Source organism: Ensifer sp. Root31 (genome assembly GCF_001424825.1).
In the GTDB taxonomy this organism is placed as follows: Bacteria; Pseudomonadota; Alphaproteobacteria; order Rhizobiales; family Rhizobiaceae; genus Ensifer; species Ensifer canadensis.
The window spans coordinates 229634-284570 of sequence record NZ_LMCO01000023.1; the positions used below are offsets into that span (position 1 = coordinate 229634).

General features: G+C 62.2%; 57 protein-coding genes and 3 pseudogenes (2 of these 60 cut by a window edge). 33 read left to right on the forward strand and 27 right to left on the reverse strand.

Going from position 1 to position 54937, the window contains the following annotated elements; all coding sequences use genetic code 11:
- From ASD00_RS21135 to ASD00_RS21145, 3 genes are all read left to right on the forward strand, one after another.
- Positions 1 to 86, forward strand: the 3' portion of a protein-coding gene (locus ASD00_RS21135) for an ABC transporter permease (protein ID WP_025427260.1). The gene continues 718 nt to the left of window position 1, outside the view; 86 of the gene's 804 nt are visible here — the last part of the coding sequence; the start codon falls outside the window, past its left edge; it ends in the stop codon at positions 84 to 86.
- Positions 83 to 913: an ABC transporter permease gene (locus ASD00_RS21140; RefSeq protein ID WP_025427261.1), complete on the forward strand. Its 831-nt coding sequence runs from the start codon at positions 83 to 85 to the stop codon at positions 911 to 913. Before ASD00_RS21135 ends, ASD00_RS21140 begins: the two co-directional genes overlap by 4 nt.
- Positions 914 to 1089: 176 nt before the next feature.
- On the forward strand, positions 1090 to 1356 hold the full coding sequence (locus ASD00_RS21145; protein WP_025427262.1) for an usg protein: 267 nt from the start codon (positions 1090 to 1092) through the stop codon (positions 1354 to 1356).
- A gap of 153 nt (positions 1357 to 1509) precedes the next feature.
- On the opposite strand, the gene ASD00_RS21150 is transcribed toward ASD00_RS21145, so the two are convergent.
- On the reverse strand, positions 1510 to 2235 hold the full coding sequence (locus ASD00_RS21150) for a DUF2270 domain-containing protein (RefSeq protein WP_025427263.1): 726 nt from the start codon (positions 2233 to 2235) through the stop codon (positions 1510 to 1512).
- Positions 2236 to 2417: 182 nt separating this feature from the next.
- Between ASD00_RS21150 and ASD00_RS21155 the strand changes: the two genes are divergently transcribed.
- The 4 genes and pseudogenes from ASD00_RS21155 (at position 2418) to ASD00_RS21170 (ending at position 6191) form a co-directional block, all read left to right on the forward strand.
- Positions 2418 to 3245: a class I SAM-dependent methyltransferase gene (locus ASD00_RS21155; protein ID WP_057208705.1), complete on the forward strand. Its 828-nt coding sequence runs from the start codon at positions 2418 to 2420 to the stop codon at positions 3243 to 3245.
- Positions 3246 to 3356: 111 nt separating this feature from the next.
- Positions 3357 to 4226 (forward strand): NAD(P)-dependent oxidoreductase, encoded by an 870-nt coding sequence (locus tag ASD00_RS21160; protein WP_025427265.1) that lies wholly within the window; start codon positions 3357 to 3359, stop codon positions 4224 to 4226.
- The gene (locus ASD00_RS21165; RefSeq protein ID WP_025427266.1) at positions 4223 to 4945 is read left to right on the forward strand and encodes a DNA alkylation repair protein; all 723 of its coding nucleotides are present in this window, start codon (positions 4223 to 4225) and stop codon (positions 4943 to 4945) included. Before ASD00_RS21160 ends, ASD00_RS21165 begins: the two co-directional genes overlap by 4 nt.
- Positions 4946 to 5199: 254 nt before the next feature.
- A pseudogene (locus tag ASD00_RS21170) lies at positions 5200 to 6191 on the forward strand (carbon-nitrogen hydrolase family protein).
- A gap of 31 nt (positions 6192 to 6222) precedes the next feature.
- On the opposite strand, the gene ASD00_RS21175 reads toward ASD00_RS21170, so the two are convergent.
- The 3 genes from ASD00_RS21175 to ASD00_RS21185 form a co-directional block, all read right to left on the reverse strand.
- Positions 6223 to 6711 carry an Lrp/AsnC family transcriptional regulator gene (locus tag ASD00_RS21175; protein ID WP_025427268.1) on the reverse strand — a complete coding sequence of 163 codons (489 nt, stop codon included), beginning with the start codon at positions 6709 to 6711 and terminating at the stop codon, positions 6223 to 6225.
- 64 nt (positions 6712 to 6775) lie between these two features.
- Complete coding sequence (locus ASD00_RS21180; RefSeq protein WP_057208708.1) at positions 6776 to 7411, reverse strand: uracil-DNA glycosylase family protein; 636 nt, start codon at positions 7409 to 7411, stop codon at positions 6776 to 6778.
- A complete protein-coding gene (locus ASD00_RS21185) occupies positions 7404 to 8063 on the reverse strand; it encodes a thermonuclease family protein (protein ID WP_081788859.1) in 660 nt (219 codons plus the stop codon). The genes ASD00_RS21180 and ASD00_RS21185 overlap by 8 nt, the downstream gene beginning before the upstream one ends.
- A 150-nt stretch (positions 8064 to 8213) precedes the next feature.
- Between ASD00_RS21185 and ASD00_RS21190 the strand changes: the two genes are divergently transcribed.
- Both ASD00_RS21190 and ASD00_RS21195 read left to right on the forward strand, forming a co-directional pair.
- On the forward strand, positions 8214 to 9749 hold the full coding sequence (locus ASD00_RS21190) for a HAMP domain-containing sensor histidine kinase (RefSeq protein WP_025427271.1): 1536 nt from the start codon (positions 8214 to 8216) through the stop codon (positions 9747 to 9749).
- Positions 9750 to 9752: 3 nt separating this feature from the next.
- Positions 9753 to 10295 carry a GNAT family N-acetyltransferase gene (locus ASD00_RS21195; RefSeq protein ID WP_025427272.1) on the forward strand — a complete coding sequence of 181 codons (543 nt, stop codon included), beginning with the start codon at positions 9753 to 9755 and terminating at the stop codon, positions 10293 to 10295.
- A gap of 100 nt (positions 10296 to 10395) precedes the next feature.
- On the opposite strand, the gene ASD00_RS21200 is transcribed toward ASD00_RS21195, so the two are convergent.
- Together ASD00_RS21200 and cobT are read right to left on the reverse strand one after the other, a co-directional pair.
- Positions 10396 to 10809 (reverse strand): diacylglycerol kinase, encoded by a 414-nt coding sequence (locus ASD00_RS21200; protein ID WP_025427273.1) that lies wholly within the window; start codon positions 10807 to 10809, stop codon positions 10396 to 10398.
- Positions 10810 to 11035: 226 nt separating this feature from the next.
- On the reverse strand, positions 11036 to 12052 hold the full coding sequence (cobT, locus tag ASD00_RS21205; protein WP_025427274.1) for a nicotinate-nucleotide--dimethylbenzimidazole phosphoribosyltransferase: 1017 nt from the start codon (positions 12050 to 12052) through the stop codon (positions 11036 to 11038).
- Between the two features lie 151 nt (positions 12053 to 12203).
- Between cobT and ASD00_RS21210 the strand changes: the two genes are divergently transcribed.
- The 4 genes from ASD00_RS21210 to ASD00_RS21225 all read left to right on the forward strand — a co-directional run bounded on the left by ASD00_RS21210 (position 12204) and on the right by ASD00_RS21225 (position 14874).
- Entirely contained in the window at positions 12204 to 12992 is a 789-nt protein-coding gene (locus tag ASD00_RS21210; RefSeq protein ID WP_025427275.1) for an adenosylcobinamide-GDP ribazoletransferase, read from the forward strand.
- 165 nt (positions 12993 to 13157) lie between these two features.
- Positions 13158 to 13379 (forward strand): DUF1289 domain-containing protein, encoded by a 222-nt coding sequence (locus tag ASD00_RS21215; RefSeq protein WP_025427276.1) that lies wholly within the window; start codon positions 13158 to 13160, stop codon positions 13377 to 13379.
- Positions 13376 to 14077, forward strand: coding sequence for a TIGR02281 family clan AA aspartic protease (locus ASD00_RS21220; protein WP_025427277.1), 702 nt, complete (start codon positions 13376 to 13378; stop codon positions 14075 to 14077). The genes ASD00_RS21215 and ASD00_RS21220 overlap by 4 nt, the downstream gene beginning before the upstream one ends.
- A gap of 116 nt (positions 14078 to 14193) precedes the next feature.
- Positions 14194 to 14874, forward strand: a complete 681-nt coding sequence (locus tag ASD00_RS21225) for a hypothetical protein (RefSeq protein ID WP_025427278.1) — start codon at positions 14194 to 14196, stop codon at positions 14872 to 14874.
- 36 nt (positions 14875 to 14910) lie between these two features.
- On the opposite strand, the gene ASD00_RS21230 is transcribed toward ASD00_RS21225, so the two are convergent.
- The 9 genes and pseudogenes from ASD00_RS21230 to ASD00_RS21270 all read right to left on the reverse strand — a co-directional run bounded on the left by ASD00_RS21230 (position 14911) and on the right by ASD00_RS21270 (position 23703).
- The gene (locus tag ASD00_RS21230) at positions 14911 to 15672 is read right to left on the reverse strand and encodes an ABC transporter permease (protein WP_025427279.1); all 762 of its coding nucleotides are present in this window, start codon (positions 15670 to 15672) and stop codon (positions 14911 to 14913) included.
- The gene (locus ASD00_RS21235) at positions 15669 to 16595 is read right to left on the reverse strand and encodes an ABC transporter ATP-binding protein (RefSeq protein ID WP_025427280.1); all 927 of its coding nucleotides are present in this window, start codon (positions 16593 to 16595) and stop codon (positions 15669 to 15671) included. Before ASD00_RS21235 ends, ASD00_RS21230 begins: the two co-directional genes overlap by 4 nt.
- Positions 16596 to 16707: 112 nt before the next feature.
- Positions 16708 to 17196, reverse strand: coding sequence for a YeeE/YedE family protein (locus ASD00_RS21240; protein ID WP_025427281.1), 489 nt, complete (start codon positions 17194 to 17196; stop codon positions 16708 to 16710).
- Positions 17193 to 17600, reverse strand: a complete 408-nt coding sequence (locus ASD00_RS21245) for a YeeE/YedE family protein (RefSeq protein WP_025427282.1) — start codon at positions 17598 to 17600, stop codon at positions 17193 to 17195. The genes ASD00_RS21240 and ASD00_RS21245 overlap by 4 nt, the downstream gene beginning before the upstream one ends.
- Complete coding sequence (locus ASD00_RS21250) at positions 17597 to 17929, reverse strand: metalloregulator ArsR/SmtB family transcription factor (RefSeq protein WP_025427283.1); 333 nt, start codon at positions 17927 to 17929, stop codon at positions 17597 to 17599. Before ASD00_RS21250 ends, ASD00_RS21245 begins: the two co-directional genes overlap by 4 nt.
- Before the next feature lie 301 nt (positions 17930 to 18230).
- Positions 18231 to 19052: a sulfite exporter TauE/SafE family protein gene (locus ASD00_RS21255; RefSeq protein WP_025427284.1), complete on the reverse strand. Its 822-nt coding sequence runs from the start codon at positions 19050 to 19052 to the stop codon at positions 18231 to 18233.
- 245 nt (positions 19053 to 19297) lie between these two features.
- Positions 19298 to 20551, reverse strand: coding sequence for an extensin family protein (locus ASD00_RS21260; protein WP_025427285.1), 1254 nt, complete (start codon positions 20549 to 20551; stop codon positions 19298 to 19300).
- Between the two features lie 500 nt (positions 20552 to 21051).
- Positions 21052 to 21603, reverse strand: coding sequence for a Kazal-type serine protease inhibitor domain-containing protein (locus ASD00_RS21265; RefSeq protein ID WP_025427286.1), 552 nt, complete (start codon positions 21601 to 21603; stop codon positions 21052 to 21054).
- A gap of 286 nt (positions 21604 to 21889) precedes the next feature.
- Positions 21890 to 23703 (reverse strand): annotated as a pseudogene (locus ASD00_RS21270) (methyl-accepting chemotaxis protein).
- Positions 23704 to 23916: 213 nt separating this feature from the next.
- On the opposite strand from ASD00_RS21270, the gene ASD00_RS21275 reads away from it, so the two are divergent.
- From ASD00_RS21275 to ASD00_RS21300, 6 genes are all read left to right on the forward strand, one after another.
- The gene (locus ASD00_RS21275; protein WP_025427288.1) at positions 23917 to 24303 is read left to right on the forward strand and encodes an acyl-CoA thioesterase; all 387 of its coding nucleotides are present in this window, start codon (positions 23917 to 23919) and stop codon (positions 24301 to 24303) included.
- 11 nt (positions 24304 to 24314) lie between these two features.
- On the forward strand, positions 24315 to 24905 hold the full coding sequence (locus tag ASD00_RS21280) for a hypothetical protein (RefSeq protein WP_025427289.1): 591 nt from the start codon (positions 24315 to 24317) through the stop codon (positions 24903 to 24905).
- Positions 24906 to 25095: 190 nt separating this feature from the next.
- Positions 25096 to 26049, forward strand: coding sequence for an aliphatic sulfonate ABC transporter substrate-binding protein (locus ASD00_RS21285; protein WP_025427290.1), 954 nt, complete (start codon positions 25096 to 25098; stop codon positions 26047 to 26049).
- 101 nt (positions 26050 to 26150) lie between these two features.
- Positions 26151 to 26933, forward strand: a complete 783-nt coding sequence (locus tag ASD00_RS21290; protein WP_051509170.1) for an ABC transporter permease subunit — start codon at positions 26151 to 26153, stop codon at positions 26931 to 26933.
- Between the two features lie 51 nt (positions 26934 to 26984).
- Positions 26985 to 27809 (forward strand): ATP-binding cassette domain-containing protein, encoded by an 825-nt coding sequence (locus ASD00_RS21295; RefSeq protein ID WP_025427292.1) that lies wholly within the window; start codon positions 26985 to 26987, stop codon positions 27807 to 27809.
- 372 nt (positions 27810 to 28181) lie between these two features.
- Positions 28182 to 28856 (forward strand): RDD family protein, encoded by a 675-nt coding sequence (locus ASD00_RS21300; protein WP_057208710.1) that lies wholly within the window; start codon positions 28182 to 28184, stop codon positions 28854 to 28856.
- Between the two features lie 61 nt (positions 28857 to 28917).
- Here the strand turns inward: ASD00_RS21300 and ASD00_RS21305 are convergent, their stop codons facing one another.
- A complete protein-coding gene (locus ASD00_RS21305) occupies positions 28918 to 29271 on the reverse strand; it encodes a DMT family protein (RefSeq protein WP_025427294.1) in 354 nt (117 codons plus the stop codon).
- A gap of 804 nt (positions 29272 to 30075) precedes the next feature.
- Here ASD00_RS21305 and ASD00_RS21315 point away from each other — a divergent pair.
- Complete coding sequence (locus ASD00_RS21315; RefSeq protein WP_025427296.1) at positions 30076 to 30519, forward strand: TIGR02594 family protein; 444 nt, start codon at positions 30076 to 30078, stop codon at positions 30517 to 30519.
- 22 nt (positions 30520 to 30541) lie between these two features.
- Here the strand turns inward: ASD00_RS21315 and ASD00_RS21320 are convergent, their stop codons facing one another.
- A complete protein-coding gene (locus tag ASD00_RS21320) occupies positions 30542 to 31099 on the reverse strand; it encodes a GNAT family N-acetyltransferase (RefSeq protein WP_025427297.1) in 558 nt (185 codons plus the stop codon).
- Between the two features lie 97 nt (positions 31100 to 31196).
- Here ASD00_RS21320 and ASD00_RS21325 point away from each other — a divergent pair, with 97 nt between their 5' ends.
- A complete protein-coding gene (locus ASD00_RS21325) occupies positions 31197 to 31418 on the forward strand; it encodes a hypothetical protein (protein ID WP_025427298.1) in 222 nt (73 codons plus the stop codon).
- Positions 31419 to 31617: 199 nt separating this feature from the next.
- Here the strand turns inward: ASD00_RS21325 and ASD00_RS21330 are convergent, their stop codons facing one another.
- Entirely contained in the window at positions 31618 to 32280 is a 663-nt protein-coding gene (locus ASD00_RS21330; RefSeq protein ID WP_057208711.1) for an Asp/Glu racemase, read from the reverse strand.
- Between the two features lie 305 nt (positions 32281 to 32585).
- Here ASD00_RS21330 and ASD00_RS21335 point away from each other — a divergent pair, with 305 nt between their 5' ends.
- Together ASD00_RS21335 and ASD00_RS21340 are read left to right on the forward strand one after the other, a co-directional pair.
- Positions 32586 to 34340 (forward strand): adenylate/guanylate cyclase domain-containing protein, encoded by a 1755-nt coding sequence (locus tag ASD00_RS21335; RefSeq protein ID WP_025427301.1) that lies wholly within the window; start codon positions 32586 to 32588, stop codon positions 34338 to 34340.
- A gap of 6 nt (positions 34341 to 34346) precedes the next feature.
- Positions 34347 to 36518, forward strand: coding sequence for an adenylate/guanylate cyclase domain-containing protein (locus tag ASD00_RS21340; RefSeq protein WP_025427302.1), 2172 nt, complete (start codon positions 34347 to 34349; stop codon positions 36516 to 36518).
- Between the two features lie 72 nt (positions 36519 to 36590).
- Here ASD00_RS21340 and ASD00_RS21345 read toward each other — a convergent pair whose 3' ends face one another.
- The gene (locus ASD00_RS21345; RefSeq protein ID WP_025427303.1) at positions 36591 to 37658 is read right to left on the reverse strand and encodes a FecR domain-containing protein; all 1068 of its coding nucleotides are present in this window, start codon (positions 37656 to 37658) and stop codon (positions 36591 to 36593) included.
- A gap of 646 nt (positions 37659 to 38304) precedes the next feature.
- On the opposite strand from ASD00_RS21345, the gene uvrB reads away from it, so the two are divergent.
- Complete coding sequence (gene uvrB / locus ASD00_RS21350; RefSeq protein WP_057208754.1) at positions 38305 to 41343, forward strand: excinuclease ABC subunit UvrB; 3039 nt, start codon at positions 38305 to 38307, stop codon at positions 41341 to 41343.
- Between the two features lie 575 nt (positions 41344 to 41918).
- On the opposite strand, the pseudogene ASD00_RS40260 reads toward uvrB, so the two are convergent.
- The 4 genes and pseudogenes from ASD00_RS40260 to ASD00_RS21370 all read right to left on the reverse strand — a co-directional run.
- Positions 41919 to 42056, reverse strand: a pseudogene (locus tag ASD00_RS40260) (molecular chaperone DnaJ); the annotation flags it as partial.
- Positions 42057 to 42110: 54 nt separating this feature from the next.
- Positions 42111 to 42866 (reverse strand): DUF4239 domain-containing protein, encoded by a 756-nt coding sequence (locus tag ASD00_RS21360; protein WP_057208713.1) that lies wholly within the window; start codon positions 42864 to 42866, stop codon positions 42111 to 42113.
- 284 nt (positions 42867 to 43150) lie between these two features.
- A complete protein-coding gene (locus ASD00_RS21365; RefSeq protein WP_025427307.1) occupies positions 43151 to 43873 on the reverse strand; it encodes an LssY C-terminal domain-containing protein in 723 nt (240 codons plus the stop codon).
- Positions 43874 to 44342: 469 nt separating this feature from the next.
- The gene (locus tag ASD00_RS21370; protein WP_107027611.1) at positions 44343 to 44912 is read right to left on the reverse strand and encodes a J domain-containing protein; all 570 of its coding nucleotides are present in this window, start codon (positions 44910 to 44912) and stop codon (positions 44343 to 44345) included.
- 1087 nt (positions 44913 to 45999) lie between these two features.
- On the opposite strand from ASD00_RS21370, the gene ASD00_RS21375 reads away from it, so the two are divergent.
- Complete coding sequence (locus ASD00_RS21375; RefSeq protein WP_025427309.1) at positions 46000 to 46212, forward strand: cold-shock protein; 213 nt, start codon at positions 46000 to 46002, stop codon at positions 46210 to 46212.
- Between the two features lie 551 nt (positions 46213 to 46763).
- Here ASD00_RS21375 and dusA read toward each other — a convergent pair.
- Positions 46764 to 47855 (reverse strand): tRNA dihydrouridine(20/20a) synthase DusA, encoded by a 1092-nt coding sequence (gene dusA, locus ASD00_RS21380; protein WP_057208756.1) that lies wholly within the window; start codon positions 47853 to 47855, stop codon positions 46764 to 46766.
- Positions 47856 to 48307: 452 nt separating this feature from the next.
- Between dusA and ASD00_RS21385 the strand changes: the two genes are divergently transcribed.
- From ASD00_RS21385 to ASD00_RS21415, 7 genes are all read left to right on the forward strand, one after another.
- Positions 48308 to 48769: a DUF3828 domain-containing protein gene (locus tag ASD00_RS21385; protein WP_063963317.1), complete on the forward strand. Its 462-nt coding sequence runs from the start codon at positions 48308 to 48310 to the stop codon at positions 48767 to 48769.
- A 162-nt stretch (positions 48770 to 48931) separates the two neighbouring features.
- Positions 48932 to 49315 carry a hypothetical protein gene (locus ASD00_RS21390; protein ID WP_057208715.1) on the forward strand — a complete coding sequence of 128 codons (384 nt, stop codon included), beginning with the start codon at positions 48932 to 48934 and terminating at the stop codon, positions 49313 to 49315.
- Between the two features lie 221 nt (positions 49316 to 49536).
- Positions 49537 to 49776 carry a hypothetical protein gene (locus ASD00_RS21395; protein WP_171519872.1) on the forward strand — a complete coding sequence of 80 codons (240 nt, stop codon included), beginning with the start codon at positions 49537 to 49539 and terminating at the stop codon, positions 49774 to 49776.
- A gap of 168 nt (positions 49777 to 49944) precedes the next feature.
- Positions 49945 to 50184 (forward strand): DUF982 domain-containing protein, encoded by a 240-nt coding sequence (locus tag ASD00_RS21400; protein ID WP_025427314.1) that lies wholly within the window; start codon positions 49945 to 49947, stop codon positions 50182 to 50184.
- Between the two features lie 371 nt (positions 50185 to 50555).
- Complete coding sequence (locus ASD00_RS39050; protein WP_025427315.1) at positions 50556 to 50759, forward strand: hypothetical protein; 204 nt, start codon at positions 50556 to 50558, stop codon at positions 50757 to 50759.
- 67 nt (positions 50760 to 50826) lie between these two features.
- A complete protein-coding gene (locus ASD00_RS21410; RefSeq protein WP_025427316.1) occupies positions 50827 to 51513 on the forward strand; it encodes a fumarylacetoacetate hydrolase family protein in 687 nt (228 codons plus the stop codon).
- A 131-nt stretch (positions 51514 to 51644) separates the two neighbouring features.
- Positions 51645 to 52175 carry a gamma carbonic anhydrase family protein gene (locus tag ASD00_RS21415; RefSeq protein ID WP_025427317.1) on the forward strand — a complete coding sequence of 177 codons (531 nt, stop codon included), beginning with the start codon at positions 51645 to 51647 and terminating at the stop codon, positions 52173 to 52175.
- Between the two features lie 98 nt (positions 52176 to 52273).
- Here the strand turns inward: ASD00_RS21415 and ASD00_RS21420 are convergent, their stop codons facing one another.
- Genes ASD00_RS21420 through ASD00_RS21430 form a run of 3 tightly spaced genes read right to left on the reverse strand, consistent with a single transcriptional unit; the run spans position 52274 to position 54397 of the window.
- On the reverse strand, positions 52274 to 52669 hold the full coding sequence (locus tag ASD00_RS21420; RefSeq protein ID WP_025427318.1) for a Fur family transcriptional regulator: 396 nt from the start codon (positions 52667 to 52669) through the stop codon (positions 52274 to 52276).
- Entirely contained in the window at positions 52669 to 53499 is an 831-nt protein-coding gene (gene znuB / locus ASD00_RS21425; protein WP_025427319.1) for a zinc ABC transporter permease subunit ZnuB, read from the reverse strand. The genes ASD00_RS21420 and znuB overlap by 1 nt, the downstream gene beginning before the upstream one ends.
- Positions 53492 to 54397: an ATP-binding cassette domain-containing protein gene (locus tag ASD00_RS21430; RefSeq protein WP_025427320.1), complete on the reverse strand. Its 906-nt coding sequence runs from the start codon at positions 54395 to 54397 to the stop codon at positions 53492 to 53494. The genes znuB and ASD00_RS21430 overlap by 8 nt, the downstream gene beginning before the upstream one ends.
- A gap of 203 nt (positions 54398 to 54600) precedes the next feature.
- Here ASD00_RS21430 and znuA point away from each other — a divergent pair, with 203 nt between their 5' ends.
- Positions 54601 to 54937: the 5' portion of a zinc ABC transporter substrate-binding protein ZnuA gene (gene znuA / locus ASD00_RS21435; RefSeq protein ID WP_025427321.1), read on the forward strand. The gene runs 689 nt beyond the window's last position; only the first 337 of its 1026 coding nucleotides appear in the window; its start codon is at positions 54601 to 54603; the stop codon falls past the right edge of the window.

Sequence of the window (54937 nt, forward strand, 5' to 3'; positions counted from 1 at the left end):
TTCTCTTCTTGGTGCTGGCCATGGTTTCGTCGATCATATTCTCGAACCTTGAACGCTGGACCAAACGCGCGGAGATGGGTCGATGAGCTTCGTCGAAACGATGATCCCGCCGCAAGCGCCGCCACCGGCGCCGCCCAAGCCTTACACCCTGGCGCGCTTCGTCGGCAGCGTAACGCTCGGCATCTGGCTCGCCCTCGGCGTCGGCGTCTTCCTGACTGTCGTCAACGGCTGGGATCCGGCGAAATTCGCCAAATACGGTCCGAGCTTCCTGTCGGGTCTTGGCGTCACCTTGATGCTGGTCGCCTGCTCGGTGGTGCTCGGCGCCCTCCTGTCGCTGCCGGTCGCGCTCGGCCGCATGTCGAAGAACAAGATCTGGTCTTGGCTTGCCTATGGCTACGTCTACTTCTTCCGCGGCACGCCGCTGATCGCCCAGCTCTTCCTGATCTACTACGGCCTCGGCAGTTTCCGCCCGCAGCTCGAATCCGTCGGCCTCTGGTGGTTCTTCCGCGAGGCCTGGAACTGCGCCCTCTTTACCTTCACGCTGAACACCGCCGCCTACCAGGCGGAAATCCTGCGCGGCTCGATCGAGAGCGTGCCGCGCGGTCAGCGCGAAGGTGCAGCCGCCCTCGGGCTGCCGGAGCGCATCGCTTTCTACAAGATCATCCTGCCGCAGGCGATGATCGTGGCGCTGCGCCCCTACGGCAACGAGATCATCCTGATGATCAAGGGTTCGGCCATCGTCGCGATCGTCACCGTGTTCGACCTGATGGGTGAAACGCGCCGCGCCTTTTCGCGCACCTTCGACTACCAGATGTATGTCTGGGCGGCGATCCTCTATCTCCTGATGGTGGAAGTGCTGCGCAATATCTGGGCCTGGCTCGAAAACCGCCTGACCCGGCATCTGAAGCGCTAAAGCGTTATCTCGCCAAGACCGAGTTGAAATGAAATAGCGTGGCAGCACTCTGCATGGAGTGCTGCCAAGCTATTGTTATTACGCCTAAAATTTCATATTGAAGCAAATATTAGAACTTGATTAATAAATCAAGCGTTTCATCATAAAGACCAACCTTTGCGAGAAGTGAGGTTCATATGACGAACGAAATGGAACTGCAGCTGAAGGGCTACGGCGTGACCACGGCCCAGATCCTCTACCGCATGCCGGATCATCCGACATTCCTGCAGACCTACATCTGGCAGCACTACGACATCGCCCCGGATTTCCCGGAGATGCGCAGCTTCCTGAAGTTCTGGCAGGAAAAGCTGGATGGCCCGTTGCATTCGGTACGCTACGTCCACCGCAAGCTGATCTCGGCCACCGAATGGCGGGCACTCAACGGCGAGTTCATCCTGCACTGAACCCGCCCTCCGCTGCATCAGGTTTCTATTGAGCGCAAAATCATGCAGCCAGGTTGCTGCGCGCCCGGCCCGTCACACTTGACGCGCGGTGCTGTAGAGAACGACGCACCGCCGTCGGCCACAAATGCAACAATCCTTGGCGCCTATGCCGCGTCAGACATGGACCTCGCCATGGGCAAGCTCGCCCTCGCCCGGTTCCTTGTGCAGCGAGCCGTAAAGCACCACTGCGTAGAACAGCACCACCACCATGATGACGGGCCAGCCGGGCAAAGGGCCTAGCGCTGCATTCTCCGTGACATCGATCCAGGAGCGCACGTGCCCGAAGGGCTCGCCATTGGTCGACAGTTTCGGCGACGAGATCTTGAGGGCCCAGGCGAGCAGCAGGATCAGGTACATCCAGCAGTAGTTGCGCTGCAGCCGGCGGCACAACGCCTCGCGGTAGCTCATCAGGAACGCCGGTTTGCGCAGGCTCTTGGCAATCGACGCGGCCCAGTTAAGGTTGGCAGTGCCGTCCGGCGCCAGGATCTGCGCGAAATACCCGCGCTCGAGCTGGCGCACGCGGGCGCGGTAGACGTCGAAGAAGCGATAGCGGCGAGCCTCGATCAGAAGCAGTAACGTGATCAGCAGCATCGCGAACAGCAGCACGCCGTGATGGGAGTTGGGCGTCGACAACGATACCGACAGCAGGGCGGCGACCACGGTAATCGCCCAGTTGGACGTGCGGTCGATGCGATCCCGCCAGCCGGCCATCCGCCCCAATTCGCCGCGATAATAATGCACGACGGCATTGATCTGCTCCTGCGAGGTCTGGGGCAGTGGCGGGCCCTTCGGCTCCTTGATTTCCGTGCCCACAAGCAGCGGACTGAGTTCGGCAGCCATCGGCATTTCCTCCGTCTTTTCTTGTTGTTGCGATCATGAACCCTTTCCCCCTCCGGATAAATCCCGTGCTCGCCGCCGGCCGTCGTTTTTTGCATTTTCGGCGCCCCGGAGACCCAAGGATCTCGGCGGGCTGCATCTTGCGGCGCATTGCCAAAAGCGGCCTTCGGACGTAAGAAGCGCGCATGACCCAGAACACCACGAAAATCGACGAGGAAGCGCTGGCGGAAGCCTACAACCGCGCCCTCACCCTGGAAAAATCCGGCAACTTCGATGCCGCCGCCGATGCCTATGCCGAAGTGCTGGCGCTCGATCCCGAGGATCACGGCGGCGCATCCGTGCGGCTCGCCTCGATGGGGCGCGGCGAAACACCGGTGAAGGCGCCGGACGCCTATGTCGCGACGCTCTTCGATCAGCATGCCGACGTGTTCGACAACGTGCTTGTCGAGCAGCTTGGCTACTGCGTGCCGCTGCTCGTGCGCCAGCGCCTGCAGGCGCTCGAACTCGGTCCTTTCAACCGCGTGCTCGACCTTGGCTGTGGCACGGGCCTGACCGGCGGCGCCCTGCGCGACATGGCCGAAGACATCACCGGCATCGACCTCTCCGAAAACATGGTTGAGATCGCCCACGAGAAGGAGCTCTACGACACCCTCTACGTCGCCGAAGCGGTGGACTTTCTCGACGACAACGACGACGAACCCTTCGACCTGATCGTCGCAACCGACGTTCTGCCCTATATGGGCGCGCTCGAGGCATTGTTCTTCGGCGCCGTCGACAATCTCGTACCCGGCGGCCTGTTCATCTTTTCGAGCGAAACGTTGCCGGCCGAGATCTTCGCCGGTCGCCCCTTCATGGTCGGCGCGCACCAGCGCTTTGCCCATGCCGAGACCTATCTGCGCGAACGCCTGACGGCGACCGGTTTCGAAGTGATCGAAGTCGGCGACATCACCGTACGCATGGAAGAAGGCGAGCCGATCGCCGGCCACCTCGTGATCGCCCGCTTCAAACCTTAAGCAGAAAACAAAAGCTTGCGAGGGAACAGGCGTCCGCCTGTTCCCTCGCCCCTTTCGCGCACCCGCGCCATCGGCTAAACCTCACCCAGAGCAATCGGGAGTGTTTTGGAAATGGCAAAGGTCGCATTCATCGGTCTCGGCGTGATGGGTTACCCCATGGCCGGCCACCTTAGGGTACGTGGCGGACACGAACTGACGGTCTATAACCGCACCTTCGCCAAGGCCGAGAAGTGGGCCGCCGAGTTCGGCGGACGTGCAGTCAAGACGCCGGCGGAAGCGGCCGATGGCGCCGATTTCGTCTTCGCCTGCGTCGGCAACGACGACGACCTGCGCTCGGTCACCACAGGCAAGGACGGCGCCTTCGAAACGCTGGCGGCTGACGCCATCTTCATTGATAACACCACGGCCTCGGCCGAAGTCGCCCGTGAACTTTACGAGGCGGCCCAGGCCCGTGGCGCCCATTTCGTCGATGCGCCCGTGTCCGGCGGTCAGGCCGGCGCCGAGAACGGCGCGCTGACGGTGATGTGCGGCGGTGACGAGCCTGCCTTCGAGCGCGCCAAGCCGGTGATCGACGCCTTTGCCCGCATGGTCGGCTTGATGGGACCGGCCGGCGCCGGCCAGATCACCAAGATGATCAACCAGATCTGCATTGCCGGTCTCGTCCAGGGCCTCGCCGAAGGCATTCACTTCGGCAAGAAGGCCGGTCTCGACATCGAGAAAGTCATCGACGTCATCTCCAAGGGCGCTGCAGGCTCCTGGCAGATGGAAAACCGCCACAAGACGATGAATGCCGGCAAATATGATTTCGGCTTTGCCGTCGACTGGATGCGCAAGGATCTCGACATCGTGCTGACGGAAGCGCGCCGCAACGGCGCCAAGCTGCCGGTGACCGCCCTCGTCGACCAGTTTTATGGCGACGTGCAGGCCATGGGCGGAAACCGCTGGGATACGTCTTCGCTGCTCGCTCGGCTGGAAAAATGAGCCTTTCGCCGACCTCGGGCGCCGGCGACATCATCGAGCACTTGCGGACGCTGCGTTCGCAGGAGAACCTCGCCGGCATGGCACGGTTCGGCATCGTCACCGAGACGGCGCTTGGGCTCTCGAATGTCGAGCTCCACCGGATCACGCGGCTGGTGAAGGTCAACCATGCCCGCGCGCTCGAACTATGGCAGTCCGGCATCCGCGAGGCACGTATTCTCGCCGCCTTCACCGCCGACCCGAAGACGTTGACGCTCGATGATGCAAGGCTCTGGGCCGATGATTGCAATTCCTGGGAGGTCGTCGACACCATCGCCGACGTCTTCGTGGCTGCGCGCTTCGAACAGGTCCTGATCCCGGAGTTCGCGGCGGACACCCGAGAATTCGTTCGCCGCATCGCATTCGCGATGATCGCGACCGCCGCGGTGCATCTGAAGAAGGAGCCGGATGCAAGCCTTCTTGCCTGGCTGCCGCTGATCGAGCGCCACGCCAAAGATGAACGCAACTTCGTCAAGAAGGCGGTCAACTGGGCGCTGCGCCAGATCGGCAAGCGCAACGCCGCCTGTCATGGTCCTGCACTGGCACTTGCCCAAAAACTCGCAGGCAGCACCGATCGCACAGCAAGGTGGATCGGCAAGGACGCCCTGCGTGAACTGAGCAGCGACAAGGTATTGGCGAGGCTCGGTGTCGTCGGCGCCAGCACGGATCGCGCTCAATCCTAGATCGGATCGCCCAACACAAGACGGCTGCTTTGTCGGGCGCAAACCGAACGATCCGGGTCTTCTCAAGAGCTTGACGAATCAAAACGGCAACGCCATCCTTCCCTTGGCGTGACCTTCGCCTAACCTCCCAAGGCCTTCCTCAGCATGGTCTTAAACGGAGGCAAAGGGACTTCTGTCTCGGGCTATTGTCTTGGTCCGATCGTTTCGGACGTGGTTGCTGGGGAACTGACGTCCGCGACGTGAAAGGCCCGACAATGACAAAAAATGGAAATCTCAAGCGCCGCGTCCGTGCTCGCGCAGCCAAAACGGGCGAGTCCTATACATCAGCTCTCAGACACGTTCGGCAAACATCCCCTGATCATCCCGGCGCCAAATCGGTGCGTTTGGCTGTCGCGCAAACGTCGCTCTTCGACGACCCCCACGACATTTCAGGCCTTCGTGCCAGCGGAATGGAAATGCGACGCCTCATGCGGGAAGCACGCGAGACCGGCGCGCGCCTAATACATTTCCCCGAGGGAGCAACGTGCGCGCCCAACAAGCGCATCATGTCTGAAACCGGTCCCAGAGAGATCGGCCCATCCGATTGGAGCAGGTTCGAATGGACGGTTTTGCGTGAGGAGCTAAGCGTAACCAGCCAGCTAGCGAGAGAACTCAAGCTGTGGACGGTATTTGGCTCGGTCCATCAACTCACGCCACCACATTGCCCGCATAACAGCCTTTATGTCGTTTCCGATCACGGAGAACTGGTGACGCGCTACGACGAGCGCATGCTGTCGAACACGAAGATCTCGTTCATGTACGCGCCAGGGAAAATCCCGGTGACATTTGAGGTTGATGGCGTCCGCTTCGGATGCGCACTGGGTATGGAAACGCATTATCCCGAAATCTTCCGAGAATATGAAGGGCTGGACGTCGATTGCGTCCTCTTCTCAACGACAGGCGAAGTCCCTTCCGCTGCGCCGGCTTTCGCGGCTGAGGTGCTGGGCCATGCCGCGAGCAACGCATTTTGGGTCAGCTATTCCGCCCATGCGCGCCAAAGTGTAGTCGTTCCCTCGGGAATAGCCGCGCCCGACGCTCAATGGGCCGCGCAATCTTCGTCAGACGGCACCCCCGCAATCGCTATCGCGGATATCAATCCCAATCCGGAGCATCCTGCACGGCTATGGAGACGAACGGCCGGGCCGATCTTTACATGCCGCATCAGATCCACAGTGATCCAAGGAGCGACGGCCGCAACACATTCTAAGCGGCGTTCTCCGCCGCCCGTTTACCAAGCCTCAATCCTCGCTGGATTTCGCCTGATCGATCATCATGTAGTCGAGCGGAAGCTCGGTCGTGTACTTGATCTGCTCCATCGCGAAAGCTGAGGAGACGTCACGGATCTCGATCTTGGCGATCAGCCGCTTGTAGAAGGCGTCATAGGCGGCGATATCGGGAACGACAACCCGCAGCAGGTAGTCGACGTCGCCGCTCATGCGGTAGAACTCGACGACTTCGGGGAATTCGCCGACCACTTCCGAGAAGCGCCGGAGCCATTCGATCGAATGCGTGTTGGTGCGGATCGACACGAACACCGTAACCTTGGTGTTGATCTTCACCGGATCGAGCAGCGCCACACGGCGGCGGATGACGCCGTCCTCTTCCATCTTCTGGATGCGCCGCCAGCAAGGTGTGGTCGACAGGCCCACCTTCTTGGCGAGGTCAGCAACAGCCAGCGTGGAATCCTCCTGCAACAGGCGCAGGATTTTGCGGTCTAGACGATCCATGATGTCCCTCTCGAATTATTTTTCTTTCTATAGCGTGAAATCGACAAAGATAAAGAATATTTTTTCAGACAATCAACAGACCGACGCGCTCGCGCAGGAACGGCAAAACCTCCGCTTCGAACCACGGATTGCGCTTCAGCCAGCCGGTATTGCGCCAGCTCGGATGCGGCAATGGCAGGATCGCAGGCATGGCGTTGCGCATGGCGTAACGACGCCAGCCGACGACGGTCGCGGTCATTGATTTCGGACAGTCCGGCCCGATATGCCAGCGCTGCGCATAGTGACCGATGGCCAGCACCAGCTCCACCTGCGGCATCGCCGCCATCACGCTCGTGCGCCAATAAGGCGCGCATTCCCGCCGCGGCGGCAGATCGCTGCCATGGGCATCGTAGCCGGGGAAACAGAACCCCATAGGCACGATCGCCAGCTTGTCCCTGTCGTAAAACGTCTCGCGATCGACAGCGAGCCATTGCCGCAGCCGGTCGCCGGAGGCGTCGTTGAAGGGCAATCCGCTTTCATGCACCCGCAGGCCCGGTGCTTGACCCGCGATCAGCACCCGCGCGGAGCTGGAAATGACCGCAACCGGTCGCGGCTCGTGCGGCAGCCGGTCTTCCGCCCCGCGCGCCGGCTGGTCGCGACAGATACGGCAGGCGGCGATAGCGGCGCGAAGTGCTGCGAGATCATCCCGTTCCTCACCCATCGCCGATCCTCGCAAACAGCGCCGATAGGTGGTCGAACAGCCAAAGCCGGATCGCCTCAAGCCAACCGTCAACCACATGCGGCGCCTCTTCCGCATGGCGGTTGCTGCGGCGCCAGGCCTGCGGCCGGGTGAACTCGCCGGCCCAAAGCCCGACCCTCTGCCTTTCGGCCGTTGCCTCCTCCTTCTGATAGCGGCCGTAGCTCACGGCATAGCCGGTCGCCACCATCTGGCGCCCGACGTCTCGCCCATTGGTCTCGCAGGTGCCGAGATCGCGGCCATATTTGTCGCGTCCATGCAGGCGACACAGCGTCGTGCCGCCCGAGACCATTGCCTTCAACCGCTTGCGGGCATCCGCCCCACAGTCCCACTCCGCTCCATCGCGTCTGCAGGTCTGGCCGATCTCGGGCGCATCGATGCCTTCTAGGCGTATGCGCCGGCCGTCAAGGCGCAGGCTGTCGCCATCGCTCGCGGTCGCAAACCCCGAGAGTTCTCCTGTCACGGTCCGCTCTGGCGGCGGCAGTTGCGAGGCGACATAGGCGCCGGCGCAGAGCAGCAGGAAAATGACCCAACCGCCGATGGTCCCGATGTGCCCGGCAGGCGCGCCCTTTCCGCCTCCGCCCGTGAACCGATATCTCGATCTGCCCGATCTCAACTTGTCCGCATCCCCTTGTTTTTCGGTGTCTCAAGGCGATCGCCAAACACGATCGCGCCACAATGGTTGTCGAATCCTTCACCTGAGGCAGCAACTTCTTAAGGATTGCTGTCTAGACTGCAACCAGCTGTAACCTTTGCATATATGAGCATGAGTATCGCCGTCAGCACCTCGACAGATAAGATCATCGTCGACAAGTCGCGAAGCCATCGAAACAAGGCTGTTTCGAAGACGGTACGCGCGACGCGCGAACGGCTGCAAACCGGTTCGTCCGCCCCTTCCGGCTTTGAACGCGAAATGCTCAATCTCTATATCGGGTCCGCCTTGCATGGCGCCATTGCCGTGCCGTTGCTGGTTGCGCTCATCACTGCGGTCGGCATCTACCTTTCTGGCAATCTGAGCATCGTCGTCTGGGCCGTGATGACGCTTTCGACTCACGCCGTCACCGTCTTCCTGGCGCGAAAGGCGCGCAAGGAGGACATCGCCGCCGATAAGGTGCCGGTGTGGCGCCGCCGCTTCCTGATCGGCCAGCTGCTGATGGGCCTTTGCTGGGCGACGTTCGTCACGCAGGACTGCGCAACCTGCGGCGATATCCGCTATGGCCTGTTCGAAGGCGCCGGCCTGTTGATCGCGCTTGCTGCCACCGCGATGGGCACCTTCCTGCTGCGCAATGCCCTGCTCTACACGTTCGTACCTGTCGTCGCCGCTCTCGCCTTTTCCTCGCTGACCACGGCCGATCCGGTTCACGTCGGTCTCACCGGCGTGATCTCGCTGTCTCTGCTGTTCCTCGTCTTCATGACCGACCGCATGAACCGCGCCAATGTGCACATTCTGTCGATGCAATCGGAGAAGGACGACCTGATTGCCGAGCTCGAAGTGGCAAAATCGATGTCGGACGAAGCCCGTCGGCGCGCCGAGGAAGCGAACCTTGCCAAGTCGCGGTTCCTCGCCTCGATGTCGCACGAGCTGCGCACGCCGCTCAACGCCATTCTCGGCTTCTCCGAGGTCATGTCGACCGAAGTTCTCGGGCCGCTCAACAACCCGACCTACAAGGAATATACCAGCGACATCCACCGCTCGGGCGAACATCTCCTGAACCTGATCAACGAGATCCTCGATCTGTCGCGTATCGAGGCCGGCCGCTACGACCTCAACGAAGAGGCCGTCAGCCTGGTCGATATCGCCGACGATTGCATCGGCATGGTCCAGCTTCGCGCCCGCGCCAAGACGATTGCCATCCACGCGCAGTTCGAGCAGGGCATGCCTGCCGTCTGGGTCGACGAAAAGGCCATGCGCCAGGTGATCCTCAACCTGCTGTCGAATGCGGTGAAGTTCACCAGTTCCGGCGGGGAAGTCACCGTCAAGGTCGGCTGGACGGCCGGCGGCGGTCAATATCTCTCGATCAAGGACAATGGCCCGGGCATTCCCGATGAGGAGATCCCGATCGTGCTTTCGGCCTTCGGTCAGGGTTCCATCGCCATCAAGAGCGCCGAACAGGGCACTGGCCTCGGCCTGCCGATCGTGCAGGCGATCCTAGCCAAGCACAATGGCGAGTTCATCCTGCGCTCCAAGCTGCGCGAAGGCACCGAAGCCATCGCCATCCTGCCGGCCCGCCGCGTGCTCGAAAGCCTGCCCGCGGTCGAGGATGTGCCCGCCCCTGCCCGCCGCCGCAAAAGCTTCGCTTGATCCATGCAGATTGAGACACAACGCCTGCGGCTCCGGCCCTGGCAGGAGCGCGACGTCTCGCCTTTTGCGGTCATCAATGCCGATCCTGAAGTCCGGCGCTACTACTATCCCGCCATCCTGACACCTGAAGAAACCGCGGGCGTCATCGCAGAGTGTGATGCCCACTTGCGCCAACACGGCTTTGCCTTCATCGCACTGGAGCGCAACACGGATGCGGCCCTCATCGGCGGGCTCGGCCTTTCCATTGCCGGTAACGAAATTCCTGATGGTCCGCATGTCGAGATCGGCTGGATCCTCGGAAGGCCCTACTGGGGCAACGGCTATGCGCTGGAGGCGGCCTGCGCTTGCATGCAATATGCCTGGACGACGCTCGGACTTGCCGAAGTCATCGGCTACACCTCGCAGATCAACCATCCCTCACGGGCATTGATGGAAAAGCTGGGAATGCGGACCGATCCGGCTGAGGATTTCGACGACGTCACGGTGCCCGAAGGCAATCCGCTGCGGCCGCACGTGCTTTATCGGATCAGTCCGGCTGACCGATGAGCATTCCTTGGAAAAATGCGACGCGTTTTCCGCAATGAAATGTTGAAAAAGGAGATCGAGCGTTTCTACGAGTCCGTGGAAACCGGAAACGCTCTCGTGCTCAGCTCATGAAGCCGACGAAGATCACCACGTAGCCGGCATAGACGGCGTTGGCGACGATGAGGCAGAGGCAGGCGAAGGAGCCGAGGTCCTTGGCATTCTTGCCCATCTCCGAGATTTCCGGCGAGACGCGATCGACGATCTCTTCGATCGCCGTGTTGATCGCCTCGAACGCCATCATCAGCAGGAACAGGATCGCCATGGCGACATACTGGAAGAAGGTGGCGCCGGCGATGGCGAACGCGACCATCGCCACCGCGAAGGCGATCAGCTCGTGCCGGAACGCCGCCTCGCCGATCAGCCGTTTGGCGCCGCCCAGCGAATAGCTGGCGGCAGCGAACAGATGGCGGATCCCGGTCTGCTTTTCGACGGGGCCGGTCTGGCCGCGGCGGGGCGTGGTGTTGTTGGCGTCCATTTCATCTCGACTGGCTATAAACTGCGCTGCTTCGACATCGTCATTGAGGCGAATGCAAGGCGGTCTCGGTTGCAGAGACGCCGGCAGGTGGCTGCGGCGTGCATCTGCGCCTCTGGATAGGCGAGAAGAATGCGGCCAGCAAGGCCCGACACGCGTAGCGAAGCAGCGACGACAGCCAATCGACAGCAAACGGCGGGCCTTTGCTCAAAGGCCCGCCGTTTCTTCGTCAGTTCTTGTTGCTGACGCCGGCCTGCGCAAACGTCGCCATGCCGCCGTGGCAGGCGGCAGCCGCCTTGACGATGCCGGCGGCAAGGGCTGCACCCGTGCCCTCGCCAAGCCGCATGCCGAGCGCCAGCAGCGGCGTCTTGCCGAGCTTCTCGATCGCCCGCATATGCCCGGGCTCGCCGGAGACGTGGCCGATCAGGCAATGGTCGAGCGCCGAAGGATTGGCAGCCTTGAGGATGGCGCCAGCGGCCGTCGCGACGTAACCGTCGATGATGACAGGCACCTGCTGCATGCGGGCTGCCAGGATGGCGCCGGCCATGGCCGCGATCTCACGGCCGCCGAGGCGGCGCATCAACTCGAGCGGGTCGGACAGATGGTTGCGGTGCAGCGCGACTGCCTTTTCGACGGCGGCGATCTTGCGCTTCAGCACCTCTCCTTCCGAACCGGTGCCCGGACCGACCCAGTCTTCGGCAGAACCGCCGTAAAGGCCGAGATTGATCGCCGCGGCGATGGTCGTGTTGCCGATGCCCATCTCGCCGATGCACAAGAGGTCGGTACCGCCGGCGACAGCCTCCATGCCGAAGGCCATCGTTGCCGCGCAGTCGCGCTCGGAAAGTGCTGCCTCCTCGGTGATATCACCGGTCGGATAGTCGAGCGCCAGATCGAAGACCTTCAGGCCGAGATCGTGGCTGACGCAGATCTGATTGATCGCGGCACCGCCTGCGGCAAAGTTCTCGACCATCTGTGCCGTCACCGACGAGGGAAATGGCGTCACGCCCTGGCGGGTGACGCCGTGGTTGCCGGCGAAGATCGCGACGAGCGGCCGGTTGACCGCCGGCGGCTTGCCCGTCCAGGCGGCGAGCCAGAAGGCGATCTCCTCGAGCCGCCCGAGCGCGCCCGGCGGCTTCGTCAGTTGCGCATCGCGATCGCGTGCGGCAACCAGCGCGGCCGAATTCGGGCCTGGCAGGTTGCGCAACAATTCGCGGAAATCATCAAACGGCAGGCCGCTGGCGCTCATGGAGAAGAATCCTTGCATTTCGTGAAGTTCAATCCACGCTCCTCATAGAGGGCGAGGAAATTTCGGGCAACGACATTTGCGCCAATCCGCGTCGCCGGAGCATGATCCGCCGAACGCGCGGCGATTCGGCGCACCGGAATTTGGAGGGGCCATGACCTATCTTCGCGACTTTTGTGACGATGTGGCGCGCTCGGTCGCCTTCCTCAGCCGCATCCACATGCCGCAACGCCATTTCGTTGACTATGACGGCCGGCTCAATCGCGCCGTTCGCGCCTTTCCGCTGGCGGGCATGCTGATCGCCCTGCCCGCAGCCGCGGTCGCCTCCTTGCTGATTGCGCTTCAGGTCAGCTCCCTCTTCACCGCTTTCGTGGTCGTCGCGGTGCAGGCGCTCATCACCGGCTGCCTGCACGAGGACGGGCTCGGCGACACCGCCGATGGTTTCGGCGGCGGGCGAGACCGGGAGGCGGCGCTGGTGATCATGAAGGACAGCCGCATCGGCTCCTATGGCGCCGTGGCGCTGATCCTTTCCTTCGGCCTTCGCGTGTCGGCGCTTGCATCCTTCCTGCCGCTGTTCACGCCGACTGGCGCAGGCCTCATGATCCTCGGTGCCGCCGCCCTCAGCCGTGCGGCCATGGTCTGGCACTGGTCACGGCTGCCGCCGGCACGCCGCGACGGGGTTGCCGCCTCGGCCGGCGAACCGGACCCGGCAGCGACATCCTTCGCGCTTACCTCGGGCGTGCTCGCCGCCATGCTGCTCTTCTATTTCGCCAAGGCCCCGGCCCTTGCCCTCATCCTCTCGCTCGTCGCTTTCATCGCAACCGTTGCCGCCTTCGGCCGTCTGGCCACCCGCAAGATCGGCGGCCACACCGGCGACACCATCGGCGCTACCCAGCAACTGACGGAGATCGCTGTTCTCAGCGCCCTTGCGCTGACAGTTTGAAACGCCGATATAATCATTCGAAACAACGCTACAGTGCCGCACGTCTTGTCAGACGTGCAAAGGTCGCTGTAGCACTTTGAAATGCTGCATGTTTCCCCAAACCGGATGGGATTTGAGGAACATGCAGTCCCATTCGCCGCAACCCGGGACCGTCAGTTCAGGACCATGGAATCTCCCTGCATTCTCGTCTGTTCTATCGATGAAAAGACCGGCTACTGTTTCGGCTGCGGTCGCACACGAAACGAGATCGGCGCCTGGACGCTCTACACCGATGCCGACAGACACGCGATCATGCTGGCGCTCCCGGCAAGGCTTGAAACAATGGTGCGAAAGCCCCGGCGCGAAACGCGCCGCGCGCGCATGGCCAGGGAACGCGGCGACGCATGACACGTCTTTTGATCCTGCTCTCGATCCTTGCGATCGGCCTCCTGCTGCTGATCGTCAATCACGACGTCGGCCGCACCTTCGGACTGGCAAATGACGATTTCGGCCAGCTCGTTTCACTCGGCGCAATTGCCACGCTCTTGAGTGCCGGCATCTGGCAAAGCCGCCGCCGCTTTGGCGAAGGCGCCCGACAGGCTGCGATCTGGCTGCTCATCGTGCTGGCGCTCGTCTCGGCCTATGTCTACCGCTTCGAGTTTCAGGGCTTCGGCAACCGGGTGCTCTCCGGTCTGATGCCGGGCCGCGCGACTGTGATCACCGACAGCGAGGGTCGTCAGGAAGTGGTGCTGCAGAAGATGATCAACGGTCATTTCGAGACCAATGCCGCGGTCAACGGCAAGGAAATCAACATGCTGGTCGATACCGGCGCCAGCAGCATTGCGCTGACCTATGAAGATGCTGAGCGTATCGGTCTCGATCCGGCGAATCTGAGCTACACGATGACGGTCATGACCGCCAATGGGCAGGCGATGGCCGCACCCGTATTGCTTTCCGAGGTCGCGATCGGCCCGATCGTGCGCAACGACATCCGTGCGACGGTCGCCGCTGAAGGCAAGCTCGACCAGAGCCTGCTCGGCATGACCTTCCTCTCGACGCTCGACTTCCTGCAGATGCGCACCGACGAGCTTCGACTGCGCGATTGATCGGGCATTTGCGGCGAACGCGTCTTCGTGCATGTTGGCGAGATCCGGCCTGCGCCTATCGCCATCGCAAAACCGCCGATTATTTTTGCACGACAGACGTCAAGGAGAAGCGCCTCATGGATTTCATGCGATTGCTGAAGTCGATCGAAGAGCTTCTCTATGAACTCGTGTCATGGCTGCTGTTCTATCCGCTGACGATGTGGCGCACACTGCGGCAACCGCAGGCGATGATGCGCTATGCTGATGTGGAGCTGACGGACGATGTGTCCGAGCAATATACCGAGACGCTGAGCCCGCCACTCTTTCTGCTGATCACGCTGCTGCTCGCCCACGGCGTCGAACTCGGGCTTGTCAACCAGACGACGCCTTGGGCACCGCCGCCGCTGCTTGCAAGCCATTCCAATCTGTTGATGTTTCGCGCCGTCGCCTTCAGCATTCTGCCGCTGCTGATGGCAGTCAAGTTGCTGCACCGCAAGGGCGTGCGGCTGACCAGACACACGCTGAGGGCGCCCTTCTACAGCCAATGTTACATCACGGCGCCGTTCGCGCTTGCACTCAGCATCGGTACGCTGCTCTCCCGAGCGGAAAACCAGAAGGCGCTTGCCGCAGGCCTCGCCTTCATCCTTGTCGCGTTCGTCTGGTACGTGATCGTCGAAACGCGCTGGTTCAAGTCCGACCTCGGTCTGTCGACATCACAGGCGGCCCTGCGCGTCGTGTGGACTTTGTTTCAAGCGCTGATCGCTATTTTCCTGGTTGGCGCCGCTATCGTCTTCGGCACAGGCGCAACGCCCGCCTGATATCGGCTGGCGCCCGCAGGTTTTGGCTCTCCGCCGTCAGTTCCGCAGCCGGTAGCCGGTGCGGAAGATCCAAGCGAGAACCGACAGGCAGATCGTCAGGAACACCAGGATGATCGCGGCGCTGAAGACTGGGTTGACGTCGGACACTTCAAAGAAGCTCCAACGGAAACCGCTGATGAGATAGAGCACCGGGTTGAAGTGGCTGACCGCCTGCCAGAACGGCGGCAGCATGTCGATCGAGTAGAAGCTGCCGCCCAGGAACACCAGCGGCGGAATGACCAGCATCGGGATCAGGTTCAACTGCTCGAAGTCCTTGGCCCAGATACCGATGATGAAGCCGAACAGGCTGAACGACACGGCTGTCAGCACGAAGAAGAACACCATCGCGATGGGATGGGCGATCGAAAGATCGACGAACAGCGAAGCCGTCAACAGGATGATCGTGCCGATCATCAACCCCTTGGTCGCCGCCGCGCCGACATAGCCGAGCACGATCTCGATCATCGAGACCGGCGAGGACAGCACCTCGTAGATCGTGCCGGTGAACTTCGGAAAATAGATGCCGAACGAGCCGTTGCCGATGCACTGCGTCAGAAGCGTCAGCATGATCAGGCCCGGCGTGATGAAGGCGCCATAGGAGACGCCGTTGATCTCCTGGATGCGCGCGCCGATCGCCGCGCCGAAGACGATGAAGTAGAGCGAGGTGGAAATGACCGGCGACACCACGCTCTGCAACAGGGTGCGCCGCGTGCGCGCCATCTCGAAGAAATAGATCGACTTGATCGCTTCGATGTTCATCGTCCTGCTCCCACGATCTCGACGAAAATATCCTCCAGCGAGCTCTGCCGCGTGGAAATATCCTTGAGGCGCACGCCGGCCTCGGCAAGAGCCGCCAGCAGCGAGGTTATGCCGGTGCGGTCGGCGCTGGTGTCATAATCGTAGATCAGACAATGACCATCACCCTCAAGCATCAGGTTGTAGCCCGAGAGCGTTTCGGGCACGGCTTCCAGCGGATGCGACAGGTCGACCCGCAACTGCTTGCGCCCAAGCTTCGACATCAGCGCCGTCTTGTCCTCGACCAGCAGAATCTCGCCGCCGTTGATCACCCCGATGCGGTCGGCGATCTCTTCTGCCTCTTCGATGTAGTGCGTCGTCAGGATGATCGTCACGCCCGAGGCGCGCAGCCGCTCGACGACTTCCCACATGCTCTTGCGCAGGCTGACGTCGACGCCGGCCGTCGGCTCGTCGAGGAAGAGCACGCGCGGTTCATGCGACAGCGCCTTGGCGATCAGCACACGACGCTTCATGCCGCCGGAAAGCTCGCGCAGCATGTTGTCCTTCTTGTCCCACAGCGACAGATCCTTCAGCACCTTTTCGATATGGGCCGGGTTCGGCTTCTTGCCGTGCAGGCCGCGCGAAAAGGTGACGGTGTTCCAGACGGTCTCGAAGGCGTCCGTCGTCAGTTCCTGCGGCACCAGACCGATCATCGACCGCGTCTCGCGAAAATCGCGCACGACGTCATGGCCGTTGACCGTCACGGTACCACCACTCGGGTTGACGATGCCGCAGATGATCGAGATCAGCGTGGTCTTGCCCGCCCCGTTCGGACCAAGCAGGGCCAGGATCTCGCCCTGCTCGATATCGAGGCTAACGCCTTTCAGCGCCTTGAAGCCCGAGGCATAGGTCTTCGAAAGATTGGAAACGGAAACGATTGGTGCCATGAAGCTGATCCGGAATGCGGGGGGCGAAGTCGGCAGGTCACGCCTATATGGGCCGTTTCATCACGATTTGCAGCCCGCGCCCCGCAAAAAACAAGGTGACAGAGCGTCAACATCAGGACAATCGGCCGCTTTCCATTCCGATCGGACCTCGGCCCTCACCTTGCTGACGCGATCCCACCCGCGGCAACCGGTCGTGCAGCACCATGCCGGCAAGCATGGCGACCACGAAGAGTGCCGTCGCCGGCAACCCGAGCGACAGCGATGCCAGCGCGGGGCCAGGACATAGGCCGACAAGGCCCCAGCCGACACCGAAGATCGCCGAGCCTATGATCAAGCGACGGTCGATCACGCGGTTCGAAGGCAGATGAAAGGCATCGTCGAGCAGCGGGCGCCGCATGCGCCGGGTCAAGAGAACGCCAAGCGCCGAGACGGCGACAGCGCCTCCGAGCACGAAGGCAAGGCTCGGGTTCCAGTCGCGCGTGACGTCGAGAAAGCCGCGAACGCGGGCCGGATCCAACATGCCGGAGAGCGACAGGCCGATACCGAAGATCACGCCGGAGGCAAGCGTTGCCAACAGGCGCGGGAAGGCGCTGCCGTTCATTGGACGAAACCTTGGAGATAGACGGTGACGACGGCAGCGATCATGAAGGTCGCAACCGCTGCAATCGACCGGCGGGAAAGCCGGGCGAGACCGACGACACCATGTCCGCTGGTGCAGCCTGAACCCATGCGCGAGCCAAAGCCGACAAGCAACCCGCCGACCACCAGCAACGGCCAGGAGGAGGTGACGGTGACGGTTGGCCAGATGCCGGAGAAAAGACGGTAGATCACCGGGCCAGCCAGCAGGCCAAGAACGAAGACGATGCCGGTCGAGGCCTGCACACCCTGCAGCAGCCTGCCGGCAATTCCGCTGACACCGGCCACACGTCCGTTTGCCACCATCAGTATTGCCGCCGAAAGCCCGATCAGCAGGCCTCCGGCAAGCGCATTCCAGTACTCATTCATTTTTTCGCGCCTTCGCGACAGAAGATTTGACAAAGCGTGCCCACGAGCCGGGCGACCTTATCATGGCTCAGGCGATAGAAAACCTGCTTGGCCTGCCGCCGCGTCGAAACGACGCCGGCTTCCCGCAGCACAGTCAGTTGCTGTGAGAGCGTCGGCTGTCGGATTCCGAGCAATTCCTCAAGTGCCGCCACCGAATGCTCCCCTTCGAGAAGCGTCGTCACGATCAGCAGTCTGTTGCGATTGGCAAGCGTGCGCAGGATCTTCGAAACTTCTGTGGCATGCGCGGTCATGTCGGCGCGCACGCCGGGAAATCGCATCACAGTTCCCATGCCGTCCTCCCGTCGTATCAAGGAGTGAGTAGAACCCTAAAACAATGCGTCCGGGACAAGCCCGGATTCTATCCATGATTGTTATATGAAGTAATATAATATCATATTACTTATACGCAAGCCAGACGACACACAAACGCGTTACCGACCCACTTCGGCCCGCACCGATCCTCACAGAGAAAATAATACCGCAAATTCAGCTTGTTACAATTGCGCACCACGGGAGAACGACGCGCCAAAGTTGGGTCGATTCCTGAAATCAACCATGAGGAAGCGCTAAAACCTACGGTATAAAAACGGCTTAACCGTACAGGCTGTAGAAAAAACGGGCTGCAATCAGAATCATGAAAATGCCGAATCCGACCTCGAGCTGCCGGCGGTTCATGGCGTGAGCGGCGCGCACGCCGAGTGGCGCAACCAGCAGGGTGATCGGTATGATCAGGCCAACGGCGATCCAGTTGATGAAGCCGGTCGAAAACGGCGGCAGGCCCGGCATGCCCCACCCGGCCCAGACGTAGCCGAACAGACCAGGGATAGAGATCAACACACCGACGCCCGCAGACGTCGCGACCGCCTGGTGAATCGGGCGGTTATAGAGCGTCATGAAGGTGTTGTTGAGAACGCCGCCACCGATGCCCATCAGCCCCGAGAGGATGCCGATCGCCACGCCGACCAGCCATTTCACCGGATTGGCCGGCAGGTCGGATCCAAGCCGCCAGCTCGCGCGGTTGAGCAGCATGCGAAAGGCGACGGCAAGCGCGATCACCGCAAAGATCAGCCGAAGCGTTCCGCTGCTGATAGAAGCCGCGATGACCGACGCAAGGATCGCGCCAAGCGGCACGGCAATGGTCCAGTTTCGCAACAGCGCCATGTCGACGACGCCGCGTTTGTAGTGCGACAGGAAGGACCGCACCGAGGTCGGCACGATGATGGCAAGCGACGTCCCGACCGAAAGATGCATGCGAACCGCATCGTCGATGCCGAGCAGCCCAAAGACCTGGTAAAAGACGGGAACGAGGATCGCTCCGCCGCCAATGCCAAAGAGACCGGCAAGCAGCCCTGCGACCACGCCGGCGGCGGCCAGCGCCAGGGCAAACATCATCAGTTCCGAAACCGGCGGCACGGCGTGCTCCATCGTAATAGTGGGAATCCGGCGAACGAACGCAACATTGCCGCCGACGCGGCAGTTCTGTCACAAAACGGTGATGCTTTTCAATCAGTTTGGCGTGGCACGCGGCACGCCCGCCACGTGATTTGCACGCATCACTTGATCTCCGGAGCCTCCCCCTTTCTCCGGATACAGGCCGGCACCACCTCCGCCGGCCTCTTTTTTTGCCGGCTCACGATAGGCGCGATGCTGACGGATGCTCAATCACAGTGACGATAACCGGTCTTGCGCGTCCGCAGGTCGAAGTGGAAATGATCCTTGTGAAAGGGATCGCTGCCGGGGCCGAGAACCGTATTGAAGTATTTGCAGCTGTCGGTGCGAACGGCCTTCAAAAGCCCCTTCTCGCGAAAGGCGAAGAAGCCCTTCTTGCGCACGTCGATTTCCTTGCCGTTCTTCAGCACGAACTTGCCGACATCGATGGCGTTGCCATGCGCATGCTCGGACATCGGGTTGCCCCGGCGCGAGTTCATGGTGCGGCAGGAGTAGCCGCCGAGCGGCTTGATCGTCTTGACGCCGGACCAGTAGCGATAGCGCGACGATGGCGCCAGCTCGTATTTCACCCACTTCGCGAAGGCTTCGGTCACTTCGCAGTTGAGCTTGACGGCGGGCTTGACGTCGATGCCGCCCGACAGACCGCCGAGTTCGATCGGATAGTCGATGCCGCAGGAAGGGCCGTTGCTGATGCGCGGGATATCGCGGAACTCGACGCCGAGCTTGCGCAGCCGCTGGCGGCAGGCGACTTCAGAGCGAGGCATCTGGCCGGTATATTGTGATTCCGGCTCCGCCATCGGATTGCGGGTGCGCGGCAGCATCGCCACCTGCTGCGGCTCCTGAGCGCGCTGCATCGCCTTTTGCCGCTCGAAGGCACGGATACGCTCAGCCTCTTCGGCTGCAATCTGTTCTTCCGTCAGCGGTGGCAGATCCGGGTCGCCGCCAAGGCTCGCCTGCGCCTCGTTCAAGGTCTGCGGCGGACTGCCAAGTTGGCGGACATTGTCCTCGCCGATACCACCGACGACAGGCTGGCTGGCATTGCCCTCGGCGATCTCGTTGCTCTGCTCCTCCGCCAGCCCGACCACCGGCTCCACGCCAAGCATCTGATCCATGTTGACGCCTTCGGACGGAATGGCGGTCGAACCAGTGTTGACCTGCTGGGCGCCCGAACGCGCCGCCTCCTCGCTGTCGATCATCGGCAAGGCGCGGCGTTTCTGCTGATGCGTCGAGGCAGGCATTGTTGTGCCGCCGCTGTTGCTGAAAGTCGAAACCGGCTCTCCGGAAGGATAGGCGGCTACCTCCTGCTCGGGCACGGCATCGACAGGAACGGGCCTGATCGCACCGACGCGTTCGCCGCCGTCGATACGGGCCGAGGGCGTCAATACATCGGTCGTGCAGGCGACAAGAGAGAGCGACAGCGCGAGCGCCGCCAACGGACGATGGAGTGAGGAAACATACGCCATACCGATTTGCCGCCTTCATCCAGCGTATGCGCCCGAAAATCGGCATCGATTTTCGAAGAAGCCCATACGTGCGCACCCACCCGAAATCAAAACGGTGCAGGCCGCCTGTGTCGCAAACCGGGCACGCCGCCGAAAAAGCCCGATTTGGAACCTATTTTATGCAAACACGGTAAATGAAGCCTTGCGAGGCACACCCAACATCAAGCAGGTCGGCAGTCGAAATCGTGTCGGGCTTACAGCGCCGCGCTGACGCGCAAAGGACGCTGTAACGCATGAAACCTGCGGCATGATTTTCTCCGCGGCGACGCCGGCATCAGCGATACCGATGGCATGCCGACGCAAAAAGGCCCGCGCAGATTGCTCGACGCGGGCCTTTGTTCTTACAGCTTACAGCGCCGCGCGTCTTATTAGACGCGCAAAGGTCGCTGTAGCACTTTGAATTGCTGCATGTTTTTATCCTTAAATCGAATACGATTTGAGGAAACATGCAGTAGGCGTGCTTAGCGGCACTCACCGGGGTGTACGACCCGGAAGCCGGCGCCGCCCGCTTCGCAGGAATTCGGGAAGGTCTGAACTCTGCTGCCGCGTTGACCGCAGACCGGTGCGTATTCGCGGGTGCAGAACTGGCCCTGCGGCGGACGGTCGTCGTCGCGGCGGCATTCGCCTGGCGAAACCACCCGGAAGCCATCGGCCCGCGCCATGCAGGCATTCGAGAACGTCTGCTGCTGGCGACCGCGCTGGCCGCACACCGGAGCATATTCACGCGTGCAGGCCTGCGGCTGCGGCTCCGGCGGACGGTAATCCGGGCGGCACTCGCCGCGGTGGATTACGTTGAAGCCGTCGGCCCGCGCCTGGCACGAATTCGAGAAGGTACGCGTGCGGTTGCCCCGCGCCCCGCAGACCGGCGCATATTCCATCGTGCACATCGGCGGACGGATCGGCCCCGGACCGGGCCTCGGCTCGTCAACCACGACGGTACACGCGGACAGAAATCCGAATGCCAACAGAATTGCCGCCCCCGGCCGCGTAAAAAGAAGTCTGAGAAGCGCCATCAATATCCCTCTAACACCGGCAGACAGGCGACCCGGCGCCATGCCGCGTCATTCCACCTCCCGTTCAGCCGTATCTATCTCCGCACACGGATTGGTCAAGCCCGCTCCCGCTTCGACAAACCAATGGTTGAACTGCTCGGTCGTCAACGAACGGGAGCAAGCCGAACCCGCCTCACACCGCACTCAAATTTCAGCTTGATCGGCGCGTGCCGCATACAGTCCGAAATGCAGAAAGGCCCGCGTGCTGCCGCACACAGGCCCTTCATTGATCACGCTGGCGTCGTGCTCAGGCAGCGCGACCGTAAGCGGTCTGCCTTGCTGTTTCCCGCAACCGGAACTTGGTCAGCAGCATCTTCAGTTCGCGGCTCTCGGCTGCGAGCGTCTGGCTTGCTGCCGTCGTCTCCTCCACCATGGCGGCGTTCTGCTGGGTCATCTGGTCCATGCTGTTGACGGCGGTATTGACCTCCGCCAGGCCGGTCGCCTGTTCGCGGGCTGCCGTTGCAATCAAGGCGACCTGTTCGTTGACGCGGTTGACCAGCGCTTCGATCTCCGTCAGCGCATCGCCGGTCGAGCGCACGAGCTCGACGCCGGCGCCAACTTCGCGCACCGATGTTCCGATCAGTGCCTTGATCTCCTTGGCGGCACCGGCAGAACGTTGCGCCAGTTCGCGCACTTCCTGCGCAACCACGGCAAAGCCACGGCCGGCTTCGCCTGCCCGCGCCGCTTCGACGCCGGCGTTCAGCGCCAGAAGGTTGGTCTGGAAGGCGATCTCGTCGATCACGCCGATGATCTGGCTGATCCGGCTCGATGAGGTCTCGATCCGCCCCATGGCGTCGATGGCATTGCGCACGATGCCGCCGGATTTCGCAGCACTCGCCCTGGTCTCATCGACCATGTTGCGCGCTTCGTTGGCCCGGTCGGAGGAATGACGCACCGTCGACGTAATCTCGTCGAGGGCAGCTGCCGGTCTTCCAGTGCCGCCGCCTGCTGTTCGGTACGGCGCGACAGGTTGTTGGCCGCCTCCGAAATGTCTCCAGCGCTGGCGGTGACGATCTCGGTCGAATGCGAGATTGAACCGATGACATCGCGCAGAGCAGCAACGGCCGTGTTGAAGTCCTGCCTCAGCTTGCCGTACTCAGGGGCGATATCGCCAATTTCAGCCGTCAGGTCACCGCTTGCCAGCAGTTCGAGGGCGGCACCGACTGTCTCCATCGCATCGGCCTGTGCGTCGGCCGTTGCCCGCTGGCGCTGCTCATTGCCGCGCCGCTCGGACGCCAGCCTGTCCTGTTGCTCGGCCTCGCGGAAGCGCAGCTCCAGTCGCTCGCGCACCGAGTCGCGCAGCACGACGAGAACCTTGGCCATCTGGCCGATCTCGTCTCCGCGGTCGGTTTCCGGCACTTCGGATGACAGGTCCTCATCGGCAATCGACCGCATCGAGGCCTTCAGCTTTTCGACCGGCTTGACGACGCTGCGCACGATCGCCAGCGCCGCCATCACGATCGCCAGCGCCGCGGCGAGAAGAATGCCGGCCACCTGCCACGCGCGTTCACGGAACATGGCGGTGAGGTCGTCGGAATAGACGCCGGTGCCGACCACCCAGCCCCAGGGCCTGAAGCCGGCGAGGTGCGAATACTTCAGCACAGGCTCGTCGGCGCCCGGCTTCGGCCAGTAGTAGTCGACGAAGCCCTGCCCGCTCTTTTCCACCGTCTTCACAAATTCGACAAAGAGGTGCTTGCCATTGGGATCCTTGTTGGCGGAAAGATCCCTGCCATCCAGTTCCGGCTTGATCGGATGCATGATCATCGTCGGATGCATGTCGTTGATCCAGAAGTAACCGCTGCCCTGGTAGCGCATCGCCTTGATCGCTTCGAGGGCGCGCTTCTGCGCGTCTTCGCGCGACAGCGTGCCGGCCACTTCCTGTTTGTGGTAGGCGTCGAACACCGCAATGGCGTTCTCGTTCATTGCCGACAGCATCGCCTTGCGTTCGCCCACGAGCTTGTCCTGCGCCTGAAGCAGACCGAAGGTCAGCGCCGCCGCCATGGTCAAAAGTGCGAACGCGACGAGCGCGTAGAGCCGCACCGAAATCCTGAATCGTTTCATCCCCAGTCCCCTGCCTCCAGTAGAAGCGTGCAGGATAGGGACCGCGCTTTGCAAAGCCCCTAACAAACGATCCCTAATTTTTACAATTCTGAATTATCACCTTCGAAAGGAATGGCGTTCGCCATCATGGACTAACGCGATTTGTCGCCCGCCGCTCTTCCCTGACGAAGCAACCATGCGCTACATCTTTCCCGACACAGGGAGACAGGCCGCATGACCGCAGACAACAAACCGACCGGCGAACTGACCTTGCGCACGCTCGCAATGCCTGCCGACGCCAATGCCGCCGGCGATATTTTCGGCGGCTGGGTCATGGCGCAGATGGACCTTTCCTGCGGCATTCGCGCCGCCGAGCGGGCCCGTGGCCGCGTGGTGACGGCAGCGGTGAAGGAAATGGCCTTCGCGCTACCGATCAAGATCGGCGATACGCTCTGCATCTACACCGATGTCGTCAAGGTCGGACGCACATCGATGACGCTCAAGGTCGAGGCCTGGGCGCAGCGCTATCTCTCGCATCTGATGGAAAAGGTGACCGACGCGATCTTCGTCATGGTCGCGCTCGACGAAAATGGCAAGCCGAAGGCGGTACCGGAGGAATAGGAGGAGCGTTCATGGATCCGACCCTACCTGATCCGGCGATTTTCTCGCATATCCGCGTCGTCATGGGCATGGTCGTCAGTCTCAGCCTTGCGAGACTGCTGAGCGGGCTTGCCCTCTTCGTGCAGCATCCGGGAAAGACCGGGGTCTACTGGATCCACCTCGGCTGGGTCCTGTTCATGTTCGTCTTTCTCGTGCACTTCTGGTGGTGGGAATTCCACCTCCATGCCCTGCCTGTGCTTGACGTCACCGTCTATCTCTTTCTCATCCTCTATTGCTGCGTCTTCTTCTTTCTTTGCGTGCTCTTGTTTCCGACGACACTGGAGGATTACAGCGACTACGAGCATTACTTCATGTCGCGGCGAAGCTGGTTCTTTGCGTTTCTGGCACTCGCCTTTGCCGTCGACCTCGTCGACACCGCGCTCAAGGGCAAGGCCTATTTCACGTCCTACGGACTGGAATACCCGATCCGCAACGTGACCTACATTGTGCTCTGCCTGATCGCCGCCTGGACGCCGAACCGGCGTTTCCATGCCGCGTTCCTCATCGGCGCCGTCACCTATCAGCTTGTCTGGATGTACCGCGCCTTCGACCTCTTGGATTGAACACCGCCAAGGCTGTTCTTGACCACCACAATGACGTTATTCCCGAGCTGCCTCTCCTGCCGCAAAAGCGTTCCGCAAAATGCGCCGACAACAAAACAAACAAACTCCATAAATTTTATATTCTTCTCTTACACTGATCCCAGTTCACCGGACGGCGCCCTAGGCCCGCCAGCAAACAGGAGCGGGACAGATGTTCAAACTGACCAGACGGCTTTTCGGCACCGGCCTCTTCACCGCCGCAGTACTGGCCTCCTTCGGCGTCATGGCCGAAGAGCTGAAGGAATTCCGCATCGGCTTCCAAAAGACCGGCCTGCCTGTTGTCGCCCAGCAGCAGAAGGTTATCGAGAAAGCGCTGGAGCCGAAAGGCATCGCCGTTTCCTGGGTGGAGTTCACCGCCGGGCCACCGCTGGTCGAAGCGTTGAACGTCGGTTCCATCGATGTCGGCTGGACCGGCGACGCACCGCCGATCTTCGGCCAGGCCGCCGGCTCGGCGATCGTCTATGCCGCTGCACTTCCGTCGAACGGCAAGGGCGAAGCGATCTTCGTCAAGCCGGGCTCGCCGATCCAGACGCTCGCGGATCTCAAGGGCAAGAAGATCGGTGTCGGCAAGGGCACCAGCGCCCACAATCTGGTGGTCGCTGCTCTGGAGAAGGCAGGCATCGGCTTCGGCGACGTTACCCCTGTTTATCTGAGCCCCGCCGATGCGGCGGCCGCCTTCGCCAGCGACAAGATCGATGCCTGGGCTGTCTGGGATCCATTCTTCGCCATCGCCGAAACGCGCTACAAGCCACGCATTCTGACGACGTCGGCCGAGACCTTGAAGGTCAACACCTATTTCCTCGCCAACCGCGACTTCGCTGCCAACCATGCAGACGCCGTCACCACCACGATTGCAGCGCTGAAGGAGGCCTCCGTCTGGGCCGACGCCAACCGCGACAAGGTGGCGGCCGCCTTGCATGAGGTGACCGGCGTGCCGCTTGAGGCACAGACGATCGCGGCGAACCGCAGCGTCTTTTCGATCGGGCCGATCACCGACGATATCGTCGCCGGCCAGCAGCAGACCGCCGATCGCTTCTTCAAGCTCGGGCTCATCCCCAAGCAGATCACCATTTCCGATGCTGTCTGGACGGCGCCGGGCAACTGATCCCTCTCCCTCCCAAGGCGAGAACCGGCCGGCGTCGAGACGGAAGTTTCGGCGCCGGCGCCGCGAAGACAGAAGGCCCCGAACAGACGAGGACCTAAGCCATGGTGAGAACCGCACCGAACACCGTCGCGCGCAACCTTGCGGGCTGGCTGCTGCCCGCCGCCCTGATCCTTGCCTGGGAAGCGGCTTCCCGCGCGGGCCTGATTTCCGAGAGCGTGATGGCGCCGCCCTCGGCCGTGCTTGCCGCCTTCGTCCGTCTCCTCGCCTCGGGAGAGCTTGTCGAAAACATCGGCATCAGCACGCTGCGGGCACTTTCGGGTTTTGTCATCGGCGGTTCGATCGGTTTTGCGTTCGGACTTGCCAACGGCCTGTCACGCTTGAGCCGGGATCTGACCGACACGACGCTGCAGATGGTGCGCAACATTCCGCATCTGGCACTGATCCCGCTGGTCATCCTGTGGTTCGGCATCGACGAAGAGGCCAAGCTGTTCCTCGTCGCGCTCGGCGTCTTCTTCCCGATCTACGTCAACACGCTGCTCGGCATCCAGGGAGTCGACCCGCAGCTCGTGGAGATGGGCCGGATCTACGGCATGTCGAGGCGCGAACTCTTCTTCCGCGTCATCCTGCCAGGCGCCCTGCCGGCAATCTTCGTCGGCCTGCGCTATGCGCTCGGCATCATGTGGCTGACGCTGATTGTGGCCGAGACGATCGCGGCCTCCTCAGGCCTCGGCTACATGGCGATGCAGGCACGGGAGTTCCTGCTGATCGATGTCGTCATCCTGTCGATCCTGATCTACGCGCTGCTCGGCAAACTCGCAGATAGCTTCGCACGGTTGCTCGAGCGACTGACGCTGCAATGGCACCCGGCCTTCCAGCCGGCCTGATTGCCGTTGAACTGGACGAGCCCGATCCCGAGGAAAAATGGAGCAATCCCGATGTCCGTCATCGCCCTACATCCAAAACAGAAACAGGAAGCGAGCGACACCCCCGCGACCAGCCTGGCTCCCACCTCGCCGTCACCAGTTTCGACAAACGCTCCGCTCGCCTTCTCGCTCCGCGGCATCACCAAACGCTTCGGTGACAAGACCGTTCTCGACGGCATCGATCTCGATGTACCGCAGGGGCAGTTCGTCGCCGTTATCGGCAAGAGCGGCTGCGGCAAGAGCACCTTGCTGCGCATCCTCGCCGGGCTGGATAGCCCAACGAGTGGCACCCTGACCGTTGCCGGCGGCAGGGCGTCGGAGCGGCGCAGCCGCATCATGTTTCAGGAGCCGCGGCTTTTGCCCTGGGCGAGGATCGGCCGCAATGTCGAAATCGGCCTCACCGGCATCGCCAAGGGCGAAGTCGCCCGCGACCTCTCGCTCCAGATCCTTAAAGACGTCGGTCTTGTCGACCGCGCTGAGGAATGGCCGTCGGTGCTGTCGGGTGGGCAGAAGCAGCGCGTGGCGCTGGCCCGGGCGCTGGTCGCTCACCCCTTCATCCTGGCGCTTGACGAGCCGCTTGGCGCACTCGACGCCCTGACGCGCATCGAGATGCAGCAGCTCCTGGAGCGCATCTGGCAACAACAGAACTTTACCGCCGTACTTGTCACCCACGATGTGGCCGAGGCCGTGGCGCTTGCCGACCGCGTCGTCGTCATCGATGAAGGCCGCATTGCGCTCGACCTGTCGATCCCGCTCGCCCGCCCGCGCCGACATGGCAGCCCCGAAACCGCCCGGCTCGAAGGGCAAATCCTGGATCGATTGTTCGGCCGGGGATAAGGTGCCGCTTTCGATCGCTGTTTGGGACGATGCCCATTGACGAACACAACCCTCCGTGGAAGCAATGCAATCATTGCCCGCATAGTAGGTTGGAACATGAACTCAGCGACCGCCGATACCGTTCCTCCGCGTTTCTTCTGGCGCCGCTTCGCAGCCTTTGTGATTGACACTCTGCTCTTTTACGTCGTCGCAATCGTTATTGCGGTCACCCTTGCGTTCGTTCTTCCCTGAGCGCCACGCTTCTTCGTTTCCGCGACAACCCAATGCGAACCTGCCGGGCAGAGCGCGCTTGCAGATAGAATCGACCGCGAATGGCCGCTCGCCACAGGACAGACGCGTGAGAACCAGATCTGCATGACGTCCATATGGGGAGTGCCCGAAGGCAGGGCGTTCGTTTCAACATTGATCGATGTTGATGACAAACCGGCACAACGCTCGATCAGTCTTGCGATCGACGAGACCGGCAAGCCGATTGAATTTGAATCCATGCAGGTCGGACGCGGCGTTCTGGACCAACTCGCGCCGCTGGTTTTCTTCTGCTTGTGCAGTGCCGGCTTCATAGCACGCTTCGGCACCACGCCCGGCAAACGGCTGCTCGCCTTGCGCGTGGTTCAGGGCAACGGCGAACCGCTGCCGTTTGCCTCGGCCGCCAAGCGAGAGACGTTACGGATGCTGCCGTCAATACTGCTCACTGTATTCGGTGCGCCGATGATGCTCCTGTCGGCGTTAGCGATCTTTGGCACCGGCGACATTCTGATGGATGCAGTCGAAACCGTGACTGTTTTCGGCGCTCCCGCCCAGGTCATCCTGTTGGCCAGCTTTCTGGTCTTCACGCTTTTCGCTCTGATCTGGTGGGTTTTTCCCTTCATGCGCTGGCGCGGCCAGACAATCTACGATCGTCTGACTGGCTCCCATGTCGCGTCAGGCGAACCGTTCAGCGAACGGCGGGTTCACCTGCAGCGACAGCGTCCTGACGGACAGATGACGCCATTACAGCGCCGCGCGTCAAACAGGACGCGCCAAGAACGCTGTAACGCTTTGAACTAGCTGCATAATTTTACCGCTAAAGCAGATTCGATTTAAGGAATTATGCAGTAGGCTGACCCGCTCACCCCTTGAAGATGAACGAGGCACCGATGGCGATCAGGGAGAAGCCGACGAGATGGTTCCAGCCGATCGATTCCTTCAGCCAGAAGACCGAGAACGCCGCGAACACCAAGAGCGTGATTACCTCCTGCATCGTCTTCAACTGTGCCGCGGAGTAGACCTCGTGGCCGATACGATTTGCCGGCACGGCCAGACAATATTCGAAGAAGGCAATGCCCCAACTGGCGACGATCGCCATGTACAGCGGCGACGACGTGTATTTCAGGTGCCCATACCAGGCGAATGTCATGAAGACGTTGGAGATCAGGAGCAGCAGGATCGGCCAGAGATAGGCCGGATTGATGGAGAACGACATGAGGATCCTCGAAGGCGCGAATCGTTCCGGCAGGATGATCTTGCCGCTCGCGCTATGACAAGCGCAAACATCATCTGAGACGCGCGATCGGCAGCGCACGAGACCTGAATTTGCCGTTGACAAAATCCCGGTAAACTGCTGTAAAGACGTTAATTTGCGCCGGTCGGCGCAGCTATGCCGCTGATCGTCGTCGCATGGAGTTATGCGTTCGAGGAACAGCGACGCGCCGGCATCCATCAACTTCTGCCGCCCGACCTCCGGCGCCTTGGTGCGCGGTCGCCCGACCTTTGCGGCCGCCCGCGTCGATTCCTGTTCCTTTCCATGGCTTTGCCCGTTCTGCCGCATTCGGCTACAATTGACATTGCTGCCTTAATTAGGGCCCGAAGATGCGATCAATGGATCGCGGTGCCTGCGCCAGGGGCCAGGCAGAACACAAAAATAACGCACCAAACCCAGAAAACACGGCGATATCTAACCCAAATGGATTAGATTGCGCACGAATATTCGTATTTTTTGCCCTTTGCCACAATTTTGCACCAGACGGTGAGCAAAGTCCGCGCACCGTCCGACGGGACAGGCAGGGGAATACCACACTCCGACGGCAATCGCCGTGAAGTTGGCACCGCGTTTCATCGCGGTTCGCCGACGCGCTGATGCTGCGTTCAAGGTGCAACGCACGAGGCGCGAACCGCCGATATCCCCGAAAACAGTGATCGATGCAGATGAAAACCGGGGGCAGTGTTCGGCGATCGCCAGGCACATCCGGGATGCACGCACCAAACAACTTGGCAAGGAGACCTGACCATGAAGGTCCTGGCGTTTCTCGCGGCTGCCTATGTCGCGCTTTTGACACCGGATGTGGCCACGGCGGGCATGTTGGCCCAGGCCCAGCAATATAACGGCCTGCACGAGGTCAAGAACAACAAGCGGCTCCGGACCGCGCTCGGCATCAATCCGGCCCGCACCCCCTGGTGCGGCCACTTCATGGGCTTGATAGCCCGTAAGGCTGGCCGAACACCGCCACAAAGCTTCGGCATCGCCCGCTCCTGGCTGCGTTTCGGCGCGCCGGTCAAGCTGTCCTATGCCCGTCCCGGCGACATCATCGTTGTGCGCACCGGCCGCAGCTATCACGTCGGCATCATCTCCGCCCTGTCCAAATCGACGGCGAAGGTGATTGGCGGCAACCAATCGGGTCGCGTCACGGTTTCGCAGTTCACCCGCGGTCAGGTGGTCGCAGTTAGACGTTAGCCGACGACGGAAAGATCTGCGGTCAACGAACGAGGCTATCGTCGCGCATGTCCGGCTGCGCACCGTCGAGCGACAGGCGCATCGCGCAGCGCCGCTCGGCCGGTAGGCCGTTTGTCGCCTCCTTCGCCAGGATCTGGGCCAGCCGCGAGCCGAGCTCTTCTTCGCCGAGCGTCAGGAAGCCGAGCTTGCGATAGAAGCGCTCGTTCCAGACGAGTTCGCGGAACGTGGTCAGCGTCACCTCGCCAAGCGAGCGGTCGCGCGCATGCGCGATAGCGGCTGCGAACAAGGCGCGCCCAAGTCCAAGGCCTTGCCGCTCGTGCAGCACCGCGAGCTGCCAGATGTGCAGAGCACCATCGCTGATCTCGGCGCAAAGAAATCCAAGCGGGCGGTCGCGATCGTCGACCGCAACCCAGGAAAGACCGGAGCGAACGAATTCCAGATGCGATGCGACCGACTGGACGTCGTCGTCAGCAATCCAGGCAAGCTCGGGCACGGTGCGAAATGCCTCACCCGACGATCTCTCGATATCGGGCAGCGCTGGCGCATCGTCTTCACGGGTCAGTCGTATCAGGGCGTTCATGGCGGCATCCTATCGACGGAATTTGGTCCGTCGAAACAGTCTTTCGATAGAACGCCCAAGTAAGCGATAACGACGATACGTTTCTAGAGTTTTCTCCATGAAGACAAACGCTTATCCCCATATCTTCGCCAACCACACGCGATCCGCCCCCGGCGGAACCGTCAGGCGCATAACGCACAAGCCCGCCGGCAGCATCGAAACCGCCAATGACCGTGGCGATGGTCAGCCGGTTGACGAACCAGTCGAGCGGCTGCTTCGCCTCATCTTCAAAGGCGGCGCCGAACGCCTCTGGATGGCGCGAATGACCATCGAGGCATAGCGCCCGATGGAGGTCGACGTCTGGGGCAATCAAGCCGGCGGGGTTGAAAGGAAGACAGCACGGTTCCAAAATTGGCTGCTGGGCGAAAGATCCTCTCCGCATAGACCCGCCGCGTCACGGCAATCCGTGACGCCGGCAACCGGATTCCGAATTTTAAATCTTCGCCCTAAACACCTGAATCAACAATCAAACACTCTACTCATCGCGCAACCCGCGAGGCCATCTGCGCGATCTGTTCCAACGCGGCGCTCAGCCCCGCAGACGGGCTCGTCAAGGGGCGCGTTCCTCGACGCACAAGCTCGGCCGCCCCGGCCATGGAGGCTTGAGCGAGAGCGACAATCGCCGCGCCATCGTTATAGGCGGCGTCGGCTGCATCGGCGATTGCGGCGAGATAGCCATCGCGGTCACCGGCCTTGAACAGACCCCATGCGCCTGCGACGAGACGCACCTCGAGCGCCACACCCTTTCGCTTCGTGGCCTCGGCAAAAAGCGCAGTGGTCGGCGCCACGGTCGTTTCGACGGCGCAGAGCGCCACCACCTTTTCTCCGATCGACGCTGCCTTTTCGGCAAGCGCGGCATCAGTCCGCAACACCGGCACCGGCGCTTCACGCACGATCGCGGTACTCGGCCCGAGCGTCGAACAGGTGAGGAGCACGGCGTCGGCGCCGCCTGCAAGCGCCGTCAGCGCTGCAGCCGTCTCCTCGGCTATATCGTCGGTGAGCCCGCCTGCCCGTTCCGCAGCCTCGAGCAGGTCCGGCCGCACCGCATGGCGAAGCACGCCCGCGGCAAGGCCGAGTTCGCGCGCGGCGGCTTCGAAGACGGCGACGTTGCTGTCGGCGGTATGCAGGCACGCGATGATCAAGATGCTTTCCCTCACGCTGGATTCGCGCTTTGCGGTCGCCGTCGGCCACTCGCTGCCGGTAAACTTCGCACGTTACGTCGCCGGCTGGAAATAGGGATTGAGGCCCCCAACACAACGCAGGTCCTTCCATCGCTTCAAACGTGCAATCCACGGGCGAAAGCGCCTTCGGCCCGCAAATGGCCCCAAAATCGGCGCAGCAATCGATGCCGACACACGATCGCCGCGCTTTTCGCGCTTCTAGATATTGCTAAATTACGTTACCCTTAATTTCCTCTAGCTGTACGCCGCGGGAGGGGCTTGCCCCTTTGGAACGGAAGCTCGCAGTCATCCTCGCTGCCGATGTCGCTGGCTATAGTCGCCTCGTCGCGACCGACGAGGAAGGTACGCTTGCGACGCTGGGCACCTATTGCGCCACGATCGGCGACCTCGTCGCCGAGCATGGCGGTCGCATTTTCAGCACTGCCGGTGACAGCGTCGTCGCCGAGTTCCACAGCGCCGTCCAGGGGGTCCGCGCCGCCGTTGCTATCCAGCGCGCCCTGCAACGCCGCAATGCCGATCTGGCGCCGGAGAAACGCATGGAGTTCCGCATCGGCATCAATCTCGGCGACGTCGTGGTCGAAGGCACAAACCTGTTGGGCGACGGCGTCAACGTCGCAGCGCGGCTGCAGCAGGTGGCGCGACCGGCCGGCGTCTGCATCTCGGGAACGCTGCACGACCAGATCGAGGGCAAGCTCGACTTCCCCATGGTCAAGCTCGGCGAGCAGACGCTCAAGAACATGCCGCGGCCGGTGCTGGTGCACAGCGTCGACTGGCGCGAAGACCCGACGGTGCCCGACCTGCCCGGCATGCCGCTCCGCCTGCCGAACAAGCCGTCGATCGCCGTGCTCCCCTTCCTCAACATGTCGGACGATCCCGGCCAGGACTACTTCGCCGACGGGTTGACCGAGGACATCATCACCGGGCTCTCGCTCTGTCGCTGGTTCTTCGTCATCGCGCGGAACTCCTCCTTCGCCTACAAGGGGCACGCAGCGGACGCGAAGCAGATCGGCCGCGATCTCGGCGTGCGCTACATCGTCGAGGGCAGCGTGCGCCGATCAGGAAGCCGCGTGCGTGTCACCGGGCAATTGATCGAGGCCGAGACCGGCGTGCATCTCTGGGCGCAGCGCTTCGATCGCGAAGTGGCGGACATCTTCGCCATCCAGGACGAACTCACCCAGCACGTCGTCGCCGCCATCGAGCCGGAAATTCTGATCGGCGAAAATCGGCGAGCGCTGTTGCGCGGCACCGAGAACCTCGACGCCTACGAATGCCATATGCGCGGCACGCTGCTGCACAACGCCCAGGACACGGCCGCGCATTTCTCCGAGGCGATCGACTGGCATCGTCGTGCCATCGCGCTCGATCCGGATTTCGGCCGCGCCCATATGATGCTGGCGCGTTCGCTCTACGCCCGATGTTTCTTCGGCTTCAGCGACGATATCGACCGCGACAGGACTGAACTGCTCGCCGCAGCCGAGCGCGCCATCGCGCTCGAAGATCGGGATCCCTATTCGCACTACGTCATGTGCCTTGCCAATTTCGCAGCCCATCGTCCGCATGCGGCCGTTGCCGAAGCGCAGCAGGCGATCGATCTCAACCCCAATCTCGCATTGGCCTATATGGCACTCGGCTGGGCCCGCATTTTCATCGGCCGCTTCGCCGAAGCGCTCGATCCACTGCACAAGGCCTTGCGTCTGAGCCCGCACGATCCGCTGACCTATCTCTTCCTTAACCGGCTCGCGCTTGCCCACTATCATCTCGGCAATTACGAGGAGGCGCAGCACCATGCCGAGCGCGGACTGCTGTTGCGGCGCACCTATTTCAATCTGGTCGTTGTGCTCGCCTGCCTCGGCCAGCTCGGGCGCACGGAGGATACCTGCAAGCTTATCGACGAGGCGATCGCCAACGCCCCCTCTGATCTCAAGCGCTACTGGCAGATCCTCACCGCCTATGTCGATCCCGCCGACTACGCGCATTTCACCGACGGGCTGCGCAAGGCGGGCCTGCCCGCTATACCGTGAGGCGCCATGACACGTGCGCAACAGCTCGGCGTCGTGATCGGTCTGGCCGTCGTGGTAGTCCTGACATTGCTGCGCGCCAGCGATCCGCAGCTTCTGAAACAGGCGCGCGACGTCACCTTCGACGAATATCAGCGGCTGTCCCCGCGCGCCTACGAGCCGATGCCGGTCAAGGTCGTCGATATCGACGAAGCCTCGCTGCGCGCCTTCGGGCAATGGCCCTGGCCGCGAGACCGGCTGGCGAAGCTGACGGACAGGCTGGCGGAGATGGGGGCGTCGGCGATCGCCTTCGACATCCTGTTTGCCGAGCCGGATCGGCTGTCGCCACGCAACGTATTGCGCGACGTGCCGGAGATCGATCCCACGCTGCTTGAGCGCCTGCCCGACAATGACGAGGTCTTTGCACAGTCGATCGCGGAAAAGCCCGTCGTCCTCGGCTTCGGGTTGACCAACGAAGGAAGCTACCTGCCGCCGGTCAAGGCGGGCTTCGCCTTCACCGGCGAAAGTCCGATCGGCGCACCGCCGCGCATTCTGTCGGCCACGCCGCTGCGACCGCAACTGGAGAGCAATGCCGCCGGTCTTGGCCATATCAGCCTCAACCCCAGCGACTCCTCGGCCGTCGTGCGAGCGGTGCCCCTGTTCCTGAGCGACGGCCAGCAACTCTACCCTAGTCTCGCAATGGAGGCGCTGCGTGTGGCGCAAGGCGCATCGACCTATGTCATCGCCGGCGCGCCCGACCTGCCCGATACGATGACGGCTGCCAAGATCGGCGATTTCGTCGTGCCCTTGACCGCCGCCGGCGAACTCTGGCTCTACGTCAGTCCCGATACAACCGAGCGCTATGTCTCCGCACGGCGCATTCTCGAGGATGGAGACATGTCTCCCGACGTCAGCGCGGCAATCGAAGGCAGCATCGTGTTCATCGGCACCTCCGCCGCCGGCCTGCAGGACGTTCGCACGACGGCGCTCGGCCAGAACGTTCCCGGCGTCTCGCTGCATGCCCAGATCGTCGAGCAGATCCTCTCCGGCCACTATCTCTCTCGCCCGGACTGGGCCAATGGCCTGGAAATCCTGGCGATTGCGATTGCCGGCTGCCTGCTCGTGCTGTTGACGACTTTCGTCAGTCCCGTCATGGCGCTTGCCTGCGGCATGGCGATCACGGCGCTGGCGCTCGTCGCCTCATGGGTCGCGTTCGCCTATGCCGGCCTGCTCTTCGATCCGCTGGCGCCGATCCTTGCGGCGTCCATCACCCATTTTTCGGCCACGGCGTTCCGCTTCCTCGTCACCGACCGCGAGCGCCGCGAGGTTCGCCAGGCCTTCGGCCGCTATCTCTCACCGTCGTTGCTCTATCGGATCGAACACAATCGCAACGCCCTTCGGCTCGGCGGCGACGATCGAGAACTGACGGTCATGTTCGTCGACGTGCGCAGCTTCACCGAGATCAGCGAGCGCATGGCGCCGACCGATGTCGTTACCTTTCTCAACACCCTGCTCGATGCGCTGAGCCGGCACGTCATTGCCAATGAGGGCACGCTCGACAAGTTCATCGGCGATTCGATCATGGCCTTCTGGAACGCACCGGTCGATGTCGCCAACCATCCGCGAAAGGCGCTGCGGGCAGCGCTCGGCATGCGTGAGACCTTGGCGCGGCTCAATGCCGACGACGCCTTCGGTTTCGGCGCGACGCAGGCGGTCGGTATCGGCATCGGTATCCATACGGGGATCGCCTGTGTCGGCAACATGGGCGCCGAGACGCGCTTCAACTATTCGGCTGTTGGCGACACGGTCAACATCGCCGCCCGCATCGAGGCGGCGTGCAAGGAGGTGAGCTTCGACATTCTCGTATCGGAAGCGACGGCGCAGGCGCTGCCCGGTTGCGCGCTGCTGGAAGCAGGCGCCCTGGGGCTGAAGGGAAAGACGACGCGAACCCGGCTCTTTGCCGTCGCCGGCGACGAAGGCGTCGCCTCTTCGCTCGACTTCGGTGAGTTGCACAGACTACATTCGAGGCTGATCGAAAACCTGCGTGCACGCGCCTCGACCAGCCGCAGCCTGGCCAATGCCGCCAAGCTCAAGGCGGCGGCGATCACGCCGGGTCTGGTGACCTTCTACGGCAGGATCACTCGCCGGGCGGAGCATTTCATCGATGTTCCCGCCGAGCAGGAAAGCCGAATCGCCGAGTAGCGATCAATCGTCATTGTCACCATCAAGGACGCGTTTGGCAGCCCGGTGGGGCACCTATTGCGCGGTCTCCTGCTACTCACCGGTGTTGCGACCACGGTCGCCACCGCCGCGTTTGCCGCCATCCTGGCTGTTGCCGCCACTCTGGGCGCCGACGTTCTGGCCGGCGCTGCTCTGAGTGCCGTTGGTCTGATTGCCGCTGCTCTGTTCCGTGCTGCCAGGTCCGGTGTCGTTGTTGTCGCCGCCCTGATCCTGATTGTCGCCGCCTTGATCCTGCTTGTCGCGGCCCTGGTCGTGCTTCTCGCCACCGCGATCATGCTTCTCACCTCGATCGTGCTTCACACCTCGATCATGCTTGTCATGGCCCTGTTCGCGAAGCTGCTTTTGTGGTCGCGGCGTTTCCGGCTTAGGCTCTTCGCGGACGACCGGATCCGGTTGCTGCGCCGGAGAACTCTCGCGCTGGATTGCAGCCCGTAGCCCGCAGCCGCCTCCGGCCCAACCCATGGCGCCGGAAAGCCGCTGGCCGCCAGACAAGAACGGCAAGGCCTGGGCGTTGCCGAGTGCTTGCAGCGTACGGCGGTTGACACGGCTGGCCTGGCTGACGGCGCCGCCGGGCTTTGCCACCACACAGTCGCAGCGCTGCGTCAGCTGGCGACATCCGCCGGCGCCGCAGAAGCTCGCCGCGCCGCTGAGCAGCACCATCGCGGTCGTTCCATCGCTGCCGACATAAAAATCGAACGCCGTGCCGCGCACGCCGATGGTGCCGGCCGGCGTGACGATTTCGTAAGCCGAATGTTTGGATTTGCCGCTGACCCAGCGAAAGGTTCCCTTGGCGGCCATGATCGTCAGTTTCTTCACCGACTTGCTGCCGTCATAGACGAACTGATCGATGACCACGGATGATCCCCAGCCGACAGCCAGCTTGGTCCCGTCCTGAAAGACGAATTGTCCAAGGCCGGACTTTGACGTCCGGATCCGTTCATCCCGGTAGACCGGGTCCCTGACCGCCAACGGACCACTCTTGCCGGAGACTTCCGTCCTGATCGAGACTGCCTGGCCAATGGGCTCGGCAGTAAAGCTCGGCACTGGACAAAAAAGCGTGGCACTAACAGCGATGAGTGCGGCACTGCGCAAACGCGACATGAGCCCCTCCAAACCACTCTTTTTACCACGCGGCATGGCCGGATGTCTGCTCGCCCATTCGAGGTAACCGGCGGCAACCAGAACTAGCAAAAGCTAACCCCTCCCCGTTGCCGGCGCGAAAACAATACGTCCAAAACGCCAGATGCGCCGGGCATGTTGCCTCACGAACGGCAGGCGCAAATACAACGCCAGATAGACAACTCAATGCACCGACACACCGGAAGTCACCCGTCGAAAGCTGCCGTGAGCCGACAGGAAGACGAGGAAACGGTGGGCATTGCCTGGCCAAGGCGAACGGGCTGGTAGTCTGCTTCCGCCGGGCCATAGGGAAGCCAAGATGCACACGATGCAAGCGTCGCGCTTTCAGCTGCGACTGGCGTCATTGCCGGCTGTTTTCTTGAGCCGGAACCGATGACGGCAAGATGCAGCAGTTGGAACGACTGCAAGCTCCAGTTGATCTTGCTAGATCGGGGGTCGCACATGCGCCCGCAGACTACCTCTCCCCGTTGGCGGGCAAGCTCGGCCACCGACATGGGCAAACCGTCGCCCCAGGACCGGTAAACACCCGGAAGAATCCATGCATTTCGTTTCCCTTTTGTACTCATTCCCCCTTTATTTTCGTTATGACTCTGTCCATATTCCCGCCATGGCCCAGGATCCGAAGAAGTCTGCAAAAAATCCCCCCAGGAAAACCACAGTGCCCGGCGGCTTCGAGGAAGCCCCGCAGGCGCCGCTGTCGGGAACGCCGCTATCCGGCAACGTCTCCGATTGGGTGAAACAGCTCGAGGCCGATGCCGAGGCTTCCGCCTTCGAGAGCCAGCGCGAGGTCGCCTCCAAGGCCGGCAAGCACCGCAAGAAGGTGGAGATCGCCGCGAAATCGGCCGCAGGCCGCAAGCCCGAAGGGGCGTCCGAGCCAATGCGAGGCCCACGCGGAGCGAAGGCGCAAGGCGCCGACAGCGTGAGCGGAAGGACGTCCCGCGGGACGTCCATGGGCGGCACGACCGACCCGAAGACGCGCGCCGCGGCGGGCCTCAATCCGGTCGCCGGCCTCGACGTGTCGCTTGAGGATGCCGACAAGCTGTCCACTTCCGGCGTCACCGCCACCGTGGAGGCGCTGTCGGCGCTGATCGAGAGCGGCAATCCGCTGTTCAAGGACGGCAAGCTCTGGACGCCGCACCGCCCTGCCCGGCCGCCGAAATCCGAAGGCGGCATCGAGATCCGCATGGTCTCCGACTACGAGCCCGCCGGCGATCAGCCGACGGCGATCGCCGATCTCGTCGAGGGCCTTGCCTCCGGCGAGCGCAGCCAGGTGCTGCTCGGCGTCACCGGCTCGGGCAAGACCTTCACCATGGCCAAGGTGATCGAGGCGACCCAGCGCCCCGCCGTCATCCTCGCGCCCAACAAGACCTTGGCCGCCCAGCTCTATTCCGAGTTCAAGAACTTCTTCCCCGACAACGCGGTCGAGTACTTCGTCTCCTATTACGACTACTACCAGCCGGAAGCCTACGTGCCGCGCTCGGACACCTTCATCGAGAAGGAATCCTCGATCAACGAGCAGATCGACCGCATGCGCCACTCGGCCACCCGCTCGCTGCTGGAGCGCGACGACTGCATCATCGTCGCCTCGGTCTCGTGCATCTACGGTATCGGCTCGGTCGAGACCTATACCGCCATGACCTTCCAGATGAGCGTCGGTGACACGCTCGACCAGCGGCAGCTGCTGGCCGACCTGGTGGCGCAGCAATACAAGCGCCGCGACATGGATTTCCAGCGCGGCTCGTTTCGCGTGCGCGGTGATACCATCGAAATCTTTCCGGCCCACTTGGAAGATGCCGCCTGGCGCATCTCCATGTTCGGCGACGAGATCGACGCCATCACCGAGTTCGATCCGCTGACCGGCCAGAAGACCGGCGACCTGAAATCGGTAAAAATCTACGCCAACTCGCACTACGTCACCCCGCGCCCGACGCTGAACGGCGCCATCAAGGCGATCAAGGAAGAGCTGAAGCACCGGCTGGCCGAGTTGGAAAAGGGCGGCCGCCTCCTCGAAGCCCAGCGGCTGGAGCAGCGCACCCGCTACGACATCGAAATGCTGGAGGCCACCGGCTCCTGCGCCGGCATCGAGAACTATTCGCGATACCTCACCGGCCGCAATCCCGGCGAGCCGCCGCCGACGCTGTTCGAATACATCCCCGACAACGCGCTGCTGTTCATCGACGAGAGCCACGTCTCCGTCAGCCAGATCGGTGGCATGTATCGCGGCGACTTCCGCCGAAAGGCGACGCTGGCCGAATACGGCTTCCGCCTGCCCTCGTGCATGGACAACCGTCCGCTGCGCTTCGAGGAATGGGACGCCATGCGCCCCGACACCGTCGCGGTTTCGGCCACGCCCGGCAGCTGGGAAATGGAGCAGTCCGGCGGTGTCTTTGCCGAACAGGTCATCCGCCCGACCGGCCTGATCGATCCGCCGGTGGAAGTGCGCTCGGCGAAAACCCAGGTCGACGACGTGCTGGGCGAAATCCGCGAGACGGCCGCTGCCGGCTACCGCACGCTGGTGACGGTGCTGACCAAGCGCATGGCCGAGGACCTGACCGAATACCTGCACGAACAGGGCATTCGCGTCCGCTACATGCACTCCGACATCGACACGCTGGAGCGCATCGAGATCATCCGCGATCTTCGTTTGGGTGCTTTCGACGTGCTCGTCGGCATCAACCTCCTGCGCGAAGGCCTCGACATTCCCGAATGCGGCTTCGTCGCCATCCTCGACGCCGACAAGGAAGGCTTTTTGCGCTCGGAGACGTCGCTGGTGCAGACCATCGGCCGTGCCGCGCGTAACGTCGACGGCAAGGTCATCCTCTATGCCGACCAGATCACCGGGTCGATGCAGCGCGCCATGGACGAAACCAGCCGCCGCCGCGAAAAGCAGATGGCCTTTAACGAGGCCAACGGCATCACGCCGGAATCAGTAAAGGCAAAGATCTCCGACATCCTCGACTCGGTCTACGAGAAGGACCACGTGCGCGCCGACATCTCCGGCGTCGCCGGCAAGGGCTTTGCCGATGGCGGCCACCTCGTCGGCAACAACCTCCAGGCGCACCTCAACGCGCTGGAAAAGCAGATGCGCGACGCCGCCGCCGACCTCGACTTCGAAAAGGCCGCCCGCCTGCGCGACGAGATCAAGCGCCTCAAAGCCGCCGAACTCGCCGCCATGGACGACCCGATGGCACGGGAAGAAGCCAAGGCGATCGAAGGTGGAACGGGGCGGAAAAAGGCAACGGCACCAAATAGCGGTAAGGCCTCCCCCTCGCCGTCATCCTCAGCCTTGAGCCGAGGACCCACCACCATCGCGGACGACAATTCCCTGTTCCAGAAACCGTCGCTCGACGACATGGGTCCGGGCACCGACACCGAACGCCCGCTGTTTCGCAAGCCCGAACTCGACGAAATGGGCCGCGACGTGGCAACGCCGGCCGGCCGCAAGGATGCCGAGAGCCAATCGCTCTTCCGCAAGAACAGCCTCGACGAAATGACTGTCGGCCGCACCGAAAAACCCGTCATCGGCAAGGTGCCGGACAAGCCGCTCATCCGCGCCAAACCGGGCGTCGGTTCCTATGAAGACCCCGTCGACGAAAAGCGTCAGAAGGGGCGGACGAAGGGCAAGACGGGGCGGCCGGGGAAGTAGCGTCGGCAACGGCGAACAAGTTTGCGTTATCCCGGCGCAGCTCTCATCACACCACGCCCAGTATGCGCGAACCAGACGCGCCAAGGATAGGACCTTTCTCAAGGCGCAGCGCCATTCAATGTGAGGGCGGCGCGGGTTGCAAAGCCTATCGCTGGCGTCAAGCTTGGGATCCACTTCTATGAGTATCTTGTCGACGTGACCTGACCAGACGAGATGACCGCGCGGCGAGGATGATATGCAGAAAGTTAAATTGGCACTCCAGAAACTGAGAGGTTCCGGTCGAATCAAACCCGTAAATGAGAACGCATCTGCGTTTAACTTCCGCTACATCAAAGCATAGTTCTTTTTGGGAGAGCAGCCGCAGAGTCGTCAATCATTCGGCAGAACTGAACTCATCCAGTTCCGTCGCCTCAGGCGGCCTGGCCAAACAGGACTGCCTTATGCGGCCACGTGGGCTTCCTCTGCTTTAGCTTTCCATAAGACCGCGCTCCGGCCCGATGGCTTGAGTAGCCCCGCACGTCTTAATCGAATGATGGGCTGGCTAATTCAACTCCACCCCCCCTGTGCCTATCAAGCTCCTGCATCATCAGGCCCTTGAGGTCGCGCGGCTCGGCGAGTTGCGGATCGTAGCCGGTGTCGGCATGGATCTTCCGGCGCACCAGATCCTTCAGGAGAACGCAGGCCGCCTGCAGCCGGGCAAATTGCCCGGAATCGCGCAAAGCTTTGCGGACGGCAGCGGCTAGCCCAGCATGCATCACCGCTCCGCGCTACAGCTTCATCTCCGCCAGCGCCCTATGCAGGGGCGCATCTGAAATCAGGATCGCGCCGGTGAACGGAATGTCCATGTCGAGCACGACATAGACAGAGGCGGCGATGAACATCGCCGAAACCACGAACATGGCGACGACCACGACGTTTTGCGGCGCGCGATAGCCGAAGCTGGCGAAGATCAGCGTCATCCACGCCATCAGCATGCCGATGACGGGCATCGGTATTGCGCCTTCCGATTGCTCGACGATCGTCCAGCGCTGTTCGACGATGCGGTTATATTGCTGGCGGGCACTCACCAGCATGGATTCATGCAGGCTGTCGGCGGGCTGAATGGCCGCGAGGCTGTTACCGACCGTATCCAGCCGCTGTTGCGTGGAATTGGGTCCCTGGTGCTGCACATTGTCGACCCTTTCGGGATCGGCAATCACCCCCTCTACATAGGCGATCAGATATTGCCGCGCATCGTTGCCGGCGAGGCCATAGGTCCTGAGCGTCCGGTCGAGAAGGATCAGATTGATGGCGAAGGAATGCACATTGTCGTCGATCCCCTCGAACGTATTCTTGGCCGAATTGATCATCAGGCCGAAGACCAACGACGCCATGACCACGAAGATATTGGCAACGAGCCGCACGACGGTATTGGTGTCATCATCGCGATGACGCGCCGGCAGCTTCGGATAGAGGTGCATCATGCCAAGCGCCGCCACACTCAGGCAAAGGAACGCGGCAACGGCAATCAAGATCGCACTCATTCCGGCCCCGTTCCCGTTATTCCACTGCCCTCTGTCCGTCTGGCGCGTCCCATGGGCGGCTACTGCATGTTTCCTTAAATCCTATTCGCTTTAAAGAAACATGCAGCAGTTCAAAGTGCTACAGCGACCTTTGCCCATCTAGTCAGATGCGCGGCGCTGTAGGATAGGAACTTTATCAAAGTCCGCAACGGCTGAGGTGTTGGCCGACGGTCTCGAATCCGCGGCAGCCCGGTCGTCAGTTCACGACATCGCCGAGCTTGAGCCATCGTCTTGCGGGCCACGCTTTAGCCGCCAGTGCCAGCCGTCACCTGCCCCAGCACTCCAACCAGCGCCTTGCCATCGGTAAAATAGGGATCGCCACCGCCGTTGCGGCCGGTCGTGGTGGCGCCTATGCCGGGGATGTCGTAGGTCGAGGAAACCTGTCCGGCCTTTTGCAAATCGCCGATGACCAAGTCTCGCTCTGCGTCCAGGTTCGGGCCGATATGGTGGGTGATCTGGCCGGTGTCGTGGCTGAAGCCGACACCGCGGTCGAAGCTGGCCGAGCCGAGCCAAAGCGGCTTGCCATCCGAGCCGGTATGTTTGGTCTGCCAGAAGCGCACGTGGTTTCGCTCGTCGGCGCTGTTACCGACGGGCTTTTCAAACGCCAGATCCTGTTTCCGGCCCTCGAAGAACAAAGGGCTGACCGGTGCATCGAGGTCCGGCCGATCGAGCACCACGCTCAATCCGATGTCGACGGAGGATCGCAGGGTTATCTTGTCGGCCGGATCCCAGCCGGCCGCGGCGAAGGCGCGGATCACCTGTTCCTTGGAGCCAACGAGGCCGACGTTGATAGGGTCGCCGGGAATATCCTGCTCGGTGGTGGTGACCATGGCGCTAAAATCGTCAACCCGGCTCCTGTCGTGAAAGATCCAGAGCTCCGGCAGCAGGAAATAGCTGACCAGCAGATAGGCGACCAGCACAACCGCCAGGACGCTCAGAGATGCATGAAGTTTCCTGCGACGGGTCATCTGCGTTCACCCTAGTCCCGGTGCGGTGATATCAGCTAAAGGCGATATCAGCTAAACCTGAAACAGCCAGGAAAGCAACGTGTGGTTATGGTCATGCCGATCCTGCACCAGCCCGTCTCCGTTCCGCCACCACCGCCGCAAACTCATTCCCTGCGCTCTGAACCGACGCGACCGCCTTGCGTGTCCCAAAAACGACCGTCGAGTATGGTGCAGACGGCTGCAGCTGCACGCCGTTGACGAGTATTCCTGCATCTCGCAAAGCCCATAGCAAAACAGGCGGCCATTCAAAGTGCTGCAGCGACTTTGCGCGTCTGATTAAGACGCGCGGCGCTGTACGCGAACCGGATCGCCGCGTTTTCAAGCGCAGTGACGGCCAGTTGGAGGCAGAACGTCCGCAGGCTGCCGGCGTCGGGCCGCGAGTGGCGAGCGGCACGGCTCCCTTGCCTTCTGCGGCAAGATGCGAGCAGCGCTACTCCGCGGCGTGCGCCTTTACCTCCAGCGCCTCCAGCTCGTAGGAATAGCCTTCCAGCATTTCATAGGCCTGCTCGATCGTCTTGATCTGCTCTTCGGTGGTCTTGATCGCCTCGGCGATCGAGCGTGAGCGGGCGCGCAGCATCGAGCCGAGGACGTCGGTTTCCGGCCGGCGGCCGAGGCGGTCGAGGTGTTTTCGCACGCGGGCGCGGTGGCGCTCCAGCTCGAGGATGTGGAAGCGGCTCTTGACGATATCGTCGGAAAGCTTGCGGCGCATGGCGGCGACGGGGTCGAAGCTGCCGGGCTCGCGCTCGTCGAGAATGAAGTCGTTGACCAGGGTCTCCAGCATCATCAGGCCCTTGAGGTCGCGCGGCTCGGCGAGCTGCGGGTCGTAGCCGGTGTCGTCAAAGACCTTGCGGCGCACCGGATCCTTCAGGAGATCATAGACCGCCTGCAGCCGGGCGAATTGCTCGGCATCGCCGCCCGAGTCGGGATGGGCCGCCTTGGCCGCCTTGCGATAGGCCGTGCGGATGGCCTGGTCGTTCGCGTCGCGGTCCACGCCAAGCATCTCGTAGGGATCGATCACGCTGCCCCCTGTTCGTCTCGCATTCCGATTTCTCCGCCTGACCTAACGCACGCAACCGAAGACCGGAACCAATCACCGGTAAAGCCTGCGCGTTATCCCAAACTTGTTCAAGTGCTGATGCGGCGTGATGGGATCATCACCGCATCCGGGCGCCGCGTTCATCAAGTCGAGGCGCGCCGAAGCACTCGCCCTTCCGACGCGGCGGCGCGCACGTTCGTCCGTGGTCGGGACGAAATTGTGGTCGGAAACGGGCCGTCCCCGATTTTTCCATGCAGGACCAATGGTTACGGCGCAAACCGACCACGTGACCTGCGTCGCCCGCAACAGGAGCGATGGCCGGAAGGCGGCCCATCGAAGGGCGACGCACCTTGGCGCACGCGGAAACCGATGCGCGTTCGGCCCGCTTGTTCGGCTGCTTATCGGCCCGCGCGTGGCCGCGACAATCAACGGACGTCGCCATCAACGGCCCTCACACGCACTCCGCCCGCCGCGGGTGACCTTCGCTCTTTTCTGCGGCACGCGCCTGCCCCAAAACCTTGGTCGCCTCTTCCACTTTTGCCGATAGCGGCGATGGTTGCCCGCTGAGGAATGACACCAAGATCGCGATCATCCAGCGGCCGGAACGCGGCAGTCTGCAACATGCTCGCCGATAGCCCGCCCGGCTCTGCGTCCCCTCGCCGTTCGTCTGCACCAAGCGGCAGCCGCTACAGCGCCGCGCGTCTAATCAGACGCGCCAAGGTCGCTGTGGCGCTTTGAATTGCAGAAGCCCAAAACCCCTGAGAATGCTGTGGTTGGCGGCACATTTTCCCGAAATAAGCCGCGCGAATGGCTCTTGCGTTTTTTTGCAAATACTGTCACTGCTGCTACCGTTCGGGCGTTTTCAATCCCGGAGACTGGACTTTCTCTTTTGTGCCCGGCTTGCCGGGCCGGCCGGAAGCGGCAAATGGACGTTCTTTCCCCGTTATCGTGACTACTCGACGCCTATCCGCTTGTATGCGGAAGACGACACACCCACATCCTCACGGGGGCGCGGGTATAGCTTTAAGACTGAAGGAAAAGGACTTCTTCCATGGCCACTAAGGGCACCGTAAAATTCTTCAACCAGGACAAGGGTTTTGGTTTCATCACGCCGGACGGCGGCGCTAAGGACGTATTCGTCCACATCTCCGCTGTACAGGCCGCTGGCCTTGCTACGCTGAAGGACGGCCAGGTTGTCACGTTCGACACCGAAGCTGACCGCATGGGCAAGGGCCCGAAGGCCGTCAACATCCAGGCTTCGTAAGCCGGATCGTCCGACTGGACTTTTTGGAAGCGGCGCTCCCCAGGGGGCGCCGTTTTCGTTTGGGCTGTTGGTTTGTGTCGGGGCGGGTGCCGACGCATTGGCCGGAAGCCGCCTTCGCTTCGACCGAGGAGACCTCGGCATCCGCATCCGCAAGTATTCGCGGGGCGGCCAGGGGGATCATCGGCTCAAGGCCGAGGATGACAGCGGTTCAAGGCTGAGTATGGCGCCGGCTCAAATGAGAGACTCGCGTCGGTGTGAGGACGACGGCCGATGTTGGCGGGTCCGCCAGCTCTTTTCATTTGGCCTCAGGCGTTCTCGATCACCGTGAGGATCGACAACACACCATGTGGCCAGCAAGCGGGGCCACCGCTCTGCCTCGAACAAGTCGCCCCTCATTTCTGTGCTCGTCACAGAAATCCAGCAGCGCCGCGTCCGCGGCGCAAGGTTGCAGCTGTAGGCGCAGTCCCTAGTCGCCATGTGAGACATTCCGGCCGTGCCGACGCTGGCCCTCTGCGACATGCAGAGGATGACGTTCCGCGACGTCTCCGGACCTACTCGGCCGCCTGCTTTGCGGCTGCCGCCTCGAACACGGCATCGAAGGCGGCGTGGATGACCTCCGGCCCAGCCCCTTGGCGGGTGGCGTCAGACGACAGGATCTGGCGGTAGCGCCGTGCACCCGGCCAGCCCTGGAACAGCCCGACCATATGCCGCGTGACATGGGCGAGCCGGCCGCCATTGGCGATGTGGCCGGCCGCATAATCGGCCATCGCTTCGCGCAATTCCGCCCAGAAGGACAGGTCCAGCCGGTGGCCGCGCTCTGAGAAGTCGGCAGCGTCGTGAATGAGCGTCGGCGCGCCGGTCAGCGGATGCGGGAAAAAGCCATCGACCGACGAAAGCATGGCGCTGTCGTGATAGGCGGCCCGACCGAGCATCACGCCATCGAGATGCTTGAGCTCGTCAAGCGACTGATTCAAAGTCTGAAGTCCGCCGTTGAGGCCGATGAAAAGATTAGGGTTTTCAGCCTTCAGCCGGTGCACGAGAGCGTAGTCGAGCGGCGGGATGTCGCGGTTTTCCTTGGGCGAGAGCCCCTGCAGCCAGGCTTTGCGGGCATGGACCCAGACCGCGTCCGTACCGGCGTCGACGACGCGCGACACCAGATCGCGCAACGCCACTTCCGGATCCTGCTCGTCGACGCCGATGCGGCATTTCACCGTCACCGGGATCGTGACCGTGGCCTTCATCGCCGCCACGCATTCCGCCACCACGCCAGGCTCCTGCATCAGGCAGGCGCCAAAAGTGCCGGATTGCACCCGGTCGGACGGGCAGCCGACATTCATGTTGATTTCGTCATAGCCGAACGCTTCGGCAATGCGGGCCGCCTCCGCCATCTTGCGCGGATTGCTGCCGCCCAGCTGCAGCGCCACCGGATGCTCCGACGCATCAAAACCGAGCAGCTTCACCCGATCGCCCCTGAGGATCGCGTCGGCGACGATCATCTCGGTATAGAGCAGCGCATGCCGCGAAAGCCGGCGCGCAAAAAACCGGTAGTGCCGATCGGTCCAGTCGATCATCGGCGCCACGGCGAAGATCGGAGCCTTGAAATACGCTCTTCCGGCCGCAGATTTTGCTGCGTTCTCAGTCATTTCTTCTGTCTCTTGTTCGCTCGCGGCGGCAAAGGGCAGCGCGATGGCCACGCGCCCGCCGACGGCCAGCGTCTTGTACCGTTGCCGGCTTATATAATGGCGCAGGCAAGAAAGCGAGCCTTTGACGGGCAGCAAGGCTCCTGGCTGCGGATCGCCGTCATCGGGCGTGGCTGCTCACGCGAACGGCACGGCGGGACGCTTCGGATCAGAAATGCCGGCAACGCCACGGGCTGTTGCGACAGACGCTTCATTTCGCGCCAGAGTTTCTGGCAGACTTTGATGGCTTGCGCCCTGCCGCCTGCAAGACTTGCGTCGCGACATCCGAAGCCTTCGTCGGGCGGAGGCAGTTCGGCGGGGCCGGAAAGCCGGGCGCAAAAACGCACCAAAAATGGCTCACGCTCGAGCCGTCATCCTTGATAAAAAATCACAGGCGACTCGATCGGGGACCATTCATGCAAAATGTCATATTTGCTTTTGTGCTGGGGCTTGCGACGGCGGTTGCAACAGGCGCCTGGGCTCAGCCATTCAGGTCCCCGACCGCGCTCATCGAGGCGCTCTATGCGCCATATCTTGGCGACGGCGACACCTCGGAGCGCGACGCGTTTTTCTCCAACGATCTCACCAAGCTTTACGAGACCGACGCGGAGAAGAGCCAGGGTGAGGTCGGCGCCATCGGCTTCGACCCCGTCATCAACGGGCAGGATTGGGACATCGCCAACCTGCGCATCGGCAAGGCCGAAATCACCGGCCCATCCGCTGTCGTCACCGTGCGCTTCGAGAATTTTTCGGCGCCCGTCACCCTGCGCTACAGTCTGATGAACGAAGCCGGAAACTGGCAGGTCGACGACATCGAAAGCACCGAGGGCGATACCCGGTGGACGTTGAGCGAGATCTTCGCCAACGCGCAATATTGAAGCGGTAGATATGGCTCGAACCGCAGCACGGAAACGAATTCGCAGGTGGCCGGGCCGCGCAAACAACCAGACGCAAGCATCTTCGGCTTGACAGGCGGTATCACAGGCGATTAGGGCAGCGTCCCTGTATCGATACAGAAGGCAGGAACAAGGGAAGACGGCATGAAACGTGCGATCGTGGCACTCCTCACCCTCCAGCTCGCGGGTTGCCAGTCAGTGGCGCTCGAGGATCAGGAGATCGCGAAGCCGAAACCGCCTTCCGTGCCGACGCTCTCCGGCACCGATCTTCAGGCCCTTATCGTCGGCAAGTCGCTGCGCTACACCATTAACGGCGTCGTCTCCTCCTATTTTGCCGACGGCCGATATGGCTACCGCGATTACGAAGTGCGCGACGGCGGAACCTACACGATTGCGGGCGACGAAGTCTGCATCACCTTCGAGGATGGTGGCAGGCGCTGCGACCAATTCGCCCGGATCGGACCCGACTATGTCAGGATCGAGGAAGGCGGCCGCCAGACCAAGGTGGCAGGCGTCGGACCGGCCTGAACCGGCGACAGCGCTGCGGGCACCAGCGTCGCGGCAATGCTTCAGAAAGGCGGAGATGCCCGCGCTCGAAATTCGCCCTGCCCGTCCAGACGAGCGCCTGGCGCTGATCGAGCTTTCTCTCCAATCCGCTTCGCGAACCCCTTATTCCCAAGGGGTTCTATTATGGGGGGTTATGGCATAGTTCGCCGGGCACCGGGGCTTGGGTGCCGGGGGAGAAAGACGTGAACCCTTTGCGCTCGACACAATGTATCGCGCTGTCGCAGCCTGATATCGACACGCTGCAGCGCGTCTTCGACAACATCTGCGCCGAGCAACACTGGCCGCGCGACAGCGCCCGTGCCCGCCGCCATGCACGCATGCTGATCGACGAATATCTGGCCGGCACGACCAATGAGCAATTGCTGCTTGTCGTCGGCCGCTTGTTCGCCTCACGCTTGGCGGAGACATCGACCTCGGCCTAGGGGCGAAGTCCAGCGGTTGTGCTTCGGCAAGACGCACCCGGAAAAGCTGCTTACAAAAGCGTTATCCTGCGCTACATTAGCACAGTTGACCCTTGCCGCGTGGGAGGAGCCCTGTCGCAAGCAGTCGCGATGCCGACATTCATTGAGATGATCTCGAGGAGGAGACGCATGCATCAAATCATCTGGAACCAGCCGATCGAACTCGACTTCGTGACGGGCGATGTCCGCACCGTCAAGGGCCCGTCAGACGCGCTTGCCTGCCTTGCCGACCATTGGCCGCGGCGCGGACCGAGTTACGTCGCCGCCCGCAGCGCCTGCCGCGCCGCCATCGACGGCCGTCGCACGGTGGAAGAAGCGCGATCGCTGTTCATCTCGGCTGCAAATGAAGCCGAATTGAAAGCGCATTAAGAGGCATTTGCCACCCGCATTGAGTGCCCTGCACTCGCCCCTTGCCGTTGGCATGCGAAGAGCACGCCGGAGGGCCTGTTGATTGGCATCTGCGCCCTCTTGGAAGAAATGACTTGCGGCGGCGCGATCGCGCCCCAGACAGTGCCTGAGCATGGCATCCGGTGGTGGAGTTACCGTGCCGATTCGGCGCAGCATCTTCAAATAGCACGCAAATTTCCCGGAAATGGCCCGATTTCTGTCGTGAAGCCTTCATTTCTCTGCGCTATATCATGAGGTGCCTCACAAAAACCAATTTCGAAGCGTCTGAGTCCCATCAAGGGAAAAAGCATAATGTCCCAGAAAAAAGGGACAACGAAAACGGGAGAGATATCATGAGCGAGCAGAATCTCTATCGCATCGTTGAAGTCAGTGTGAAGCGCGACGGCGATCGTCGCGATGTCGGCATCATGACCGTGCGCCAAGCCCTGGAACTTCAAGTACCGAGCCTCGAATACAGCCATCCGGAACTGAACTCTCGGTCGGATGGACGGTTTCTCACGCGCGCCCAGTTGCAAGCCTACGCCTGCTGCGCCTGAGATAAACCCTTGCAGCACCCGAACAGGGTGTTAACGTCCGGCTGGGATTCGAAACAGCCGGACAATCATGCAAACAGTCATTCCACCTTCACCACCCGTCCTGTTGCCGATCGCCGGTAGCCTCGTGGGTTTTCCGGTGCGCCGGGTCTATTGCGTGGGCCGCAACTATGCGGCCCACGCCATCGAGATGGGTCACGACCCGGATCGCGAACCGCCGTTCTTCTTCCAGAAGAACCCGGACAACCTGCTGGTGGCCGATAAGACCTTCCCCTATCCGCCGCGCACGGCCGATGTGCACCATGAGGTCGAGCTGGTTGTCGCCTTGAAAAGCGGCGGCGCCGACATCCCTGTCGAACAGGCGCTCGACTGCGTCTACGGCTATGCTGTTGGCATCGACTTCACCCGCCGCGACCTGCAGGCCGAGGCCAAGAAGGCGGGCAAGCCCTGGGCAGCGGCCAAGGCCTTCGAACATTCGGCGCCTGTTTCCGAGATCGTGCCGGTCGAGGCGATCGGTCATCCCGTCAACGGCAATATCTGGCTGAAGGTCAATGGCGAGCTACGCCAGCAGGGCGATCTCGAGCAGATGATCTGGAAGATACCCGAAGTCATCTCGGAGCTTTCACGGCTGTTCACGCTCGCCCCCGGCGACATCATCATGACCGGGACCCCTTCGGGTGTCGGTCCGGTGGTGCGCGGCGACGCGGTGACCTGCGGCGTCGATGGCGTCGCGGCGCTTGCCGTTACCGTTCTCTAAGATCGGAGCGCTTCCGCTTTCGTTTCGGAACGCATCGCGGAAGCGCCCCATCGCATTGTCTTGACGCATCTCCCGATAAAGGAAGCGCTGCACGCGGTTTCAGGGAATGCTCCAACAACAAGGATTGCCCGATGCCGCTCTATGCCCTTGGACCGCTGCGTCCGCAAACGCCTACTGAGGGCAGCTACTGGGTGGCGCCTGATGCCAACATCATCGGCCAGGTGGAAATCGGCGAGGATGTCGGCATCTGGTTCGGCGCCACGCTGCGCGGCGACAACGAGCTGATCCGGCTCGGCGCCCGCACCAATATCCAGGAAAACACCGTCATTCACGTCGACCCCGGCTTTCCCGTGACCATCGGCGAAGGCTGCACCATCGGTCATGGCGCCATCATCCACGGCTGCACCATCGGCGACAACTCGCTGATCGGCATGGGCGCAACGGTGCTGAACGGTGCGAAGATCGGCCGCAACTGCCTGGTCGGCGCAAATGCGCTGGTGACCGAGGGCAAGGAGTTCCCCGACAATTCGCTGATCGTCGGCGCGCCCGCCAAGGCCATCCGCACGCTTGACGATGCCGCCGTCGAAGGGCTGAAGCGCTCGGCCAGCCACTACGTCAAGAACTGGCAGCGCTATGCGATGCAGCTGACGAAGCTCGACTAGAGCGTTTCCGGTTTAAACGGAGTCACAAAACGCTGACGGAAAACCGCTTCGCACTTTTCCTGGAATTGCTCTAAGCGCGACGAGCCCGCCGCGCTCAGTCAGGCGCAGCTCTGGCAGTGACCACGGATCTCGATGGTGGTCTTTTCCGTCTTGAAGTTCTGTGCACGCGTCAGCGCCGACAACCGCTGCTCGATCGCGGTGTCGTGGAACTCGGTTACCTGCCCACACCCCTCGCAGATCGTAAACGCCGTGACCCCGTGATCATGCTCGTGCTCGTGCGGGCATGTGCAGGCAACGAAGGCGTTGAGGCTTTCGAGCCGGTGCACGAGGCCATACTCGAGCAGCTTGTCGAGCGCGCGATAGACCTGCAGTGGCGCGCGAAACCCCTGGTCGCGCAGCTTGTCGAGGATTGTGTAGGCGCTCAAGGGGCCTTCGGAATGGCTGAGCGCATTCATCACCATCGTCTGGTTCTTGGTCAGTTGCGGGGTCGTCATCAATGATGCCCTCCAGGCGTGGAATGAGACGCTGTCTCCAACCGACGCCGCCCGATCGGCAGCAGACTCAGTACGAAAAGCGCAAGTGCAGCAACGACGATAGACGGTCCCGACGGCGTGTCCCAGTGCAGCGAACCGAAAAGCCCACCGGTAACGGCAAGCGCACCGATCACCGAGGCAAGAACCGCCATTATTTCCGGCGACGTCGCAAAGCGGCGGGCTGTGGCCGCCGGGATGATCAGCAGCGAGGTGATCAAGAGGATGCCGACGATCTTCATGGCGATGGCGATCACCAGCGCCATCAACAGCATGAAGAACAACCGCGCCCGCTCCGGCTTCATGCCCTCGGCCTCGGCGAGTTCAGGATTGACCGTGGAGGCCAGCAGCGGCCGCCAGAGATAGACGATCGCGAAGATCACCAGGATGCCGCCGCCCCAGATGATGTCGATGTCGGATTCCGACACAGCGAGAATGTCGCCGAAGAGAAAGCCGACGAGATCGATGCGCACCCAGGTCATGAAGGCGACGATGACGAGGCCGATCGACAGCGCCGAATGCGACAGGATGCCGAGCAGCGCATCGGTCGACAGCGCCCCGCGCCGCTGCAGGAACAGCAGTAATATCGACACGGCAGCCGCAACGATGAACACCGCCACCATCAGGTTGAGATCGAGAAGCAGCGACAGCGCCACACCCAGCAGCGCCGAATGCGCCATGGTATCGCCGAAATAGGCCATGCGCCGCCAGATGACGAAGCAGCCGAGCGGCCCCGCCATCACGGCGATACCGATGCCGGCGATCAGCGCCCGGACGAAGAAATCGTCAAGCATCGCGCTTCTCCTTCACCTCGAAGCCATGCAGGCGGGTGTGGTGGCCGCAGCCGCAATCCTCGCCATGGTCATGCACGTTGTCGTCCTCGTCGTGGTGATGGCCGTCGCCCGGGTAACAGTGCTCGGTGATCGAACCATCAGCATGCAGCACGCGCCCGTCAGGCAGATGCGTGTGGTCGTGATTGTGGCTGTAGACCGCAAGCGTGCTGGCAGCGCGCCTGCCGAACAGCTTCTGGTACTCCGGGCTCTGGCTGACGGCCTGCGGCGTGCCGCGGCAGCAGACATGGCCATTGAGGCAGACGACCGTGTCGGTTTCGGCCATGACGATATGCAGATCGTGCGAGATCAGCAGGATGCCGCAGCCGGTGCGGTTGCGGATCTGCTTGATCAGTTCGTAGAGCGCGATCTCACCGCTGAAGTCGACGCCCTGCACCGGTTCGTCGAGCACCAGCAGGTCCGGCTTGCGGGCGATCGCCCGCGCGAGCAACGCCCGCTGGAATTCACCGCCCGACAGATGCTGCACCTCGGCTTTCGCCAGATGCAGAACGCCGGTCGCCGACAGCGCCTCCTCGATCTCCCTGCCCTTCAGCGGGCCGGTCAGCGTCATCAGCCGTTCGACTGTCAAGGGCAGCGTCCAGTCGACTGCAAGCTTCTGCGGGACATAGCCGACCTTCAGGCCCGGCTTGCGCTCGACAAAACCTTCGTCGGCCTTCAGCACGCCGATCGCCGTCTTCGCGGTCGTTGACTTGCCAGAGCCATTGGGGCCGATCAGCGTGACGATCTCGCCCGGGCTGATGGAAAACTCCACGCCACGCACCAGCCAGCGGCCGTTGCGGCTGACGCCGGCATTGTTCAACCGCACCAGCGGTGTCGTTTCTGGGGATCGGAAATTCAGCATCAAAAAATTCCGGATTGGCGGTTGCCACTGGCTATCGCACACGTTATAGCATAACGCAATTGATGTAATAACATTACATTGAAACATCGACACGTTCAACCGGACGTATGCTCGGTGTTTCAAGTGTCCGAACTGCGCCTGTCCCTGGCCGAAAACGATAGTCGGTTCAGGGCCTTGCGTGACATTCAAGCCCGGAGAAACCGATGAAATCGTCTTCCGCCCTGCTCTTTGCCTCCACAATCCTGCTGTCTTCGCCCGTTGCAGCGGCCGGCCCCAATGTGGTGGCTTCGATCAAGCCTGTCCACTCGCTCGTCGCTTCGATCATGCAGGGCGTCGGCGAACCGTCGCTGATCGTCGAGGGTGCTGCTTCGCCCCATACCTACAACATGAAACCGTCGAACGCCGCGGCGCTGCAGGCGGCCAAGGTGGTCTTCTGGGTCGGCCCGGGGCTCGAAGCCTTCCTCGACAAGCCGCTCGATGCGCTGAGCGGCGGCGCCAAGGTGGTGGAGCTCAGCGAAGCGCCGGGTCTTGAGAAGCTGA

What these genes read in the sequence shown, in the direction of transcription:
- ASD00_RS21340 (WP_025427302.1), top strand. Translation starts at nt 34,347, where the DNA reads ATGACACGTGCGCAACAGCTCGGCGTCGTGATCGGTCTGGCCGTCGTG.
- znuB (WP_025427319.1), bottom strand. Translation starts at nt 53,499, where the DNA reads ATGCTTGACGATTTCTTCGTCCGGGCGCTGATCGCCGGCATCGGTATC.
- ASD00_RS21265 (WP_025427286.1), bottom strand. Translation starts at nt 21,603, where the DNA reads ATGGCGCTTCTCAGACTTCTTTTTACGCGGCCGGGGGCGGCAATTCTG.
- ASD00_RS21320 (WP_025427297.1), bottom strand. Translation starts at nt 31,099, where the DNA reads ATGAACGCCCTGATACGACTGACCCGTGAAGACGATGCGCCAGCGCTG.
- cobT (WP_025427274.1), bottom strand. Translation starts at nt 12,052, where the DNA reads ATGAGCGCCAGCGGCCTGCCGTTTGATGATTTCCGCGAATTGTTGCGC.
- ASD00_RS21385 (WP_063963317.1), top strand. Translation starts at nt 48,308, where the DNA reads ATGCAAAATGTCATATTTGCTTTTGTGCTGGGGCTTGCGACGGCGGTT.
- uvrB (WP_057208754.1), top strand. Translation starts at nt 38,305, where the DNA reads ATGGCCCAGGATCCGAAGAAGTCTGCAAAAAATCCCCCCAGGAAAACC.
- ASD00_RS39050 (WP_025427315.1), top strand. Translation starts at nt 50,556, where the DNA reads ATGAGCGAGCAGAATCTCTATCGCATCGTTGAAGTCAGTGTGAAGCGC.
- ASD00_RS21165 (WP_025427266.1), top strand. Translation starts at nt 4,223, where the DNA reads ATGAGCCTTTCGCCGACCTCGGGCGCCGGCGACATCATCGAGCACTTG.
- ASD00_RS21225 (WP_025427278.1), top strand. Translation starts at nt 14,194, where the DNA reads ATGGATTTCATGCGATTGCTGAAGTCGATCGAAGAGCTTCTCTATGAA.
- ASD00_RS21410 (WP_025427316.1), top strand. Translation starts at nt 50,827, where the DNA reads ATGCAAACAGTCATTCCACCTTCACCACCCGTCCTGTTGCCGATCGCC.
- ASD00_RS21365 (WP_025427307.1), bottom strand. Translation starts at nt 43,873, where the DNA reads ATGACCCGTCGCAGGAAACTTCATGCATCTCTGAGCGTCCTGGCGGTT.
- ASD00_RS21175 (WP_025427268.1), bottom strand. Translation starts at nt 6,711, where the DNA reads ATGGATCGTCTAGACCGCAAAATCCTGCGCCTGTTGCAGGAGGATTCC.
- ASD00_RS21345 (WP_025427303.1), bottom strand. Translation starts at nt 37,658, where the DNA reads ATGTCGCGTTTGCGCAGTGCCGCACTCATCGCTGTTAGTGCCACGCTT.
- ASD00_RS21155 (WP_057208705.1), top strand. Translation starts at nt 2,418, where the DNA reads ATGACCCAGAACACCACGAAAATCGACGAGGAAGCGCTGGCGGAAGCC.
- ASD00_RS21210 (WP_025427275.1), top strand. Translation starts at nt 12,204, where the DNA reads ATGACCTATCTTCGCGACTTTTGTGACGATGTGGCGCGCTCGGTCGCC.
- ASD00_RS21150 (WP_025427263.1), bottom strand. Translation starts at nt 2,235, where the DNA reads ATGGCTGCCGAACTCAGTCCGCTGCTTGTGGGCACGGAAATCAAGGAG.
- ASD00_RS21235 (WP_025427280.1), bottom strand. Translation starts at nt 16,595, where the DNA reads ATGGCACCAATCGTTTCCGTTTCCAATCTTTCGAAGACCTATGCCTCG.
- ASD00_RS21220 (WP_025427277.1), top strand. Translation starts at nt 13,376, where the DNA reads ATGACACGTCTTTTGATCCTGCTCTCGATCCTTGCGATCGGCCTCCTG.
- ASD00_RS21215 (WP_025427276.1), top strand. Translation starts at nt 13,158, where the DNA reads ATGGAATCTCCCTGCATTCTCGTCTGTTCTATCGATGAAAAGACCGGC.
- ASD00_RS21160 (WP_025427265.1), top strand. Translation starts at nt 3,357, where the DNA reads ATGGCAAAGGTCGCATTCATCGGTCTCGGCGTGATGGGTTACCCCATG.
- ASD00_RS21370 (WP_107027611.1), bottom strand. Translation starts at nt 44,912, where the DNA reads ATGCTTGGCGTGGACCGCGACGCGAACGACCAGGCCATCCGCACGGCC.
- ASD00_RS21200 (WP_025427273.1), bottom strand. Translation starts at nt 10,809, where the DNA reads ATGGACGCCAACAACACCACGCCCCGCCGCGGCCAGACCGGCCCCGTC.
- ASD00_RS21290 (WP_051509170.1), top strand. Translation starts at nt 26,151, where the DNA reads ATGGTGAGAACCGCACCGAACACCGTCGCGCGCAACCTTGCGGGCTGG.
- ASD00_RS21400 (WP_025427314.1), top strand. Translation starts at nt 49,945, where the DNA reads ATGCATCAAATCATCTGGAACCAGCCGATCGAACTCGACTTCGTGACG.
- ASD00_RS21430 (WP_025427320.1), bottom strand. Translation starts at nt 54,397, where the DNA reads ATGCTGAATTTCCGATCCCCAGAAACGACACCGCTGGTGCGGTTGAAC.
- ASD00_RS21195 (WP_025427272.1), top strand. Translation starts at nt 9,753, where the DNA reads ATGCAGATTGAGACACAACGCCTGCGGCTCCGGCCCTGGCAGGAGCGC.
- ASD00_RS21275 (WP_025427288.1), top strand. Translation starts at nt 23,917, where the DNA reads ATGACCGCAGACAACAAACCGACCGGCGAACTGACCTTGCGCACGCTC.
- ASD00_RS21190 (WP_025427271.1), top strand. Translation starts at nt 8,214, where the DNA reads ATGAGTATCGCCGTCAGCACCTCGACAGATAAGATCATCGTCGACAAG.
- dusA (WP_057208756.1), bottom strand. Translation starts at nt 47,855, where the DNA reads ATGACTGAGAACGCAGCAAAATCTGCGGCCGGAAGAGCGTATTTCAAG.
- ASD00_RS21240 (WP_025427281.1), bottom strand. Translation starts at nt 17,196, where the DNA reads ATGAACGGCAGCGCCTTCCCGCGCCTGTTGGCAACGCTTGCCTCCGGC.
- ASD00_RS21315 (WP_025427296.1), top strand. Translation starts at nt 30,076, where the DNA reads ATGAAGGTCCTGGCGTTTCTCGCGGCTGCCTATGTCGCGCTTTTGACA.
- ASD00_RS21230 (WP_025427279.1), bottom strand. Translation starts at nt 15,672, where the DNA reads ATGAACATCGAAGCGATCAAGTCGATCTATTTCTTCGAGATGGCGCGC.
- ASD00_RS21390 (WP_057208715.1), top strand. Translation starts at nt 48,932, where the DNA reads ATGAAACGTGCGATCGTGGCACTCCTCACCCTCCAGCTCGCGGGTTGC.
- ASD00_RS21180 (WP_057208708.1), bottom strand. Translation starts at nt 7,411, where the DNA reads ATGGGTGAGGAACGGGATGATCTCGCAGCACTTCGCGCCGCTATCGCC.
- ASD00_RS21250 (WP_025427283.1), bottom strand. Translation starts at nt 17,929, where the DNA reads ATGGGAACTGTGATGCGATTTCCCGGCGTGCGCGCCGACATGACCGCG.
- ASD00_RS21260 (WP_025427285.1), bottom strand. Translation starts at nt 20,551, where the DNA reads ATGGCGTATGTTTCCTCACTCCATCGTCCGTTGGCGGCGCTCGCGCTG.
- ASD00_RS21415 (WP_025427317.1), top strand. Translation starts at nt 51,645, where the DNA reads ATGCCGCTCTATGCCCTTGGACCGCTGCGTCCGCAAACGCCTACTGAG.
- ASD00_RS21420 (WP_025427318.1), bottom strand. Translation starts at nt 52,669, where the DNA reads ATGACGACCCCGCAACTGACCAAGAACCAGACGATGGTGATGAATGCG.
- ASD00_RS21145 (WP_025427262.1), top strand. Translation starts at nt 1,090, where the DNA reads ATGACGAACGAAATGGAACTGCAGCTGAAGGGCTACGGCGTGACCACG.
- ASD00_RS21295 (WP_025427292.1), top strand. Translation starts at nt 26,985, where the DNA reads ATGTCCGTCATCGCCCTACATCCAAAACAGAAACAGGAAGCGAGCGAC.
- ASD00_RS21280 (WP_025427289.1), top strand. Translation starts at nt 24,315, where the DNA reads ATGGATCCGACCCTACCTGATCCGGCGATTTTCTCGCATATCCGCGTC.
- ASD00_RS21245 (WP_025427282.1), bottom strand. Translation starts at nt 17,600, where the DNA reads ATGAATGAGTACTGGAATGCGCTTGCCGGAGGCCTGCTGATCGGGCTT.
- ASD00_RS21360 (WP_057208713.1), bottom strand. Translation starts at nt 42,866, where the DNA reads ATGAGTGCGATCTTGATTGCCGTTGCCGCGTTCCTTTGCCTGAGTGTG.
- ASD00_RS21140 (WP_025427261.1), top strand. Translation starts at nt 83, where the DNA reads ATGAGCTTCGTCGAAACGATGATCCCGCCGCAAGCGCCGCCACCGGCG.
- ASD00_RS21375 (WP_025427309.1), top strand. Translation starts at nt 46,000, where the DNA reads ATGGCCACTAAGGGCACCGTAAAATTCTTCAACCAGGACAAGGGTTTT.
- ASD00_RS21305 (WP_025427294.1), bottom strand. Translation starts at nt 29,271, where the DNA reads ATGTCGTTCTCCATCAATCCGGCCTATCTCTGGCCGATCCTGCTGCTC.
- ASD00_RS21325 (WP_025427298.1), top strand. Translation starts at nt 31,197, where the DNA reads ATGAAGACAAACGCTTATCCCCATATCTTCGCCAACCACACGCGATCC.
- ASD00_RS21285 (WP_025427290.1), top strand. Translation starts at nt 25,096, where the DNA reads ATGTTCAAACTGACCAGACGGCTTTTCGGCACCGGCCTCTTCACCGCC.